This window comes from Alicyclobacillus acidocaldarius subsp. acidocaldarius Tc-4-1 (assembly GCF_000219875.1).
Classification (GTDB): Bacteria; Bacillota; Bacilli; order Alicyclobacillales; family Alicyclobacillaceae; genus Alicyclobacillus; species Alicyclobacillus acidocaldarius_A.
The window spans coordinates 1,889,548-1,947,218 of the sequence record NC_017167.1; the positions used below are offsets into that span (position 1 = coordinate 1,889,548).

Genomic DNA, 57,671 nt, shown 5'->3' on the forward strand with positions numbered 1-57,671 from the left:
TCCTCGGACACGCCCACGCTGATGTTGGCTCCCGTGATGACGCCGTCCACCTGCTTCGCGCGAATGAACTTGGGCAGATCAGCGTGGCGGTCGTTCAAGATGAGCATCAAGGCGCCGCGGCGGGAACCGCCCTGAAGCGTGAGCTGACAGCCCACGCTCATAATCTCTCCGACGCCCACGGGGCCAAAGCCTTCGCCGAACACCTGGTTCCCCTTGTCGTACAGAAGCCCCCACGAGTACGCGCCGGACGACCGCCCGTTCACACCGCGGACATAGCTATAGCGCGGGCGAAGCGACGACAGGACGAGCGACACGCGCTTGCCGTCCCGCATCGCCTCCCACATGTCCCCGAGGGTTCTCGCGATGGTGCTGCGGCTGTCCCCAGGGCTTAGGCAGAATCCGACGGCCTGCGGCACCAGGTGCGCGTCGGAAGCCAGGATCTTCTCCATGAGCTCGCGCGCACGGATGCGCCCGTGCTCTTCGACGGGAAGACCTTGGCGCAACCACGCGTCGAGATCGCCCGTCCATTTGTCGTCATACCCCTCCACCGACGTGTCCGGAAACCGAAACACCCACTCGTCGTCCTCTTCCACGGCGCGCCAAAACGCGGCGTCGGCGCGGACGAGCTTCGTGGAATGAGGGTACTCAGTCTCCAGAAAGTCGGCGAGATCGGGATGCCAGGCGTCTAGGACCAGCATGAGTTCTGTCTTCCGGGACGCCCTGCTGACGGGAATCAGGGTGCCCTGAGGTGGGATGCGAGACAGGTTCATGCCCACGCCGCCGCTCCGCGCCTGGATTTCGAGCGTCTGGCCAAACGATTCCGCGTAGTCGCGAAGGTCGGGGCCCACGTTTGGAATCACAAAGCAGTTGTAGCTCGTCACCTGCATGCCCGTTCCCAGCGACGCGTTGATACGCCCGCCTGGGACGTAGCGCCAACCCTTCTGAAGCTCGTAAAACGCCTCTTCCCACACCTCCGGCTGGCGCGTGACCGCAGCAGCGCCCCGAGCGACACGCCGCCACATCTGCCGAGGTGAGGTTTCGAGCAGCACGTCCACTTGGCTTGCCGGCAAGTCCACGAGCGAACCATCCCGGAGCTCCACCGTGACCTGGTCCGCATCGCGATCCACCGCCTTCACGCGCGCAAGCTCGTGGTAGGCGCGCTTCTTGTCCAACACGGCGACGACGAGCGCTCCTGGCGCCAAAGCTTCCTTGCGGATGTCTTTCAGCAAATACCGGTCGGCGACGATCTTTTCACCAGTCGGTCCCAGGTAATCGTCGTCGTTCAGGTCCAGCATAGGCCTCTCCCGTTGTTCGATGGCCATTCGAATCCTCCTCTATCCTCGCGCGAACGACGTTCCGTCGCCGGAGGGCTTGTCCGCCTGCGCCGGCCGTTCCGCCGCGCGCGCCCGATCACCGATGAGCGCAAGCACTTCCTTCAGCAGCGTCTCGACATCGCGAAACTCCCGATACACGCTCGCGAATCGGACGTACGCCACGCCGTCGAGCTCCCGCAGCGCATCCATCACGCGCTCCCCGATGACCGAAGACGGCACTTCGCGTTCGTACTCGAGCCGCAGCTTTCGCTCGATCTCGTCGCACACCGCCTCCAGCGTCTCCGCAGGGATAGGGCGCTTTTCACACGCCTTCATGATGCCGCGGTAAAGCTTGTCGCGGGAAAACTCCTCCCGCTTCTGATCCTTTTTCACGACCATGAGCGGCCGCTGCTCCACCCGCTCATAGGTGGTAAAACGCCGCCCGCAGGCCTCATGAATGCACTCGCGCCGCCTGCGGATGGTCGTCCCGTCCTCGCCAGGCCTCGACTCGATGACGCGCGTGTTGTCCGCTCCGCAATACGGACATTTCATGCTGCTCACCCCCGTGCGCACCGGGCACTTCGCGGAATCCGCCGCAGATGACAAGCCTTCCGTCCTATATGTAGTGTCAGAAACTCGAGTCACCGCGATTATAAACACTATATCTGCGAGAAACAAGGGTCCAAGCGTTGAACTTCGGCGAGGATCCTTGGCGGTTTCAATGGTGCGGAAGAAGCGACGCCACGGAGTCGACCGTCCACTCAGGGGAATGCGCCGAATCCAGCTCGCCTTCCAAGCCGGACCTGACCCACACCGTCGCAAGGCCTGCCGCCCTCCCCGCCGCCACGTCCGTCTCCACGTTGTCGCCGACGATGACGACTTCCTCTCGACGAAGATGGAACCGGTGGAGCGCATAGTCGACAAACGACGGATCCGGCTTCCCTGTCACGAATACCTCGGCCGATGAAGCGGTCTGCACAAACGCGCCGAGCGCTCCATTGCCAGGCATGAAACCGTCCTCGACGGGTAGCCGTCGGTCCGGATTCGTCAGAACCATCCAGCCAACGCGATGCGCGACGCGGGCGAGAAGTGCAAGGTCGCCGTAGCAGGCGTCCGGTGCGAGCCCCACAGCGACGGCAACGGCACGATTCACCCACGCTGCCCGCAGTTCGTCCGCCCGAGCCCTTCGCGGCTCCAACCCTTCATCCCGGAGAGCCTCTTCCAAACCGGGGCCGCCGACAAATGCGACCATGGGCGGTTCGCCTTGACATTCGGCGGACGTCCGTTGACGAATCAGGAAGGCAGCCGCCTGGGCGGAGGTAGCCACTTCCTCAGGATGGGCGCCGATGCCGAGATCGCGCAAAAACGCGGCGACCTGAACAGGCGTTCTCGACGAGTTGTTGGTAAAAAAGATGGGTTGAATGCCCCGCGAGCGAAGGGTGCGAACAAACTCGGGAGCCCCCTCGATCACGGCTCGCCCGCGAAACAAGGTGCCGTCGAGGTCCAGGAGCGCGCCTTTGAACCCCGAATTCCAGAATGCTTCAGGAGACATCTCCCCTGGCAATGACGCACGAGACATCCCAGTCCCTCCTCGTATGAATTGATTTAGACCAAGCTCTTACGTCAACTACAAACACGCAGGGTTCAAGGGTTGAGTCGCTGGGGTATCCCCAGAGACAATGACCTTAAGCGTAGGGTCCGGGGCAGTTCTGGTTCCTCCTGTCGTCACCGCCTGGGTGAACTTCTCGCAAAGACTGTCTTTGCCAGCCGAACAGCAGATCGAGTGTACCACACGATGGGGTGACAAATTGACCCGCCTCGAACAAACTTTTAACATGAAACTGATTGTCGCAGAGACGGAGGGGTCGACTTGGCGAATGCAGGGCCATGGGAGCGCGTACTCCCCGGCGTGTGGTGTATGCGCGTTGCGTATCCGAACGTACTGCCGTACGGAACCGTCAATTTGTATGTGATCGAGGACGGCGGCGAGGCCGTGATCGTCGACGGAGGCGTCACCGATGGAAATCTCGACCTCGTGATGGCGCACCTTCTGCAACTCGGCATCCAGCGCGTTGCCGCGATCATCGCGACACACTACCACGTCGACCACACGGCTGGCATTCCGGCGCTCAAGGCGCGTCTGGCTGCCCCCGCATTCATGCACCCTTTGGACATTTCTGCGTTCGACGTCAAGTTTCCGCATGGAGCTGGCACTTTTGAACCGTGCCCAGAGCGCCTGCGCGCAGGACATCGCGAGCTCTACATCATCCACCAGCCGGGGCACACCCACGGTCACCTTCACCTGTGGCTCCCCGACGCCAAGGCGCTCTTTGTCGGCGATCACTTGGTGGAAGAGGGATCCGTTTGGGTGGGGCCGCCGGACGGGCACATGGCGGATTACTACCGCGCACTGCAAGCCGTGATGGCGTCAGACGCGGAAGTGGCGCTCCCGGGACACGGGCCCGCCATCTGGCACCCGCAGCTCGCGGCGGAGCGGTTGTACAAGCGGCGCCAGATGCGAGAGGAGCAACTGTTGGCGATTCTGGCCGGCGGCCCAAAGACGCTGGCCGAACTCACGGCCGCCCTGTACCAAGGCGCCGATTCGCGCGCCTGGCCGTTCGCGCGTCACACGGTGATGGCGCACCTGGAGCACCTCGAAGAGCGCGGCGCTGTGCGCAAGGCGATGTCCTCCACGGACTGGATCATGCGATATGCACGCACTGAGGAGTGAACCCACCCGTGAAGCGCTTGTCGTTTGCGAAGGATCGGACGTGGCTCGGGCTGTTGACGGCCATCGCGCTCGTCTATCACGTGTATTTCATCGTCAAGGCATGGCGCCAACCCGTCCTGTTGTACGGGGACGCCTATTATTATGATCATTCCGCGCACGTGCTGAACGCGCTGCATCTGTACGCGTACTGGAGTTGGGGCCCTGCCGCCCAGGTGACCCCGGGCTACCCGCTGTTCCTCGCACTCGTGTATCGGGTGTCCGCCCTCTTCACGACCAGCCATGAGACGGCGATGCACGTAGCGCAGGCGTTTCAGCACCTGCTTGCCGTGGCAGCGAGCGTACTCTTGTATGTGATTGCCCGCTTTCGGCTGCCGCGTTATGCGAGTTTCCTCGCCGCGCTCCTGTGGACCGTGTACCCGCCTGTAATTTACGCAAATGATCAACTGCTCACAGAAAACCTCTACATCCCGTTTCTTCTCGCATTCGTTTGGTCGTTCCTCGTCCTGGTCAGAGACCGCACATGGCCGAGTTTCATCGTCGCGGGCCTGTTACTCGCGGTGACCACGCTCATTCGCCCGAGCGTCGCACCGCTCTTGGCGGCGCCGGCCTGCCTCTTCTTGCAGCGCGAGACGAGGCGCGCCTGGAGGCCCATGCTGAGAAATTATGCGCTGTACGTCGCCACCTTCTGCATCGCCATGGTACCATGGTGGGTGCGCAATCTCGTGGCGATGCACCAATGGATCACGACGGATCTCGACGCGGCAAATCCGCTCCTGTTCGGCTCGGATCCGACATTCTATAAGGACACGAGCTTGTCGAACGGGTTGACGTACGCGCAGCAAAAGGCCCTCGCCATTCACCGCATTGTGGAGGGCTTTCACACCCACCCGCTGGCCTATCTCAAATGGTACACCTTAGACAAACTCGGCTGGCTGTTCGGCACACCCTGGTACAACAGCGTACTGCCGCAACACGCGGGCCTGTTGACCCGGATCACCTTTGCCTATGCCCACCTGCACCTGATGTGGGTCATCATCGGGGCCATCGGGCTCGCAGCGGGATTCGGGATGCGGTATATTCGATGGCTGAGCTGGTTGACCGTCTTTCTCATCGTCGTTCAGCTTCCCTTTATCCCAATTAATCGGTACGCGTACCCGACCATGCCCTTTTTGTTTGTCGGTGTCGGAGCGGTGATTTACCTCGTCACAGCCTGGGCGCGCATGCGCAAGGCGTCGCCGCGCCGAGTCACCGCGCCGTAAGCGCGGACGATTTTCACGATGGAGGCATGCCCAGACCATGCGAATCGCAGTCCTCATTCCGTGTTACAACGAAGAACTGACCATCGGAAAAGTGGTTCGGGACTTCAAACGCGAACTGCCCGATGCGGAGATTTACGTCTATGACAACAACTCGCGCGATCGCACGGCGGAAGTGGCGAGGGAAGCGGGCGCCATCGTGCGAAGGGAGACGCGCCAAGGCAAGGGAAACGTCGTGCGCTCCATGTTTCGCGACATCGACGCGGACGTGTACGTCATGACGGATGGCGACGATACGTACCCCGCAGAATTCGTGCACGATCTCATTCGGCCGATTATCGAAGGAGAGGCTGACATGTGTATCGGCGACCGCCACTCCGACGGCTCCTACTCGAAGGAAAACAAGCGCCCTTTCCACAACTTCGGCAACCAGTTGGTGCGGAAGCTGATTAACACCCTGTTTCACGCCGATCTCCGGGACATCATGACCGGGTACCGGGCGTTCAGCCGCCGCTTCGCGAAGACCATGCCCATTCAGAGCGAAGGCTTTGAAATCGAGACGGAGATGACGCTTCACGCGCTGGACAAGCGGTTTCGCATTCTGGAGATCCCGATTCAGTATCGGGATCGGCCGCCAGGCAGCCACTCCAAGTTGAACACGCTCAGCGACGGCATCCGAGTGCTGAAGACCGTCTTCTGGATTTTTAAAGACTACAAGCCGCTCGCTTTCTTCACGGCAGTCGCGCTGATTCTCTTTTTGGCCGGGCTCGGCGTCGGCATCCCCGTGTTGTACGAGTACTTCTCGTTTGGCCGCATCGCGAAGATCCCGTCCGCCATCCTCGCCGTCGGGTTCATGGTGCTGGCCACCAACAGCCTAACGTGTGGCTTCATCTTAGATACCATCGTGCGCCATCACCGCGACTACTACGAGCTCTTGCAGAACGAGTTCAAGGACTAAAGACAAAGGAGCGCCAAACCCTCCCATGCGACTTGGCTACGCCATCCTCATTCTCCTCAACGTCTGCCTGCTCGTCGGCGGGCAGACGCTTTGGAAGTACGGACTGCAACATCGAGATCTCAACAGCCTGCGATCCGTCATCGCGGCCATGTTTTCTCCATGGGTGATCTCGGGCATCGTGCTGTATGTCATCGCGACGGTGATCTGGATTTTCCTCTTGAACAAGCTGTCCCTGAGTCTGCTCTATCCCCTGCAGAGCCTCGCGTACGTGCTCGCGATTCTCGTGTCCATCTTTGTGTTTCACGAGCACGTGCCCTGGATCCGCTGGGCCGGCGTGCTCGTGATCCTCGCAGGCGTGGCTTTGGTCGCCGTATAGGCGCCGCCCGCCCGCTGGATTCCTATGGATTCCTACGCGTAGTACGTCCCTTCGCACACCCAGTGCGCTTCCCCCGTCATCCACACGTGACCGTCCGCGCGAATCTCGATGTCGAGATCGCCCCCCAAGAGGTGCACGGTCACCCGGTTCCGTACAAATCCCTTTTTGGCGAGCGCCGCCACGCTCGCACATGCCCCTGTGCCGCACGCGAATGTCACGCCCGATCCGCGCTCGTACACGCGGAAGTCGATCTCGTCCGGGGCGAGCACCGAGACAAACTCCACATTCACGCGTTCGGGAAAGTCGGGATGGGACTCGATGGCGCGCCCGACGCGCTCGACGTCCACCTCATCGACGCAATCGACCAGCGTGACAAAGTGGGGGTTTCCCATGCTGACGAGCGTGCCCATATAGCTTGCGCCGCCTGCCTGCACGCGCACGTCGTCGCCGCGATCCGTCCCTCGGTACGGTACGGCTTCCGTGCCGAAACGAGCCTCGCCCATATCGATGGTCACAAGCCGCACGCGTCCCTTGACGTCCAGATGCACCTGCGCCGCCACAACGCCTGCCTTCGTTTCGATGGAGAAGTGCGTGGCGTCGACCAACCCGCGCTCGTAGGCGTACCTGGCCACACAGCGCAGGCCATTGCCGCAGGACTCCGCCTCCGATCCATCCGCATTCCAGATCCGCATGCCGACATCCGCGCTGTCGGAGGGCGTGACGAGGATGAGGCCGTCAGAGCCAATCCCTCTGCGCACGTCGCTCACCCGGCGCGCGAGCGACGGGAGATCGTCCGTGGGCAGAGTTGTCCGGGCCGTATCGACAAACACATAGTTGTTGCCGAGCGCGTGCATCTTAAAGAACTGCATACGAACGCCTCCTTGAGCACGGTTGAAAAAATCGGGCCACCGATGAAATGATTCGTTGCAAACCTCCGTGATTCCTTGTATAATGTAATCGTTCGCTGCGGTGCTGATGCGGAAACGGGCAGCGGACGAAGCAAGCTCAGACATGCGGTCGTGGCGGAATTGGCAGACGCGCTAGATTCAGGTTCTAGTGGGGGCAACTCCGTGGAGGTTCAAGTCCTCTCGACCGCACCAGTGTAGCAAAAACCCCAGCCCTTTGCTTCCGGGCTGGGGTTTTTGCTTGTCCTCATGGTCATCATGAGTCCTACTCGCGCCCCACCGGACATGGGCCGCATCTCGCGGATTGGAGGATGGCAGGTCGCCAGCACAAGCTCGCTCCGAGCCCCGATTCAACAATCTTCGACGGTATGGACGGCGCCCTCCATTCTCATACTCTGAAATAAGCCTGCCGCACGGCCTCGCCCCGAAGACGCCTACACCAAGGAGCTGAGGCGAATCATGTGGTAGTCATATGTTTCTCGGCCGCGTTTGTCGCCGTGGTCCTCGCGACGCGCACGCATCTGTACCTTACCCAGTACTGTAGGACCGTGCTCTGGATCGCCGTGATCGCCCTCATGTACAACCTGGTCTGCCGGGGATACATGATGTGGTATCACCCAAGGTGGTGGTTCATCACCGACAAGCTGTCGCAGCTCATTCAGATCTTCGTGTTGTTCCCTTGTACCACGCTCTTGTTCCTCCGCTACATGCCCAGTTCGCTCGGCCGGCGTCTCCTGCATTTCGCGCTGTTTCTGGGCATCTACAGCGCATTCGAGCTCGTACTCGTGCTGTCGCATGAGATTGAGTACTACCACGGCTGGGCGTTTGGCTGGTCCATCCTGCTCGATTCGTGCATGCTGTTCGTAATGTGGTTGCACGACCAAAATTGGCGCCTCTCGCTTGGATTCTGCGGACTCGTCACATCCCTGTTTCTCGCCTGGTTTCACGTCCCATTCGACACCTGAACGAAACAGGCCAGCGCACGCTGGCCTGCATCACATGGAAGAAACGTCAACGCGTCTCCGCGGGTTCCATCGGCACCAGTCCGCCCTCGCGGATCACGCTTTGATACCAAAAATAACTATCCTTCGGGATGCGAGCGAGCGTATCGTAGTCCACATAGACGAGACCAAATCGCTTCGTGTATCCGAACGCCCATTCAAAGTTGTCCATCAGCGACCAGACGTAATAGCCGCGCAGGTTGCCGCCCTCCTCAAGGAAGCGGTGTGCTGCGGCGAAGTGCGACGCGAGATATGCCACTCGATCCGCGTCGTGGACGCCCCCATCCTGGACGTGATCGTCGTAGGCGGCTCCGTTCTCGGTGATGTAGATAGGGATATCGCCGTAGTCCCGACGCAGGCGGCAGAGCAGGTCGTACAAACCGTCGGGATAGACCTCCCAGTCCATCTCAGTGCGGGGGCCTTCGCCCGGCAGGTGCCGAACGCCGAGCAGCGAATCGGACGGATCGTCCGCCACCACGGCGCGCGTGTAGTAGTTCACGCCCAAAAAGTCGACGGGTGTAGCCATCACTTCCAGGTCCCCAGGCTTGACGGCGTCAAACCCACCGACCACTCGATCCACACGTTGCAAGAGCTCCTCTGGATACTCCCCTCTGAGGACGGGATCGAGGAACCACCGATTTTGGAACATGTCCTGCCTGTCGGCTGCCGCCAAGTCTTCTGGACTTGGCGTGGCCGCATAGACCGGGGTGAGGTTCAAAGTGATGCCGATCTCGCCGCGCAAGCCGAGCTCGCGGTACAGGCGGACCGCATGGCCGTGCGACAAGAGCAGATGGTGCGCGGCGCGGTATGCGCGGCGCCAGTCCTTCAGGCCCGGCGCGTGTACGCCGATCCCGTATCCCAGGATGGAAGCGCACCACGGCTCGTTGTGCGTGATCCACATGGGGACGAGATCGCCAAGTTCGCGAAACAGGATTTCGCTGTACTCCAAGAAGCGGGACACGGTATCTCGGCTGTTCCAGCCACCCTCGTCTTCTATCCACTGTGGGAGATCCCAGTGATACATGGTGACGGCCGGGCGAATGCCGTTCTCAAGCAGCTTGGTAGAGAGCCGCTTGTAGAAGTCGAGTCCTTTCACCCAGACGCGCCCCTTCTCTGGCATCACGCGCGGCCAGGCGATAGAGAATCGGTATGACGAGATCCCGAGTTCTTTCATGAGCTGCACATCGTCTTCGTAGCGGTGGTAGTGATCGCAAGCGACATCCCCGGTATGTCCCTCGGCGACCTTGCCGGGCGTGTGGGAAAACGTGTCCCAAATCGACCGACCACGGCCGCCCTCGCGCGCGGCCCCTTCCACTTGATACGATGCCGTCGCGGTCCCCCAGACGAATGCATCTGGAAACTTGCGCATCTTGTCATCTCCCTTGCTGCATCGTTGCCTCACGTACTCGTGGCGCCACATCACCCCGGATGGTGACAGGCGGCATAGTGGCCGGGCGCCACCTCGACGAGCGGCGGTTCCTGTGACCGGCAAAGCTCGGAGACGAACGGACACCGGTCGGCGAACGGGCATCCGACGCGATCTTCGAGCAGGTTCGGCGGGCGGTTCGACGTCTCCGGCAGTGGCCCTTGGTGGCGCGTGCCCGGGGTCGCCGCAAACAACAGCCGCGTGTAGGGATGCACCGGATGCCGAATCAGTTCGGCAGATGGTGCCGTTTCCATGACTTTGCCGCCGTAAAGCACCATGATGCGGTTGCCAATGTAGCGCGCTGAGGCGAGATCGTGTGTGATGTACAGGAATGCGATGTTCATTTCCTCGCGCAGTTCGTTCATCAGCTTGAGAATCCCGGCGCGTATCGATACGTCGAGCATGGAGATGGGCTCGTCGGCGACGATAAATTTGGGAGTCACGGCCAGCGCGCGGGCGATGGCGACGCGCTGCCGCTGGCCCCCCGACAGCTCGTGCGGATACTTGCGCCGCGTCTCGCGGACCGGCGTCAACCCGACCTTGGCGAGCAGCTCATCGATGAGATCGGTCACGCGGCCCTGGCCCTCGCGGCGGTACTTTCGCACCGGAAACGCCAGGTGTTGCTCGATGGTACGCGTTGGATTGAGGGAGCCGAACGGATCCTGAAACACCATCTGCGCGTCCTTTCGATACGCCTTCAGTTCTCGCCCCCGGATGTGCGCCACATCGCGGCCAGCCACCCAGATCTGGCCTTCCGACGGCTCGATCATCCGCACCAACGCCTTGCCAATGGTGGACTTGCCCGATCCCGACTCGCCCACGAGCGACAACACCTCGCCAGGCTGGAGCGAGAAACTGACGTGATCGACCGGGCGAATGAACCGGCCACGCCCGATGGGAAAGCGGACCACGAGATCGCGCACGTCGACGAGGGCTGTTGCCTGGGCGGTCGCGAGTGCTTCAGACATGAGCCTTCACCTCCGCCTCGTTGAACAGGTGGCACTCCAACACCTTCTCACCCGCTCGCACCTGCGCCGGGCGCACGCGCTTGCAGATGTCCATGGCGTACGGGCAGCGCGGATGAAACGCGCACCCGGGCGGCAGATCCTGCAAGTCCGGTGGGTAGCCGCCGATACCCTGAATCGTCACGTCGTCCGCGGTCAACTGCGGGATAGCCTTCAGCAGCCCTTCCGTATACGGGTGATGCCGCTCGGAGAGGTTCAATAAGTGGCTCGGCGTCAATTCGACAATGCGGCCCGCATACATAATGGCGACGCGGGACGCGAGTTCCGCCACCAGGCTGAAGTCGTGGCTGACAAACAGAATGGCGAAGCCCACCTGCTCCTGAATGCGCCGGATCTCGTCCAGGATAGACCGCTGCACCACCACGTCGAGCGCGGTCGTCGGCTCATCCATGATGACGAGCGCCGGGTTGAGCGCAATCGCGATGGCAATGACGACTCGCTGCCGCATGCCGCCCGAAAGCTCGTGTGGGTAGCTCTGCAGGTGTTTCCGGTCGATGCGGACGAGATCGAGCAACTCCTGCGCCCGCTCGCGCGCTGCCTGGCGCGACAGGTCCGGACGATGCGCCAGGATGGTGTCGATAATCTGCGTCTCCACGGTCATCACCGGGTTCAAAGCGCTCATCGCGCTCTGGAACACCATGGACATCTTGCTCCAGCGAAACGCCCTGAGTTCCTTTTCAGACAGCGCGTACACATCCTGTCCCAACACGCGCACGCGGCCCTTCGTGACGACCGCGTCGCCCCGCAACAGCCGCATGATGGTGTACGCCATTGTCGACTTGCCCGATCCCGACTCCCCAACCAATCCCACAATCTCTCCCCGATGGACAGTCAAGTTCACATCGCTCACCGCATGCACGAGCCCCGTGTTCGTCACGTAGGCGACAGACAGGTCCTCAATCTGAAGCACCGGTTCTCGCGTCTCTGCCATCCACATGCACCTCGCTTTGCTGCGCCCAAAGCTCGCGCAAGAGTTTCTCGACCTGCCGGCGCCTGCGCGACGTTCGCAGACGCGGATTCGTCACCTGATCGATGCCGAAGTTCATGAGGGCAAAGCTCGTGCCTAGTAGCGCGATGCCGAGCCCCGGCGGCACGAACCACCACCACGCCCCGCTCATCAGCGCGCTGTTCTGCGTCGCCCAGTACAGCATCGTGCCCCAACTCGTGGAAGCCACGTTTTCGAAGCCGAGGTACGCGAGTCCCGACTCCGCCAGCACCGCCGCCAGGCAGGCGTACATCACGTTGGACGCGACCACGCTTGTCATGTTCGGCACGATCTCGAACACGATGATGCGAAGTGTGGACATGCCCGACAGACGGGCCGCCGCGATGTAATCCCGGCTTGCGATGGTCATGGCCATCGACCGCATCACGCGCGCGCCCCACGCCCAGCCCGTCAGCGCGATAATGAGACCGTTCATGTACGGCGTCGTGTTGTGCACGTACGATTCGATGATAATGAGCAGCGCCAAGCCTGGCATGACAAGGAAGATATTGCAGAGTGCATTCAGGATGGAGTCCACTACGCCTCCCACGTAGCCAGCCGTGACCCCAATCAGGATGGCGATAACGGTGCTCAACAGTCCGGCGCCAACGCCTACGATGAGCGTGGTCCGCGTGCCCCAAATAAATTGGGAAAACACGTCTTGGCCCAGGCTCGTCGTACCAAACCAGTGCGCGTGCGACGGAGGTTGAAGCATACCAAACGCCGTCGACGTCGGATTGTACGGCGCGATGGCAGGTGCGAACACGGCGACCACCAGAAACACGCCAAAGAGCACCACGCCCGCAAGAGCCTTCGGATTTCGAAAGAACTGGCGCAACGCCGAGTTCCTGCGCCGACTCGCGCGTTTCGCGCGCGACTCCGCCACATCGATGGCTGCGATGGTCATTCACGCCGCCCCCCTTCTGCGCACGCGCGGATCGAGCCGTCCATACAGCATATCGACGATGAAATTGATGACAAGGGCCGTCACGGCGATGATGAGAAACATCCCTTGAATGAGCGGATAGTCTTCACTCGCCACCGCGTTCGTCAGTCCGTAGCCGATACCTGGATAAGAAAATACTTGTTCGATGAGAATCTGCCCGCCGATGATGGACGAGAGGGCGATGGCCACGGAGGTCAACTGCGGCAAAAGCGCATTTCGAGCGGCATACGAAAAAATCAGTCTACGTTTCGATACCCCTTTGGCTTCGGCGAACACCACGTAGTCCTCGCCGAGCGTCGTGATCATGTTGTTACGCATGCCGACAATCCAACCGCTGATGCTCCCGACAAACACCACCACCGCCGGCAGGAGGCTGTGATAGACCGCGCTTGCCAGAAATGGGCCATTGAGCCCTGGAGTCACATCATCGCCGTACCCGTGCGCGAGCGGAAACCAGTGATGGACGAATCCGAAAAAGTAGATGAGAATGAGCCCGAGCCAGAAAGTTGGAATGGCCTGGCCGAACATCGTAGCCACTGGGATTACGTTGTCCGCGGTTCCGCCGCGGCGCCAGGCAATCAGAATGCCAATGAGGGTTCCGACGACCACCGCAATGATGGTCACCACACCAAGCAGCACGATGGTCCACGGCAGGCTCGTCTCAATGATGTTGACCACCGGCGTCGGAAAGTACTGAAACGAAGCGCCCCAGTGTCCCGTCAACAGGTTGCCGAGATATTGAAAATACTGCTGCCAAAGCGGTCCGTTCGACAGCCCGAGCTGCTCCTCAATCGCCTTGAGCGCGGCAGGATTGATGTTCCCCGCTTGCTTTGCAATCATCGCCTGCGCCGGATTCCCGGGCATGAGGCGCGGCAAGATAAAGTTGAGCGTGATGGCTGCCCAAAGCGACAAGATGAGAAAACCAAATCGATCTAGAAAATACCGCATGCAAACTACCCTCCTTCTGGGACGGGCACACCGGCGGCGGCTGCGCCCATGTATCCGCTTACTCCTATCCTAGCTGCCGCCGCCTCGTTCATAAAGCGACTGCCCGCTCACTTCACCGGCTTCAGGTGATCCATGATGATGGCCGCCGCCTGATAGGTGTACGGCGCGGGATTGATCCAGAGGTTGTTGGCCGTCGGGAAGCCCGTGAAGTGACGGTCGTTGTACTCGTACCAGAGCGCGCCATCCAACAGCGGGATGACCGGCAGTTGGCTCGCCACCAGTCGCTCAATCCTGTACATCACCTGGTGCTGAACCCGGCTATCGGTGGTCGACGAAAACTCGTTGAACCACTGATCCACCTGCGCATTGCGATAGCCTTCTAAATTAAAGGACCCGTGCGAATCCAACATGTCGTAATACGTCGTGTACGGCGTAGGCCCCACGTTGGTCCACGAAATGGCGAGGTCGTAGTGCGGCGTCTGACCCGGGCCCGGATCGATGGCGCTGTAGTAGGCCGAGAACTGCTCCTCCTGCACGTTCACGGCGATCCCGACCTTCGCCAACTGCTGCTTGATGAGCAGCGCGTCTTCGTCCCAGTCGCTCCAACCGCTGACCGTGAGTAAGTTGAAAGACAACTCCTTGCCGTGCAACGCGAAGATTCCGTTTTGGTCCTTGCGGAAGCCTGCCTTCTGCAAAATCTGCACCGCTTTCGCATCGTTGAGCGTAAATGCACGATAGCTCGCAGGGAGGCTGGGGTCCAACCACGACGACTGGGGCGGCAATACAAGGCTGGTAGGGACAGCCGGCTTCTCGTAGCCTGTCTCCCCGATTTTCGACAGCGCATTTCGGTCAATGGCCAGGCTGATAGCCTCGCGCACAGGTAGCATGGCGAGGAGCGGGTTGTGCAGGTTCGGATAAAGTTCCACCGGTTCGTTAGGCGGGAACAGATAGTGATTGTGCGCCGGATCGGCCGCTACAAAGGTCTTTTCGACATTGGGGATATTGATGCCGGCGTATTGAATCTGACCGCTCGCGAGTGCCAGATCGGCACTGGAGTTGCTGGCAAACGCCGGATAATTGAGAGTCTTGACCTCGGGTGCCCCTCCGTAATAACGCGGATTGGCCGTGAATTGATAGTCCTGGGTTGTGAAGGACGACAGCTTAAATGGGCCCGTGCCAATGGCATTCAAGTGCGTGATCTTGGCTTTGGCCGGATCACCAAGCGACTTCCACTGATGAGCCGGCACAATGTACGTGCCTCCGAGGACGTACTGCTCGGCAAACGGGATGTTGGGCTGCTCGAACTGGAACACAACCGTGTACTTTCCTTCAGCTTGGACACTTTTCAGCTGCTGCCACACGCCGTTGGTATCCGCATCAGGATACTTCTTGAGATCCTCGAATGTAAAGACGACATCCTGCGCCGTAAACGGAACTCCGTCCGTCCAGACTGCGTTTTTGCGCAGAGAAACCGTGAGGGTCTTCCCGCCGTTCGAAAAACGGAACGAGGTCCCCAGCAGGTTGAACTGTTTCCCGGTCGTATTGTCGAAGTAGAACAGCGTCTCGTAGATATTACCTAAGGTACCGGGCATGCTGTTCGTACTGAACGGATTGAAATTGTCCGAAAAGGTGCCCGTGACATTTGGCGCGACGGTCAGGACCGAACTCGACGACGCACTGGCCGCTCCTGGCGACGGCGTGGAAGAATGGCTGGTGCTGTTGACCGAGGTGTTTGCTGCGCCACACCCGGCGACACCCACCACAGCGAGACCTACCGCAGCAGCGACCCATCCTCGACTTCTCTTCGACCGCTTCATGCTTCGTTCCCCCTTCTCGACGTCATAGCCGAAATCGATTTCGACCGAGTGCGCAGAGCAACCAGCACAAAGATGCAGACGATATCAGGCATCCCAGCCGAAATCGATTGCGCCATCAAGGCGCTGCAAGCGCTCTCGTCGCTATTTTGCCACGGCGATGAAAGCGAATGCAAGAGGAAATTCGCAATCGTTTTGGTGCAAGTGGCGAAGTGGACGACTCCGGTGGTCTCGAAATCGATTACGGCAAGAGCACGCGATCCCAGAGAAAAGCGCTCACGAACGCGGCAACTTGGACCGGTATCGGTCCAGGGCCTGCTTCAGCGTCCGAAGCGAGTCCTGCAGTTCGTTGTACACCTTGGCCGGGGCCCCTTCTCCGGTGTACGCGTCGCAGAGCGCCACTACTTGCTGTGCGTCCGCAAACAATTCTCCGTTCGGCGAAAGGGGCGGAGCGCTGCTGCCTATCGCCTGAACAGATTGAAGTTCGGTGTCGAAGCTCTCATTCCGGTTCTCTTTCAGGGCCTGTTCCACGCCGCGATAAATGGCGCTGCATACCGCGTATAGCTTCGGATCGACCTGTGTCTCGCTCGCCACCTGCACACCCGCCTGGCGCCCGCTTGGGCCAGAAGACGAGTTCGTTCCACGAAGAGGCGTGCCACACCCCGCAATTAACGTACAAACCATCGCGATGCTCGCGATAGCCCATTGCCGATTCACACCGCTCCCTCCTCTCGGCACAACCCTCTCAAGTCAAAACCGCCGGTCCGCGCAAGCGGAACCGACGGCTCCAGGGCGTCACACCCCATCTCAGCGGTTGCGGAAGAAATTCCGGTTCTTCTCGATGAACTCCTTCTCGTCCTCTGGAACAAACTCCTCTTGATAGATGGCGTTGACCGGGCAAACCGGCTCGCACGCAGCGCAATCAATGCACAGATCGGGGTCAATATAGTACTGATCCGGACCCTCGTGGATGGCGTCCACTGGGCACGTCTCCACGCAGTCCGCGGCCTTTTCCCCAATGCAAGGCGACGTGATGACAAACGGCATTCGCGTGAGCCTCCCTCGAATCCTTATCGTAGATGATGTCCTCGTTACAGATATACACCAAATCTATAGGAAAACTCAAACGAAAGTTTTGCATGTCACGGTTCTGTCGAATTCGATCTTTTGTCCTACCTGGAGAGGTTGTCCCGCCAGTTCCGTATTCCGCACACGGCCCGCCAGATTCCCAAAAAAAGCCGCCCCATTTTGGGGCGGCAAGCGCGGATTGGGGTTCATGCACGAACCGCTTAAGCACAGGTCCAGCGCACTCTCACTGTAGCATCGAAACGTAAAGGCCGATTGACAGCTTTGTGAAGAGGATATTGAAAGATTTTGAAGTTCTCTGACACGAGTGCGGCACGCAGTCAAACGGTTGTCACAAGATGGACACATGTTCACCCACAAGAACCGACGCGACCTGAGAGTATTTGAAGTACACTAGAGTGCGTCATCATCGACTTCTCCACACAGGAGCCACGCCGCGGTCACGACGCCGTGGCTTTTGTGTTGTTCCTCACAAAATCTACACAAACCTCACACGTCCTTAACATTCACCCGGTATTGTGTTCTGCGGAATCATGCGTGTCTTGAGGATAGAGAGACTGGAAACGGCATAGGATTGGGAGGAGACAAGTCATGGGCAAGTCCATGACGGTTCGCCGCTTAAACGCATGGTACGGCGCACACCAGGTGTTGCACAATATCGACATGGACATCGAGGAGAATCGCGTGACCGCCATCATCGGCCCGTCGGGCTGTGGAAAATCGACGTTCATTCGGTGCCTGAATCGCATGCACGAAACACATCCCCAGGCCCGCGTGGAAGGGGACATCCGACTGGCCGGTGAATCGCTTTTTGACCTGGACCCGGTCGATGTCCGCCGCATGGTGGGCATGGTCTTTCAAAAACCAAATCCATTCCCCACCATGTCGATCTTCGACAACATCGCCATTGGGTTGAAATTGGCGGGCATCCGCCGCCCTAGCGAACTGCGGGATCGCGTCGAACGGGCGCTGCGAATGGCGGCCCTTTGGGACGAGGTGAAGGATCGTTTGGCCAAGCCTGCAACGGCGTTGTCAGGCGGCCAACAGCAGCGCCTCTGCATCGCACGAGCCATCGCCGTGGAACCCGAAGTGTTGCTCATGGACGAGCCTGCTTCCGCCTTGGATCCTATTTCGACTATGCGCATCGAAGAGCTGATCGAAGAGATCAAGCAGACGTACACCATCGTGATTGTGACGCACAACATGCAGCAGGCGGCCCGCATCGCGGACAAGACGGCATTCTTCTACCAGGGCCATCTCATCGAGATGGACGACACGTCGCAAATGTTCACGAAACCGAAAGACAAGCGCACGGAAGATTATATCACCGGCCGATTTGGATGAGATCCAATCTCGCGCGAACGAAGGGACGAGCCGTATGCACCAACGCCAAGCCTTTGACATCGCCCTCAAGGAACTCAAGTTGAAGCTTTTGCACATGGGTGGAGACGTGCAGGAGTCCATCCGCCACGCTGTCGCCGCTGTGCTCAAACACGACCAAGCGCTCGCAGAACGCGTCATTGAACGGGATCGGGAGATCAATCGCCAGGACCACGAAGTCGAGGATCTGTGCATCCGCCTCATCGCCACCCAGCAGCCCGTAGCCGGCGATCTTCGCAGAATCGTCGCAGGCATGCGGCTCGCCGTCGACCTCGAAAGGATGGGAGATCTCGCCGTCGATCTCGCCAAAACGGCCCTGCGCCTGTCCACGCCCCCCATGCAGGAACCAGCACGTCGGCTGCACGAAATGGCGGAAGCGGTCGACCGCATGGTGTCTGAGGGCTTGAACGCCTATGTGAACAGTGACGCGGACGCGGCGCGCCGATTGGCGGAAATGGACGACGCGGTCGATCGCGACTATCGGCTTCTCGTGGAAGAACTCTTCACCGACCACCCCGATGCCTCCGGGACGCCGCAACAGCGGATGCTCGTTGCGTTCTGCGGCCGCTATCTCGAACGCATCGGCGATCACGTCACCAACATCGGCGAGAGCGTCCTGTACATCTTGACCGGCGAACGGTCGGATCTGAACTGACGTCGACAAAACTCGACGATCCGCGAGAAACTTGTGACACAACCGTCAAAGACGGTCGCCTACGCTCCGTCTGTGTCGCTGCCCCTCGTGGTAGACTGGAAGCAGATGATCGTGGCTAGGAGGGGTTGTGGTGGAAAAGAAGAAAGCTGCGCAAGATCCCGTCCAGCGCCTGTTCGCGTTCCTCCAATACCTTGAAAAAGCCGCGTTTGCCGCGTCCGTCGCCATTCTCGCTGGCACCGCGGGTTACGTGACGATACACGCCGTCTCCTGACGCTGATTGGCGCGTGAAGTCGCCGAGATCGAGAAAAGGGAGGGAGTGCGGTGAAGCCGCGCTCCCTCCCTTTGATCTCCTTACCCGTTCTGTCCGATGACCCGACGCGCGCCGATGTAGTGGTCGGCCCAATAGGGATCCGACAAGCTGTCGATCTCGACGGACGTGCTTGCCGCGTTGATGAACTGGCCATTGCCGAGGTAAATCCCGTCGTGAGATGGGCCGCTTCCGTATGTATCAAAGAACACGATATCCCCCGGCTGCAGATTGCCCTCCGAAATCGGAACCCCCACCCCGTACTGCGCGTAACTCGTCCTAGGCAGCTGAATGTAAAAGTGGGCATACACATACTGAATGAAGCCCGAACAATCAAAAGCCGATGGGCCGTTCGCCCCCCACTCGTACGGATCCCCGAGGAACGTGCGCGCATAGTCAGCCACTGCAAACCCAAGCGCGCTCTGAGTGAGCGACGCGTTCGACGACCCGGGTGAACTTCCGCGGCTGGACAGGGACGCTTGTTGGACGGCCGAGTTCGCTGAGGAAGAAAGAGACTGGGGTTTCGAGACCCGGAGCGATTGGCCAGGGTGGATGGCGCTGGACGAGGTCAGGCCGTTCCACGCTTCCAGCTGCGACATGCTGATGTGAAACTTCTCGCTGATAGACCACAGCGAGTCACCAGGCTGAACCACGTACGTGGATGCTCCTGAACGGGCCGAGGAAGGTGCAGAGGATGACGCCGACGTGGAACCGCCAGGGGAGATCACGAGGACCTGCCCCGGGTGAATGACGTCGGACGAAAGATGGTTCCATAACTCCAATTGGTGCACCGTCACGTGGAACTTCGCTGCGATTTTGTAGAGGCTGTCGCCAGCGCGCACGGTGTACGTCGCGGACGAAGCCAACGCCGTGGCCGGTACGAGAGAAGCCCCCAGGCACGCGGCCAACCAACCTACGCTTGCTGCGATTCGAGAGCGCACTCGCCAAAGCCCCTTTGCTCCACAGAGATGCTTGCTTCGGGGCTTATTATACCGGGCGCTTTCGAGTTCGACAATCGTATTTTCATAGATTTGCGAACAACTTCGAACATCAGGACGATTTTTGTCCCATGATGTCCAATCTCCCTGAACGCGCGTCGGCCTGACAAGTTTCCGGAGGGCCTCGAGTCCGATACAATGAAAGAGGGTTGAAACTTGAAAGGAGTCACATCATGGCGATTGACGAATACGCTTTTCGCAAGGCCCTGGCCCGATTCGCTAGCGGCGTGACCGTGATCACAGCAGCGACGGAGGGCGAGATGGGCGGGATCACGGTCTCAGCCTTCTGTTCGCTGTCACTGCTCCCACCGCTCGTCCTCGCGTGCATCGACGAGCGAGCCAGCATTCTTCCACTTCTTCGCCGATCCGGCGCGTTCGCAGTCAACATTCTGTCCGATGATCAATCCGGGCTGTCGAACCAGTTTGCGAGTAAGATGTCCGATAAGTTTCAGGGCGTCTCGTACGATGTGGGTCCGCTGGGCCAGCCGCTCCTCGCGGGCGCACAGGCTTACCTCGTTTGCACGCTCGTTCACGAATGGAAAGGTGGAGATCACCGCGTCGTCGTCGGACAAGTCGAGGCGGCGTCCGCCGACGAATCGCGAACGCCGCTGCTCTACTACGCGAGCCAGTACGGCTCGTTTCAGCCCCTCTCCTGAACCACAACCGGGGCCGCAGCCGGCGCTATGCGCCCAAAAGCTTGATGACGTTCGCAAGCACGAGCGAGGCACAGCGACACGTACGACGCGGCTCCCGGCTTCCCCAACTCGATAGCCCGCATCCGCATTGCGCGTTGCGTCTCCTCGGACCAATGCGCAAACAGGTCGTCGAGCTCAGCGAGGGTGCTTGCAATCCGTCCGGCGCCGAGGCGCTCGATGCACCTCGCGTTTTCCCGTTCCTGCCCCGGCAACGGCTTGTAAAACACCATGGGCGTACCCGACGCGAGGCACTCGGCGATGGTCACACCGCCGGCCTTGGCGATGACGAAGTCCGCTTGCTGAAGATGGCTCGCCACATCGTCGGTAAAGCCAATGGGGTGAATCCTGGCGTGGCCCATTCGCTCCGCAAAGGCCTGCACTCGCTCCAGCATTCGCGCGTTTCGGCCGCACATGACCTCGATGACGTGATCGGGAAAGTGGCGAATGAGTCGCTGAAGCACCCCTTCATACTGAGGAAACACGCCCCGTCCGCCGGTCAACAGCACGATGCGACGCGCACCGTCGAGGCGAGAAAGCGCGCAGCGGCGAAACTGATCCCGCACCGGGATTCCGCCCACCTCCACCCGGACATCTGAGCGAAAGCGCCGCACGTGCGCCGCCGCTTCCTGTGTCGGCACCACCATGAGATCCGCGTTCGCATGCACCCAGCGGCTGTGCACGGCGAAATCCGTGAGCACAACGGCCACCACCGGCCGCGGCCCCGGCGGCAGCTCCGCCAGCGCATGGTCGGGGAACAGCTGCACGATCACGTCGGGTTGAAACTCGCGGATGGCTCGCCATGCCGCTCCGCGCGAAAAACGCGCCAAAAACGCCCACAGGGGATGACGAATGGACAAATTCTTCGTCCAATCGTAACTCCAGCCGTAGAGCGCAGGCGCGTAACGTGTGCTCCATTCGAATATGCGCTCGTTCATCCTCGCAAGCGATGCGCTGGTCTGCCGAAACGTATCCACCGCCTGGACTTCGGCACCGAGATCCCGCGTGAGCGCTTCCGAAAGCGCTCGCGCCACCTGCACATGCCCGTCGCCAAACGAAGCATAGAGCAACAGACACCTCATGAGTCCAGAGACACGACCTCACCGCGACCTTGGTCGTCCGTCATGACGCCCTCGCGCGCGGAGAGCGCGCCCTCGCCAAACATCTCGATGATCTTCTGCTTGGAAGCGACGACGAGCTTCGGCTGTAACACATCTCGATGCGTCTGCAGGATGTGATCTGCATCCGGATTGACCATTTTCAGGATATTCGTCAGGTGCCAACTGGTCACGGCGCGCACGAACGGATTGCGAAGCGGGTACGTGTGAAAACCGAAGTGCTCGATTCCACGGTGAATCATGGTGATCCCGTACAACACCTGAGCGTCCTCAAATTTCTCGTGCTGAACGGCCTTCGCTAGCGCCGGCAACGAGACACGCGCTTGCCTCAAGAGCCGCACAATCGCCCGCACGATGTTGGCATCCTCGCGAAGCGCCCGTTCGATGAGCGCGTTGTTCATGTGCATCTCCACGACGGGATCGCCCGGGCGAACCACAATCCCATCGACCTCGAAGGTCCGACCGAGATACCGGCGGCGGGCAACGAAAAACAGGTGCTCTGTGCCGGGCTCCAGTTCCTCCAGGTGCAGAGCGCGATGAAATAAGGCTTCCCATGCATCAAAGACCGCCCGCGCTGCCCGATTTGGCATGGTCTCCCCTCCCTATTCGCAGTCCGACGCGAGCACGAATGTGTAGCCGCGTCTTCGCACTTCCTCGACCACAGCCGGGATGGCCGCAATCACACTCTCCGGCGCACCGCGCTCTGCGCCCGCGGACTCATCGCTGTCGTGGAGCACGATCACCGAGCGCGCATCGAGCTTGGCGAGAATGCGGCGAACCAGTTCCTCTGGAGGTGTCCTTCGCCAGTCGCCCACCATGACGCTCCACAACAGCATCGACATGCGCGATCGCCTGAGCAAAACGAGCGTCGCCAGGTTGCACGCGCCCCAGGTTGGCCGGTAGACCCGAGGTTGAATGCCAAACCGCTGCGCCAAGATGTCCCGGGCTCCCACGCATTGACGCGCCGTAAGTCCGGGGGGCAACAGCGGCACGAACCAATGGCGATACCCATGCACCTGCACTTCGTGCCCCTCCGCCAGCATCCGTTCGACAATCTCGGGATGACGGAGGGCGTGCTCGGCGATCACGAAGAACGTGGCTCTTGCTCCCGCTTCCCTGAGCGCGTCCAGAAGCCGGGGCGTGTATACGGGATGGGGGCCATCGTCAAAGGTGAGTGCCACGCATCCTGGCTTCGGCGTTCGGCGAATGCAGGAACGCCCCAAGCCCCGCGTCCAGACGAAAGGCAACCCTGCGTACACCACCAGGATGGCGAAGACAACCGCCACCAACCACCCGATCACGGCGCTCCCTCTCACGTCGGAAGAAGCTCGGGCGGCCACTCCGGCGACACGGAGCGGCACGGAAGCTTCTTCGTGGCATACAGCATGATCTTCTGCGCGATGCGCTCCGCCGCGCCACAGCTCGGCATCGCGCTGCAAGCCTCGCGCATGCGGCTCAGGATGGACGGGTCTTCACGCACCGAGAGCAAGAACGCCTGGGCTTCCGCTGGGGATTTCACGCACACCGCCACACCTGCCTGCTCGGCAAACCGCGCATTCGCCTCCTCTTGCCCCGGAATCGGCCGGTAGATGAGGAGCGGCAGCCGCATCGCGATGGACTCCGTCAGCGTCAGCCCACCCGGCTTCGTGACGATGAGGTCCGCCATCGCCATGAACTTCTCAATCTCGTTCGTGTACCCGAAGACGCGGACCCGCTCGCTCTGGATCGCGGAAAAGCGGCGCTCCAAGCGACGATTGTGGCCACAGATGATGAGGTACTGCATGCCCGACTCGGGAATGAACGACTCCCATACGCCGGGATCAGCCAGAATCCCGCTGCCGCCCCCCATGAGCAAGATAATCGGGATTTCTTCTTGAAAACCGATTGAACGAATCAGTTCAGACCGATGTGCCAAAAGGCGCTCGACGTTTTCCTCTCGGAACTTCCGGCGCAGCGGGATTCCCACGACGTCCACCGCGTGTTCGGGAATGCCGTACGAGACGAGATCGCGCTTGACCTCATCGGTCGCGACAAAGTAATGATCCGCGAAGTCGTGATACCATTGGCGATGAGCCGTGTAATCCGTCACGATGGCCAAGTTCGGGATGTCGATTTTCCCTGCGCGGCGCAGTTCGCCGACGACCCCCATTGGCGTCGGAAACGTGCTCGCGATGCAGTCAGGCCGGTAATACGCGATGTACTCTTGGATGCGCTCAATGCCGATGTGGTTGACATATCGCTGAAGGGCGGAATCCGGGTCGATCCGCGACATGGACTTATAAAAAAGGCCGTACAACCCCGGCGCCCGCTTCACGCCCTGAATCAGGCTGAACTTCGCAAACGAGCGCAGCGCTGGATTCAGGAGCCCCACGTAGTCGACCACTTCGACTTCAGCATCTCTTTCCTTGAGCGCCTCCATCACGGCGTACGCCGCCTGGTTATGTCCCGAGCCAAACGACGCGGTCATCAGCAAAACGCGGCGCATTCGTCTCGCCCCCTCAAATCTTCCACAGCTCTATTCTAAACTTGAAGGATTCACCGGACAACTGAACAAGACCATCCATGGCCAAAAGAACAAAGCGGAGAAGGCCCCACGCACCTTCTCCGCTTATGGTATTCGTTGTCCTGGCCGAATAGCCGCACGAACAAGGGTTACGCCGTAGATCGCCCGCCCCGCGCCGAGGAGCGCCACACGACAAGGCGCACGACGAGCTGGATGATGAGGATCAGCATGAGTAGGACGAATCCCGCTGCATACGCGAGTTGGCGAGCCTGAGCGTAAGGCTCGTCCAGGTACGTGTACGCGACATACGTCAGATACCCTACCTGCGAATGGGTCAGCGCGAGCGACGGATTGTTCGAGTTCCACCCCGCGGTGTAAAGGAGCGGGGCTGTCTCGCCGAGGCCGATAGCGATGGCGAGCAAAAGACCCGTGGCCATCCCGGAAGCAGCAGGTCTCCAAACCGTCTTCAAGATGGCTTGCGTCCGCGTCATCCCGAGAGCCCAGGCCGCCTCGCGCTGCAACAGCGGTACCTGTTGCAGGCTGGTGTCCGTCGTGCGAAGAATGTAGGGCAACATGATAAGCGTCAGCGCCACACCGCCCGCGAGCGCAGAAAAGCCCCAATGGAAACGCAGCACCAGCAGCAAATAGCCGAAGTAGCCAATCACGATGGAAGGCACGCCGGACAGCACCTCGGCCACAAACCGGATGGCGGCGGCGAGCCGCGGCGGGGCAAACTCGGACGTGAAAATTCCACCCAAGATACCAAGGGGTGCAGCGAACACGACGCCTATCAAGACGAGCTCAAAGGTGCCCAAGATGGCGTTTTCCAACCCGCCCGCGATTCCTTGCGTGGGCTCAAACAGCATGAAGAGACGAAACGAGCGAATGCCCTGCCACAGAACGGAGCCGACGAGATCCACGAGGCCAAAGAGAACAAGCGCAAACGCCAGCCAGGCGAATCCCCAACCCAGCGCGCTTTTCCATTTCCGCCGACGTCTCCTCATGACGCAACCACCCCTTCTCGACGCCGCGGGCGCACCAACCAACGGGCCACCAGGTTCGTGGCGAGCGTGATGGCGAGGAGGAGCAACGCGAGTTCGGAAAGTGCGTGGACCGCCATGCCCGAGGCGTCCGTCTCCGCGCTGTCCAACTGGTTCGCAATGAACGCGGCCATCGTGGAAATCGGACTATAGAGGTTCTGCGGCAAAATGTTCGTCGCGTTGCCGGACACCATCAAGACCGCCATCGTCTCGCCCATCGCGCGGCCCCAACCGAGCGCAACAGCGCCGATGAATCCTTCGCGGATGTAGGGCAGAGCGATGTAGCGCACCACTTCCCATGACGTCATCCCAATGCCAAGCCCGCCCTCGCGCGCGAGGACCGGCACCTGCTCGAGCAGATCGCGCGTCGTCGCCGTGATGATGGGCACAATCATCATGGCCAGCACGATGCCGCTCGCCAGCAGGCTGTAGCCCGTCCCCGTTTGCCCGCCGAAGAATGGAATAAAGCCTAGAATAGACTTCAGAAACGGCGCAAAGGTATTGGCGATCCATGGCACCAGCACAAGGATGCCCCACAGGCCGATCACGACGCTCGGAATCCCTGCCAACAACTCCACCAGGATGTTGAGAAGAAAGCCGAGCAGCCCGCGAACGCGGTAGGCGAGAATCAGCGCGGTCCCGACCGAGACCGGCACGGCGATGATGAGCGCGATGACGGAGGACAACAGCGTGCCCACGACGAACACAAGCGCGCCGTAGGACGCACCGGCGGGCGCCGTGATGCCGTTTCTGTGCGTCAGGGCCCCGTATAGGTTCCCCATGTCCCAGCGCGTTTCGGTGAGAAAGTGAATCCCCATAAAGCGAATGGTCGGGATCGATTCAACCAAGACGATGGCGGCAATGGAGACCAAGAACACGGCAGGGCTGGCGGCCCCAATGGCCGCCAGCACCCGAAACCCGCGATCCCAGGCCTTGGCCGCTTTTGAAACCTTGCGCACGGCATGCCCTCCTGGTATCTATCGGTGTCAGCCTTTGATCTTCTGGATCTGCGCCTCGCTCTTGGAGTGCACACTCGTCGGCAGCGGCAGGAAGTGTACCGGCGTCAAGAACTTCGCGCTGTTGCCTTCAGACGGGTTGATGGCCCACTCCAAGAACGCCTTCAGTGCGTCGGCTTTCGCCGCATTCGGCTGATCGTCCTTCACGATGAGGTATTCGAAGTTGATGATGGGATACGAGTTAGCACCCGGCTCGTCGATGAGCGAGATCCGCTCGTCGGCCGGCACGCTCTTCACGCCCTCCTGGGCAGCGGCCTGAATGGTCGCGCTGGTGGGTAGGACGTACTTGCCAGCCTTATTTTCGAGCGCCGCGTAGCCGAGGCCCTGTTGGACGGCCTTGTCCAGCCAGCTGATGCCCACATAGCCGACGGAGTACGGTGTCTTCGAGAGGGCGGCCACGACGCCCTGATTGCCTTTCGCGCCAATCTCCGTCTGCAAACCAGGCCACGAGATGGTGGTGCCATAGCCGTAGTTCTGATTCCACTCAGCACTCGACTTGCTCAGGTACTGCGTGAAGAGGAACGTGTCGCCGGAGCCGTCCGAACGAACGACAGGCTTGATCACCTGGTGAGGAAGCTTGACGCCTGGATTCAGGGCCTTGATCTTCGCGTCGTCCCAGTACTGGATCTTGCCCTCATAAATCTCGGCGAGCACCTGGCCATTCAGTTGGAGATGCCCTTTCACGCCAGGCAGGTTGTACATGATCTGCTGCGCCGAGATCGCCACGGGTATATTGAGCATGTCCGGGTGCTGCTGAATCTGAGCATCCGCCATGTACGCGTCCGACGCGCCGATATCCACCGTGCCTGCGATGGCATCGGAAATGCCCGTTCCGCTGCCCGTCGACGCGGCTGTCATTTGCACGCCAGGATGAAGCTTATGGTAGGCAGGAATCCACTGCGCGTTAAAGAGCGGATACAAAAGCGACGATCCCGTCTCGGTGAGCGTGACGTTCGCCACACTGGCCGCCTGCTGGGACGAATTGCTCGGCGCCGTGTTTTGGGTCGAGGAAGACGAATTCGACGTCCCGCAACCCGCCACCACACCGACAGCGGCGACAGCCGCCAGACCCGCAAACCACTTCGAACGCAACTTCACGCAAAGGTCCCCCTTATCGTCTTCTGTGCTAGAGAGCTCTGAAAAAGTGGGGAATTTCGCGGGATCAGGGGAGCCAATCAGAAATCCGTGTGGTCGGATACCTGTGGTTGAAGGCTGAATGAGTGGGGCTGGTTCGTATTTCCGTCGATTTGTTCCGTTGACCATCCTTAGCACATTACGAAGCAGGGACGGGTTTCGATGCTCGACCCTGGATCAGGTTGACGATCCGTTTCACGTTCACAACCAAAAACGTGAGATACACTTGGATGGCTACACGCCACTTGCCGCGGTAGCGTGCGCGTCCCAGGCCATGCCATTGTTTCAACTCGCCAAATGTGCGTTCGATGGCCTTCCGGTCGTGCAATGCTCGCCGTAAACTTCGCTGGCTCTGAAGTGACTCCCGAACCCGGTCGCTGAGATACACTCGCTTCCGGGTTTCCTTCTTTCCCAGACACGCGGTTTTCAATGGGCAGTTTTGGCAATCGGTTTGCGAAAAGTAGTACAGAAACCCGCCTTTGAAAGGCGTTTTTCCGCTCGTCTCCTTCCGTCCTGGGCACACAAAGGTGTCTTTCCGAGGCCGATAACGGAATCGTGTCTTCGCCAGGACACCGGCGTTTCGTGAAGGAATCTCCGGCTTTGCGCCATGGCTGCGAATGGCGTTTCGATTCCCGATCGAGTCATAGCCTTTGTCGGCCACCACCGAAGTAAACCGATGCCCTTTGCGGACGTCCTGTTCAAGCAGTTCTGGCAGGTGCTCTCCTTCGTGTTCGTTCCCGCTCAATATTTGAACAGAAGTGACAATCCCAGAGGCATCCATGGACGCGTGGGCTTTGTAACCAAAAAACGGAGTCCGTTTGTTTTTGAATCCCCACCTGCCGTCCGGGTCGATCAAGTTGGTCACACCCCCTTCCCCCGACAGAATCTGTGCCACCGTGTCCCGCAAAGACTGCAATTCCGTATGGCCCGCAGCATCAACCGCGTCGAGCAAGTGTTGGGTCAACTTCTCCTCTTTGGCCAGGTCCGGCTCGGATGCATTCGTGTACTCTTCTTGTAGCTGGTTCGCCGTCTCCGCAGCGGTCTTGGCATCTATGCGCTCCCAAGCACGGAACAGACGCCGCCGTGCAGCACGGAGTAACTCCTTCCGGTTTTGTACGGCTGCATTCGCCGAAATCACCGTGGCATCCACACACTGCCGTTTCCCTTCAAGAAGCCCCTTTTGGCGGGCCTGTTCCACGATGCGGTCCAATAGCCGGGCGCATCGTTCAGGTCCCAGTCGGCGGCGGAACACGACCAGGGTGGAGTCGTCAGGGGTATCGTCATCCAGAGAAAAGTGGGCAAAGGCACGATACAACAGGTTGTACCGCAGCTCCTCTGCAACCCGTACGTCTGACAGGTTGTAGAAGTACGCGAGAAACAGCACACGCAGGAGCTGTTCAGGCGCATAGGCAGGACGGCCATGATGGAGACTATACAGATCGCGGGTTTCTTCTTCCACGAAAGAAAAGTCGATATGTTGGTCAATGGCAAGAAGAATGTGATTCTCCGGCAACAGCTTTCGAATCAACCAGTCATCCCATAGCGAACGTGAATCCGGGAAGCGCGTGAGCATGAGGATCAGTCCTCCAGCATCAGACGGCGATTGTACTCGCCCAGTTTCTGTAGCGCCTCTCGCGCGGCGCGAAAACGCTCAACCCCAGTGCGTACGGCATCCACTTTGTCGGCGGGACGTGGCAGGTACGCGTCCGGCCATTCTCCGACCACGTCAGCAGGTAGTACGGCCCGTGTTTTGCCCGGAATGGCAGATGCAATTGGGTTTGCCACAAGTGCGGTAGGTTTCGACAAGTGAGCCAGCGATCGCTCCATCGAGATGAGCGAGCAAGTGTTGCTGTTGACGATTTCGATGTAGGACGAGGATGCTTCTTTTAGACAAAGGGATCACCACCAATCCGATGTGTTATACACATATAAGAATACCGTGAAATCGCCCAATGAACAATGACTTTTTCAGAGCTCTCTGCTACGTAGTTTGTCACGTTAGCGGCGTAACGAACCGCCGCCTTCAGGAACGAGCGTACCAAGGGGATGTGAAGGCGCATTGGAGAGATGCTGAATTTGATGTGAAGATTTGTCCGATGGGGATTTACAAACTTTACGGTGCATTTACAAACGGGGCGGGCGCCTCGCGCTCAATGCAGGCGCCCCTGCGAAGAGAAGAACTGCGCGAGCCAAGTTGCGAACCGGTCCGGTTGTTCCAAATGCGGCGTATGACCCGCGCTCTCGATGGCAACGTGCACGGCGTTTTGAAGGCGCGATTGCATGCGCTTGGCCATCCCTGTGAACTTCGCGTCCAGCGCTCCTGTAACTAAGGCCACTGGCATCCTCAGCCGCCCTAACGCGCCCCAATACGACGGCTGGCGCCCCGTCCCTAACCCGCGCAGACTCTGGGCATAGCCGCGCGCGCTTCCCGAAAGCCTGATGGCGCGCTGGCGCGCCTTCTCCTCTTCCGGCAGCGCTTCGTGCGTCGCAAAGATGGGGCGGCGCTCCCATTCGGAGACGAACCATTCGAGACCGCGCGCTTCGATCTCGTCCGCCAACGCATCGTCCTCGCGCCGGCGCGCCTCACGCTCGCTCGCATCTTCAATCCCGGGCGACGCAGACTCCAACACGAGCGCGCGCACGCGCTCAGGATGAGCAATGGCAAATGCGAGTGCGACGCGCCCGCCCATCGAATACCCCACCACTTGGCAGGACGGAATCCTGAGCTCTTCGAGGAGCGCGTCGAGATCGCGCACGGTTTCGTCCATGGAATAGCGCCCGGCGTCATCGGGCACGTCGCTTGCGCCGTGCCCCAGAAGGTCCGGCAAGATGGCACACGGCCGGCACCCTAGGCCTGCAAGCCGTTCCAGGACGGGCAAGAACACGTCGCCCGCGCCGGTGAAGCCGTGCAGAAACAGACACGGCTCGCCGCCCGGGACGAGCCGGTACGCGTATCGAACGCCGCGGACCAAGGCCACGCGCTTCATCGGGCACCCACGCCCATCGCGCTCGCGAGCCTCGCGACGAGATCGCGGTAGATCCGCGGGCTCTCCTCGTTTGGAAAGCGAACCTCCACCACCGTGAGCCCCGGACGCTCCATCCCTTCGCGCAGTCCGGCCATCAGGTCACCGGCATCGTCAGCGCGCACGTACGTCCCCCCGTACGCGCGAACCATGGGCGCAAAGTCCAGCTCGTGCGGCGTGGTGAACCAATCGATCTCGCGCGGCCTCTCCGCCTGCGCCAGATGGCGGAAAATCCCGCCGCCGCCGTTGTGCACAAGGACCACGACGAACGGAGACGACAGTTCGCGAGCTGCGGCAAGCCCGTTCAAATCGTGGTAAAACGACACGTCTCCAATCGCGAGGAGCGTCGGTCGCCCGGAAGCGACGGCGTGGCCGAGGGCAGTGGACGTGACCCCGTCGATGCCGCTGGCGCCGCGATTCCCATAAACTTGAACGCCCGCTCTCGTGAGCGCCAAGGCGTCGGCGTCCCGAATCGGTCGGCTATTGCCCAGCACGAGCACCTGCCCCGGGTTCAGAGACTCGACCGCCATGCGCACCGCCGCGCCCTCGAACCAGGGCAGAGACTCCTGGAGCGCGCGCCGCGCAGCGTCGGACGCCTGCCGCCAGACCTCCCGGTACTCGCTCCAATTCCCGAGCGCGCCGTGCACCTCATGGAGCCACGGCGTCGGGTCCCCGATGACCACGTGCGTGGCGTGATGTCCGCTGTCGCGATACAGGGGCGTCTCGTCAAACACCACGAACGCTGCCCGCGCTTCCCGAAGCCACGAGGCGAGCGCCTTGGACGTCGGCTCGCCGCCGAAGCGCAGGACGAGATCCGGAGGTTCTGGAGCAGCCCCCGCGCGGAGGACGAGATCGTAGTGCGGCACGCTCGACTCGCTGTCGCGGCACTGGCTTAAGATGTCCGCCAAAAGGGGAATGCCGGACGCGCCGGCGAATCGAGCCACGCCTTGCGCGAGGGACCCAGGGCGCATGGGGCCGGCAACGATCACAGGCCGCCTAGCGCGGGAAAGCGCCTCCTCCACCTGAGCGAGCGCAGAGGGCGCGCACAGGGCTCCGGCGGCAGGGTGCCCCTGAATGGCGGAAAGTCCCTCGAGCTCACGGGATTCGCTTCTGCGGGGAGGAAGGAGCGGTTCCCGAAACGGCACATTGACGTGCACCGGACCCTCGGGGACGGTCTTGGCCACGAGCCCGGCGCGCAGGGCCAGGCCCCGCAGGTTGAGCGCCAAGTCGATCCTGTCCTCGGGCACGGGTGTTTCACAAGTCCATTTCACGTGCGCGCCAAACAGATTCGGTTGGCGGATGGTCTGATTGGCCCCGACCTCGCGCAGTTCAGCGGGCCGATCCGCGGTCAACACCACGAGGGGCACCCGCGAGAAATAGGCTTCGACGACCGCGGGATACAGATTGGCCACCGCCGTGCCGGACGTGCAGACCACGGCCACGGGCTCTCCTGACTGGCGGGCTAGGCCAAGCGCGAAAAAGCCGGCGGATCGCTCGTCCATATGGGAGACGGGCGCGATGCCGCCGTGCTCGAGGAGCGCAAAGACGAGCGGCGTGTTGCGCGATCCCGGCGAGATGACCGCGCGTCTCACCCCGCTCGCGTACAATCCGTCCACCAGCGCGTGCACTGGCCACAGATCCGGATTCAAGGCCCGACCTCCCCTAGCACGCCCAAGGCCTCCCGCATCGGCCTGAGCTTGAGTTCGCTCTCCTGCCACTCGGCGACCGGATCCGACCCTTCGACAATCCCACAGCCCGCGAAGAGCGCGGCTTCCCCGGCGTCGACAAAGGCTGAACGCAGGCACACGTCGAGTTCGCCCTCTCCCTGGGCATACGTTCCGAACGCACCCGCGTAATACCCACGCGGCCAGCCCTCATGGGCGGTCACATAACTCGTGGCCTCCCGCTGGGGTGTTCCTGCAACCGCGGGGGTCGGGTGAAGCGCCTTCGCCAGGTCGAACAGCCCTACGCCAGGTTTCAACCGCCCCCACACCCGCGTCCGCAGATGCTGCACGTTTGCCAGTTTGAGCACCGCGGGCTCAGACTCGGCCTCCACGCGCTCACAGAGCGGCGCGATGGATTGCAGGACGTGATCGACCACGGCTCGGTGCTCCCGCTGAATCTTCGCGCTCGCGAGGAGCTCGTCCTGGAGTTTGCGGTCTTCCTCGTCGCTCTGGCCTCTGCGCGCCGTACCGGCGAGACAGTCGATCTCGGCCATCTGCGCCCGGACCTTACAGAGTCGCTCGGGGCTCGCGGACAAAAGCCATCTCCCTTGCCAGGAGAGCGCGAAGACATGGCTCTCGGGATACCGTGAAGCAAGCATCTCGAGGGCCTCGTCGAGCGGGCGCGTGACGCGGCCGGTGACGAAGCGGGCGACCACCACCTTGCTGAGCCGCCCTTGACCAATCTCTCGGAGCGCGCGATGGACCTTGTCCGCAAACCGGCGAAAATCCTCAGGCTCTTCGAAGAGCGGGCGCTCCCTTGAGGGGTCTTCACCGTGGACGTCGAGGAGATCCATGACGTCCGCGCGCACGTCCATCTCGTCAGCGCCGCGCGGCGGCATGTAGACCACATTCGCGACGTCCGAAGAAGGCGCCTTCGTGAGGTACAGCCTGGGCGCAAACCAGATGGACTTCGGCCAAGCCGCCCAGATGCCGAGGGGAAGGGCGTGGAAATCGAACGGAACGGCCCCAAACCACGGCAGGTCCGCCGGAAGTTGTTCCTGCGCAAAGCGAGCCTTCAGATCGTCCCAGTCGTCGTCCGCGCTCGCCACCAGCTGGCGGTATACGCCCACCCCGAAACGCTCTTCTCCGCTTGGCGGACGGCTGTAGACAGCGGGTTCCCAGCGATGCCAGTGGGCGAGCGACGCAAGCGAGCGGTCCCACGGAACGCGCAACCGAACGGGCAGGTCTGTCTGCCCGCGCGCCGACGCCTCGGTAAATGCCTCGACGATTCGCGCGAAAAGGCTTTGTCGCAGTGCTTCCTGCGCCGTCACGCTCATTCCTGCATCACCCACTTTCTCATCTCGTAGCGCATCAGCTTGCCGGACGCCGTGCGCGGCAACGCCTCGACTTGCCGGATTTCGGCGGGCACCTTGTAATGTGCGAGCCGACCTCGAAGCTCCTCGCGAAGCGCGCGCGCCATTTCGTCCGTGAGCACCTTGCCCGGCTCCAGGACTACGAACGCCACGGGCACCTGCCCCCACTCGTCGTCCGGTTTTCCCACGACGCCGGCGTCCACCACACCGGGAAGCGCGAGCAGCTGCGACTCGATCTCAGCGGGATACACGTTTTCCCCGCCCGACACGATGAGATCCGCGCGCCGATCCAACACGTACAAAAAGCCCTCTTCGTCGAAGCGCCCGATGTCCCCCGTGTGGAGCCATCCCCCGGCTAGCGCGCGTTCCGTCTCCTCTTTTCTGTTATAATAACCAGCGAATACAGTCGGGCCCTGCACGAGGATCTCACCCTCGACACCAGGCGCTGTCGTGGGCCCAGACGGGCCCTGTACAGCGATGCGCGTGTTGGCAAGCGGGCGCCCGGACGACCCCATCTTGCGCAGCGCGTCAGCTAGGTCGATGGTCGCCACCTGCGTGTTCGTCTCCGTAAGCCCATAGCTCTGCGCGACCGGCAGGCCGAGCTCGAGCGCGCGCTCCAGCACAGGGCGAGGACAGCCCGCGCCGCCCAACAGGATGGCGCGCAGCCGCGCTGGGTACGGCCCACGCCGCAGCTTGAGAAGCCGCGCGAGCATCGTCGGCACAAGCGACACCAGCGTGATCTCGCCGGAATCTAAGGCGTGATCCACCCGTTCCGCGTCAAACCGGTCGTGCACGACGGCCGTCGTGCCGTAGATCAGGCTCCGCATGAGCACACCCATGCCGCCGACGTGAAAAAGCGGCATCGGGACGAGCCAGTGCTCGTCCGGATCGAGGCCGAATTGAAGTACCGACGCCATCGCGCTGTACCAATGGTTTTGATAGGTGATCATGGCGCCTTTGGGCCTGCCCGTCGTGCCGCTCGTGTACACGATGGCGTGCACCGAGGGAAGGGACACGTCGATGGGCGCGACAGATACGGACCCCTCGCGCGACTCGGCCTCCCAAGCGCGTTCCGACAGGATCACGGTCTGCACGGGGCGCGACGCGATGTCCGCCACCCGAGACGCGAGTGGCGCCGCCGATTCGTCGCACAGCACATAGGACGCTCCGCAGTCCTCGACTTGATACGCCAGTTCGTGCGGCTGAAGCCGCCAGTTGAGTGGCACGAGAACGGCGCGAAGCAACATCAGCGCGTGCAGGCAAAGCGCGTGCATGAGTCCCTGATGACACATCACGGCGACGCGATCGCCCGGGCGGACACCGAGCGCGAATGCCCTGGCCGCCACCGACCTCGCCGCGGCGTACAGCTCGGCGTAGGTCACGGCGCGATGTTCCGACCGAAGTGCCACGCGCCCGGGTCTGCGCTCCGCGTGAAGCGACAGCCAATCCGGCAAGAAGGCGACGGGCGCCTGCGCTCGCTCTACATTCATGATGGCCGTTCACCCCCCGCCTTCAAACGCGGTTGTCGACAGGCGTGGACTCGCCGCTTCAGGGCAGCCGCGGGAACTTGCTGAAATCGGGCGGACGCTTTTCGAGGAACGCTCGGGCGCCCTCCTTCGCCTCGTCCGTCATGTAGTACAGCATCGTGGCGTCGCCCGCAAACTGCTGCAGCCCGGCCGCGCCGTCGGTGTCCGCGTTGAACGCCGCTTTCAGGAAGCGGATGGCAATCGGGCTCTTCTCCAGGATTTCCTTCGCCCAGCGGATCGATTCTTCCTCAAGCCGCTCGAGGGGAACCACCGCGTTCACGAGCCCCATTTGCAGGGCTTCCTGAGCGTTGTACTGCCGGCAGAGGAACCAGATTTCCTTCGCCTTCTTCTGGCCCACGAGCCGCGAGAGAAGCGAGACGCCGTAGCCACCGTCAAAGCTGCCGACCTTGGGCCCAACCTGGCCGAACACGGCGTTCTCCGCTGCAATCGTCAGGTCACAGCAGACGTGGAGCACGTGACCCCCACCGATGGCGTAACCCGCTACCACGGCGATAACCGGTTTGGGCAACGTGCGGATGAGCCGCTGCAGATCCAGCACGTTCAGTCTCGGCACGCCATCGCTGCCGACGTAGCCACCGTGGCCGCGCACGCGCTGATCGCCGCCGGAGCAGAACGCCTCGTCCCCTTGGCCGCGCAACAGCACCACACCAGTGGAACTGTCGTCGCGGATGTGTTGAAAGGCGTCGATCATCTCCATCACGGTCTCCGGTCGAAACGCATTTCGGACCTCCGGGCGGTTGATGGTGACCCGCGCAATGCCTTCGGCCCGCTCGTAGATAATGTCGGTGTACTCTTTCACTCGCTCCCAATTGAGCGTCATGAGAAAGCCTCCTCGCGCAAAGTGGTTTAGGCCCTGTTGATGTCCGATCTCGCCGATTGACGCGAACTCATTATAGACCTTGTCCCATGGGCCTGCAAAAGCGATGGACGGTTGCCGGAGAGAAGGGCGAGTGGTAGGATCGCGAGGGACTCATCTCTCGTGAAACCGCGATTCGGTCGGGGCGTTTGAGCGATTCTCTTGAGGCGATTAACGTCCTCTCTTGTGTGAGGTGACTTGTATTGACAGGTGCGAGCCGCCTGCGCGTATGGTGGCGCGTGCTTCGCCCGTTCACCCTGACGGCGAGCATTGTTCCTGTGATTGTCGGCACCGCTGTCGCCGTGCCGTCGTATCCGTTTCACCTGTGGCGCTTTGTCGCGATGCTGTTGGCTTCGATTCTGATTCAGTCGGCGACCAACATGTTCAACGAATACTACGATTATCAGCGCGGCTTGGACGACGAGCGCATGGTGGGCATCGCGGGCACCATCGTGCGAGATGGCGTTCCGCCCAAGGTGGTGCTCCGTCTGGGGTTCGCGTTTCTGGCCGCCGCCCTGCTTTTGGGCGTGTACCTCTGCGCGACGACGAGCTGGTGGCTGGCCCTAGTGGGCGTCTTGTGCATGGCTGTGGGGTACTTCTACTCGGGCGGCCCGGTGCCTCTCGCCTACACCCCGTTCGGCGAGATCGCCGCTGCCACCGCGATGGGACCGACCATCGTGCTGATTGCGTTCTACCTGCAGAGCGGGACGGTCACCCTGCGGGCGCTGTGGGTGTCCATCCCGATTGGTCTATTGATTGGCGCCATCTTGTTTGCCAACAACATGCGCGACATGGCACAGGACGCCGAAGGCGGACGGCGCACGATGGTCATCCTCATCGGCCGGGAGCGGGGGCGTGTGTTGTTCGCAAGCGTGTTTGTGGCCGCGTATCTCGTCGTCGTGGCGATGGTGGCCCTCGGCGTGCTGACGCCGTTCGCGCTCCTCGTGCTATTGACGGTGCCGACGGCGGTCTACGTGGTTCGCCTCTTCTACCAGTACACGGAGCCGGCCAAACTCCACAAGGCCGTGAAGGGCACCTCGAACCTCCTGTTCCGGTTTGGCGTCCTGATGGTGTGCGCGTTCCTCGTCTCCACGCTCCGCTTTTAGAAGGTCAAAGACGAGCGGGCTGCCGAGTGATTCGGCAGCCCGCTTTTTTCACGCCCCTTCGATGGCGCCCCGTACCTTCTTCGCGTCCGCCAAGCGCCACGGATGGCTGTACACGTTGAAGGACCGGCCGCGGACAAAGCCGATGGCGGTGATGTTCAACTCCTCGGCGAGATCGACGGCGAGGAGCGTCGGCGCGCCTCGGGCGATCACGACCCCTACGCCGATCTTGGCGACTTTGAGCAGCACCTCAGACGAGATCCGGCCGCTGAACGCCACGGCTGTGCCCGACAGGCGCTCGCCCGCCCGCAGGCAGTGTCCGTAGATCTTGTCCAGCGCATTGTGGCGACCGATGTCCGCCCTGGCCAAGACGAGCTGCCCATCTCGAACCAGCGCCGCCACGTGCACGCCCCCTGTTTCCTCGAACAACCCGGACGACGCGTCGAGGAGATCCATCGCCCGAAAGACGTCGTCCGCCGAGATCGTCACCGGATCCTCGACCGGCCGCGCGGTCAGAGCGTCGCTCTGAAAATAAAAGCTCTGACGCCCCTTCCCGCAGCAAGACCCGATGTACCGTTTGTTGTAAAGGGCCGGGGAAAGCACAGCGCCGGACTTCGTCTGCACGCGAGCCGTTCCCGTCCACAGGCTCACCTGAATCGACTCGACATCGTCCACGCCGCGAATGACCCCTTCCGACGCGAGAAAGCCATACACTAGATCCTCCACGTAGGTCGGCGTGCACACGAGCGTCGCAAACTCCTCGCCGTTGACGAACAGCGTGAGCGCGAATTCCGTCGCGATCACGTCCTCCTCCTCGCGGTACTGACCGGAACGATACCGGAGCACGAAGCGCCTCTGCGTCTCCGCTCCCCCAAAGCGCGACACGCCATTCACACCTCAGGCCCCCTGTCCTTGTGCGCCGACTCGCCCGGCTCGGCGAGCCCGCTGCCCATGCCCTTCAGAAAGGCGAACAACATGGCGAGCGAGCGGCCGACGTCCGGATCGCGCAGCGCCCTAAGGACATCATACACCCCCATTCTCGCGTTTGCCTCGCCCTCGGCGGCGCGCTCGAGGCCTCTGGCCACCGCGTGAAACACGCGCTCCATGTCTTCGGGCCGGACGACGCTCAAGAACTGCACGATGCCAATCAAGTTCTTGAGCCCGTCCGTCACCCCTTTGCGCGAAATCGCATGAACGACCACGCGCAGCACGTCGTCTCCCTGCTCGACCAAAGCCCGCACGATAGGGATGAGCCCCTTCTCTTCGCACGCTTGGAGCAGCCTGAGCCCGTCCACAATGCCGTCCGCACTTTGAATCATTGCCTCTTCCACGCGCGCCTGCGCCTCGCGCCGCTCGTCCCGCGGCTCGCGCACAATCTCCCGAATCGGTTGCGCCATGGTCTCACCCCCTCGCCTTTTCCTTCGCCGCCTCGGTCACCGGCACGTAACCGCGCCGCAACCACTTCCGCTCGACGCCGACGCCAGGCTGAGGATTCGGCCTGTGCATCCGGAAGTTGAACCTCGTCATGGGACTCTCGCCGCGCGGCCGAATGACTTCCATCCGCACCTGAAGTTCCTTGTACGCTGGCGTGTGCGTGGTCTCATCCGACTCGCTCGACGTGAGGATGTTGATGGCCTCGTCGTCGTTCGAAGTGTTCATCGGCAAGTACATCTGTTTGCCCTTGACGCGATCCGTCACCACGACCGGCACCTTCAACTCCCCATACGGTGAAATGAGGCGCACGAGAGCCCCCGTCTCAATGCCACGCTCCTTGGCGAGCTCGGGCGACACCTCGAGATACGTCGTCGGCACCTTTTCCTTGAGGCCGTGCACGCGATACGTCAGATTCCCCTCGTGGAAGTGCTCAAGCATGCGGCCGTTGTTCAGGTGGAGATCGTACTCCGGTTCAAACGCGGTCGGCTCAATCCACTTGGCGGGCACAAGTCGCGCCTTCCCATTCGGAAACGGAAAACCGTTCGTGTAGAGCAGCGGCGTATCGGTCCCGTCAGGATGGACCGGCCACTGCAAGCTTCGATAGCCCTCCAGCCGGTCCCATCGGACTCCTTGCATCAGCACCGCCAAGCTCGCCATCTCCTCGAGGATTTCGGATGGATGAGTGTACATCCAGTTGGCGCCGAGGCGATTGGCGAGATCGCGCAGGATGATCCAGTCTGGCCGGGAATCCCCGAGCGGTTCGAACACCTGGTACAGGCGCTGGATGCGCCGCTCCGTGTTCGTGAAGGTGCCCTCCTTCTCGAGGCTCGGGCTTGCGGCGAGCACCACGTCCGCATACTCGGCCGTCTTGCTGAAGAACACGTCGATCACGACGAGCAAATCCAGCTTCGCGAACGCCTCGCGGACGTAATGCGAGTTCGAGTCCACGAGTGCCATCTCTTCGCCCTGAATGATGAGCGCCCGCAGTTTGCCCTCGTGGATGGCGTCCACCATCTCGTGGTTGTCAAGCCCCTTGCTCGTCGGGAGCTCCACGCCCCAGGCGGTCTCGTACTTTGCGCGCACGGCCGGATCGTCGACGCGCTCGTAGCCCGGCATGTACACGGGGCTGCAACCCATGTCGCCCGCGCCCTGGACGTTGTTGTGACCTCGGAGCGGATAGGCCCCGGTGCCTGGCCGCCCGACGTTGCCCGTCACGAGCAGGAGATTGCAAATGGCGGTACTGGTCTCGCTGCCCCCCTTGTGCTGTGTCACCCCCATCGCCCAGCAGATGCAGGTCGACTTCGCCTCGTGGATCATCCGGGCGATCTGAATCACAGTGTCGTGCGGAACGCCCGTCATGCGCTCGGCGTACTCGAGCGTATACGGTTCGAGCGAGCGGACGAAATCTTCAAAACCGTCGACGTGATGGCGCACGAAGTCGGCGTCGTGCCATCCCTGATCGATGATGTACTTCGTCACAGCCGAGATGAGCACCAAATCGGTTCCGGGATTCGGCCGTACGAACAGGTCAGCGCGATGCGCGAGATCGTGTTCACGCAGGTCGATCACGATGTGCTTTTGGCCGTACTTCTTCTTGGCTCGCCGCATGCGGGTCGAAAAGACGGGATGGGATTCGGCCGGGTTGGCGCCGACGATGATCAGCAGATCGGCCATGGCGAGATCGTGCAGCGAGCCGGTGTCGCCGCCGTAGCCCATGGTCCGGCGCAGCCCCTCGGTGGCGGGAGACTGGCAGTAGCGCGAGCAGTTGTCGATGTTGTTCGTGTGGAGCACAGCGCGCGCGAGTTTTTGCATCAGATAGTTTTCCTCGTTGGTACACTTCGACGACGAGATTAAGGCCACGGCGTCGTCGCCATACTGCTGGCGAATTTCAGTCACGCGCTTCGCGATGAAGTCCAAGGCCTCGTCCCAGGACACCTCGTGAAACGCGTCGCCCTTGCGGATGAGGGGCTTCGTGAGGCGGTCTGGGCTGTTCACGAAATCCCAACCGAACTTTCCCTTGACGCAGGTGGAGATCTGGTTGGTCGGCGCCTCCATCTGCGGCTCGACCTTCAGAATGTCTCGGTCCTTCGTCCAGATGTCGAACGAGCAGCCCACACCGCAGTACGTGCACACCGTCTTCGTCCGCTTGATCCGGGAGTTGCGCATGTGGCTCTCGACTTCCGAGATGGCGAAAATGGCGCGGTAACCTGGTTCGACCGCCTTCGTCACGTCAATCATCCGCTGCAAAGGCTCCGGTTCAATGCCCGTGAGAAAGCCGGCCTTGCCGAGCATCGACTTTTCCATGAGCGCGTTGCACGGGCAGACGGTCACGCAGTGGCCGCACGAGACGCACGACGACTCGTTGATGGGCACGTCGTTGTCCCAGATGACGCGCGGAATCTCGCGGTCCCAGTCGATGGAGAGCACTTCACTGACCTGCAGGTTCTGACACGCCTCGACGCATCGACCACAAAGGATGCACTGACTTGGATCGTACCTGTAGAACGGGTGGGACATGTCGACTTCGTACGGTTTCTCGCGGAACGGGTACGACTGGTGGTCGATGTCCATTGCCATGGTGGTGTTGTGCACCACGCAGTTGCCATTGTTGTTGTCGCACACCGTGCAGTAGAGGTCGTGATTTTTCAGGATGCGATCCATCGCCTCCTTGCGCGCGTACCGCGCGGCCACGGATTTGGTGCGGACCGACATGCCATCGGCGACCGGGGTCGCGCACGCCCGGACGAGATCGCCATTCACCTCCACCATGCACGTGTCGCAGGTCTCGATGGGGCCAAGCGCAGGATGATAACAGATGTGGGGAAAGTCTAGGCCGGCCGCCAACATCGCCTGCAGGATGGTCTCCCCCTCGGTCGCCGTCAGGGGCGATCCGTCCAGCGTGAAGGTTCGCTTTACATCAACGCTCATCTCGATCCCTCCTGCACTCGGGTGGTCACACGTCGTCCATTAGAATGCCCAATGGGTTGGCAACCGTTCAGTTCCACGCGGGCGGCTGCCGCAGACTTTCCACCACCACCTTCCAGTTCGTTTCCGGGCGATCGCAGCGAAAGCCCCGACAGACGAAGTACTGCGGGGTTCCATCTCCGGCCATGGGGTACATGGACGCGTCGCCGCGCGCGTCACTCGTCAGCCAGACCGCCTCCGGCAGCTCCATAGCCCCGAGTTCCCTGGCCCGCCGCGCCGCTTCCTCCCGTGGCGCCGCGATGACGATTTCCGTGGATCCCACTTCGCTCATCATGGCCGCGGTCACGAGCCACAGGCAGTCCATGGGCGCCGACCTGATGTCCCCGCCAAACGCTCGCAAGAGTGCATCCAGCCGATCCGCGTATTCGGCGTCGCCGGTCAGCGCGTGCAACATCCAGAGGTTGTGTGCCGACTGACTGTTGGCGGACGGCATCGCGCCGTCATACACGGGCTTCGGCACCGCGATGAGCGACTCCGCGTCTCGGCCGTAAAACGTGTACCCGCCCTGAGCCTTGTCCCAAAAGAGGGCATCCTGCACCGCCTGCCAATGCCTTGCGCGATCCAGATACGCGCGGTCGAGCGTCGCGCGATAGAGCTCCAGATACGCGGCGACGAGATAGGCGTGATCGTCCGCATAGGCGAAGATCCCGGCTTCGCCGTCCCGATACCGCGCGAGGAGCCTGCCGTCATCAGGGCGCACCAGGATGCGCTCGATGGCAGCCACCACCTCCGTGGCCCGGTTCACCCACGCCATTTCTCCAAACGCAAGGCCAGCGCGCGCAAGTCCATACGCCATGAGCGCATTCCAGGCGGTCAAGCACTTGTCGTCAATGGCCGGGCGTTCGCGCCCGTCCCGAACCGCGCGCAGCTTCGCGTTGAGGTCGTCGAGCTTCTGCCAGAGTTCTTCTTCGGTCATGCCGCGAGAAGCCGCAAACGCCGCCGGGTCCTGATCGATGTAGTTCGGCACGTTCGCGCCCTCGAAGTTGCCGGCTTCCGTGATGTCGTAGAAGGCGTTGAACAGTTCTCCATCTTCAGGACCGAGTGCCGCGATCACGTCCTCCGGCCGCCAGAGGTAAAAGCGGCCCTCTCCGCCCGCCGAATCCGCGTCTACCGCGCTGTAGTAAAGGCCCTCGGGTGATTGCATCTCGCGATCGAAAAACGCGACGGTCTGCCGGACGAAGCGCAGGAACGCCGGATCTTTGGCGTGGACGTAGGCGTCCGCATACGCGGCGAGTGCGAGCGCGTTATCGTAGAGCATCTTTTCAAAGTGCGGCACGCGCCAGAACGGGTCCGTGCTGTAGCGCGCCATGCCGCCACCGACGTGATCGACAATGCCGCCCCGCTGAATGGCGCGAAGCGTGGACAACGCCATGGCTGCCGCGCGCTCGTTCGGGCGCAGCCGCGCGTAGCGCAGCAAAAATTGCACGCGGTGGAACGTGGGAAATTTCGGTGCCGGGCCGAATCCACCGTACTCGTGGTCAAACGCCGCTTCGAGCGCCTGGTACGCCTGGTCCGCGGCATCCCGGCCGCGCGCCTCACCCGCTTGTCCCTCGAACAGGGGCTGCATGCGCTCCGCCATGGATCGGCTCGCCCGTTCCAGACGCGCGCGATCCGTCTGCCACAGCCTGGCGATCTCCTGCAGGATCTGAATCAGCCCTGGCGGCCCGTATCGCGGCGTCTTGGGAAAGTAAGTTCCTGCAAAAAACGGGTACCCGTCGGGCGTCATGATGATGGTCAGCGGCCATCCGCCCTCGCCCTGTAGCGCTTGGCAATAGGTCATGTAGATGTGATCGATGTCCGGGCGCTCCTCGCGGTCGACTTTGATGGCGACGTAGTGCTCATTGAGGATGGCTGCCACCTTTTCATCCTCGAAGGATTCGTGGGCCATCACGTGACACCAATGGCAGGTCGAAGGGAACTCCTTGGGCCCCCGAAGGGGCTACGAATAGCCGATGGACAAAAACACGGGCTTCGACTCGCGCTTGGCTCGTTGAAAGGCTTCTGGACACCAGGGGTACCAGTCGACGGGCTGATGGGCGTGTTGGAGCAGATAAGGCGACTTTTCGTGGATCAATCGGTTTGTGTGCCTCGCGGGTCCTTCGTGAGCCACGCCGCGCACATCCTTTCTGGATTCGTTTTCCTTCATTCTACCGCAATTCGACCGAGGAAGATACGGAAAACGACGACGATTGGATCCGTGTGAGCAGCGTACGCACGTGGCGGCTTCGTTTGAGCTCTAACTCGCAGACATCATCTCTCGGTTGAACCTTTAGATACATCTCGTTTGACATCGGTACCTTCGTTACCATAAATACTCTAATGTTCTTCCTCATGTAATTCTTTATTATTTCGCATCGTGAGCCCAAAAATTATGTTGAGGAGGTGATCAGGGTGGGTTCTGAGTCAAACAACATCCAGTCTAACCAAGGGGATTCGAAGTCCAAACAAAGTTCTACATCCCCTCGGCCCGCATGGAAGAAAAAGAGATTTCTTTTTCCGGCTGCCGTCATCGCAATCGTGATCATCGCATCCGCAGCATCACATGGTAGCCATCAGACAACAGCCACATCTTCGGCCGGTGGTTCCGCTTCGACCACGACATCGGCTTCTCATACGAGCTCTTCTGATGCGAGCAGCACCTCTGCGACCAACTCCTCATCCTCTTCCACGAAATACAAGCTCGTCCAATAGCGGATCAGACTCCAACGCCTACAAAGTAGGCCAGACGTTCGAGGATGGTTCGCTGCAAATTACTGTGAACAGCGTGAAGATGACAAAAACAGTAGGGGATGTCGCGGACGGACTTGGGGATACGGCCAATGATGTCTTTTACGTGGTGAATGTCACGGTAAAGAACAATGGAACTTCCCCAACGACGATTGACGATTCGATGTTTACCCTTCAAGCGAATGGATCCACCTATGACGCCGACACCAATGCGGACGTGGATGATAACACAGACGCCAACAACGACATGTTCTTAAACCAACTGAACCCAGGCGTCTCCATGTCGGGCAACGTCGTATTCGACGTGCCTCCAAACCTGACCAAGAACGTGGACATGGTGATCCAAGGCGGAATGCTGGGTCTCGCGCAAGCCACGGTTCAGTTGACCTAATTCCTACGGAATGCTCGTATCTTCCTGAAAAACGCCGCTCCTACGCAGAGCGGCGTTCTCTTGTACACGGTCCTCGTACTCGCCACAAACGCTCACTCGGAGACGAGCCCGGGCCGCGCGGGGGCACTCGTCGTCTAGGACTTCGCCCGCGCCAAAAGCGTGACGGTCAAAAGGACACAACCCATGCCAAGTAGCGCTGCCCAGGTCAGGGGCTGATGCAGCACGGTCACAGCGAGCGCAGTCGCCGCCAACGGCTCGCCGCTCGCAACGAGGCTCGCGTCCGCCGGGGTGATGTCGCGAAGGCTCGCCAAATACAAATAGAACGGGACGAGCGTGCCGAACAACACGACAAAGCCGACGAGAAACCACCCGCCAAACGGCAGCGCAGGTATTCCGTTGTGAGGCAGGCCGATGGCCACCATGGCGGAACCGCCAATAAGCATCCCCCAGGCCGTGACTACGAGCGGGCCGAAAGTGGCAAGGAGCGGCACTGGATACAACGTGTAGACGGCTACAGCGACGGCCGACAAAAGCCCCCAGCTCACGCAGGCATCGGAGACCGCGAGCCGCCCAAGATGGCCGTCCGTGACCAAGAGAAAGCAACCTGACATGGCAAGCGCCGCGCAGATGACTTCCAGATACGAAGGAAGTCGACGAGATCGCGCGGCCCCATACGCGACAATGACGAGAGGGGCCATGTATTGGAGAACGGTGGCGGTTGCCGCATTTCCCGTGCGAATGGCGGCAAAGTAGGTGTACTGGACGCCGAGGAGTCCGGCGAGGCCAAAGATCGTCAACCGGAACGCGGACGCCCGGGATCGCCATGGCGCGCAAACCGCGGCCGGACTCGCGGTCCAACAGGCGGCAGCGAGGAGCAGCACTCCGGATACGACCATTCGAACGGCGACGAGCCACGCCGGATCGACGTGATAGGCGTGGAACAAAACCTGTGCCGCTGTTCCGGAGACGCCCCACAATACGGAGCCGAGCAGCGCGAGCGAAATGCCTCGCCAACGGCGGAATCGATCCGTCTGTGCGACGGATCGCACGAGTTGTGCGATAGACAGGGTGTCGAACACGAATCTTCATCCTCTCTCCACTGTTCGGGATGGCCGATGGAGACTCGCGCGCCTCATCCGTGGTGAAACATGCGGGTCGATGACCGAGCATACATCAGCCATCCCCGCCCTCAAACCACGTGTACGCCTGGGGCTGATCCAACCACAAGACTGGGACGGTACAGTGGAGGCTCAAAGCCTCGGCAATGCGCCGCATGCCCGGCGACTCGCTCGCCTGGTGGCCGAGCCACAGCACGGCACGGGAGAGCCCCATCGCCGCCGCGTCCCGCGCGTACTCCATGGCCTCCCACTCCGGCCCCTCGCCGGCCAAGACCACATCGGCACCCGTCTCTTGGAACACGTGGGCGACGAGATCCCCCGTGCCTCGGTAGCCAGGCAAAAGCGCGGCGCGGCGCACCACATCAGCGCGTCCGGAGATGCGCACGCGCGGCAGGCCGAGGCGAGCGCACACCTCTCGCACCACGTCGTCCAGCCGGTGGCCTTCTGGCCATACGATGACGGGCACGTCGCACGGCGCCGCAAGCCGAAGTCGCACGTCCGCCGCCCATCCGAGCGCCTCCGCGAGCCCTTCGGCGATCCAGTCGGGCGCCGTGCGATGCGGCCGATCGTGCAGGCGATACACCGCGACGCCGAGATCGAGCAAGCGCCGCTTCTTCTGCGAAGCGACGGCGTCATTGGCGGGCGCATCGCCTTGGTGGCGAAAGAAGGCGCCCTCGTGGCTGAGCAGAAGATCAATCCCATTCGCCCGCGCCGCCTCCACGGCGGACACGGATGCGACAAACGTCACGCCGACGGCGCGCACAGGCGTCTCCGCATCCCCGCACACAAGGCCGTCGACGGAGATGGCCCGGTCGTCGCAAGGCATCATCGATTCAAGCACCGCGATCACGTCTCGCACGCGCATGGAAACGCCCCCAGCGCAGGCCGCCATGGCCAGCGGTTCTCTCAGATGCTATGATAGATTGCAAACGAGCTTGGATGCCACTAGGGGAGCGAAAGCTGAGACGGGGGACACCCCGAACCCTTTGAACCTGACCTGGGTAATGCCAGCGTAGGAAAGTGGCGCATGGGACCCCTCCCGTGTTCCCCTTATGGCCTCCGGCAGAGGAGGCGTTTTCCATGTCCTTTTCCGCATCGCTCATTGCCATGTCCAATCCCATTCTCGACGCCATTGTGCGCCATCCGTTCGTGCGAGGAATCGCCGAAGGGAACCTCCCAAAAGAAGCGGCCATTCGCTACGTCAGCCAGGACGAGCCGTATCTGGAGACCTATCTGCGCGTCTTCGCGCATGCCGCGGCGCTCGCGCCAAGGCACGAAGACGTGGCCGACTTCCACGGGCGCATGACGCTTCTCCTCGGCGGTGAGACCGAGGCCCATGACAACCTGCTCAGTTACGCGGGGGCGACGGCGCAGGACGTGGAGAGCTGGCCGAAGCTGCCCACCCTGCACCACTACGAGAGCCACCTCCTGGCCTCGGCGGCGCGCGGCGACTTCGCGGAACTCGTGGCGGCCATCCTGCCGTGCCATCACGTGTACGTCGAGATCGGCCAGCGGCTCGAACCCATCCTCGAGGAGCGGCCAGATCACCCCTTCGCGGCCTGGATCCGCTTCTACGCCGATCCCGGCATGCAGGGCGCGACGCACCGCCTGTTCGCGATGATCGATCGCGAGGCCGCCCACTTCTCGCCCGAGCGGGCTCGCCGGGTCGAGGCGGCGTTCGTCGCGAGCTGCCACCTCGAGTACCGGTTCTTCGACATGGCGTACCGCGGCGAGTCGTGGCTTCCCAAGGAGGCGGTGCAGGATGTTTCGACGCCCTGACGGCCACGTGGCGCGCATGCTGACCATCGCCGGATCCGACTCGGGCGGCGGCGCAGGCATCCAGGCGGACCTGAAGACGGCCCACCAGTTCGACGTGTACGGCATGAGCGTGCTCACCGCCGTCACCGCGCAGAACACTGTCGGTGTGCAGGCCGTGCATCCGCTGCCCGTGGACATCGTGCGCGCGCAGCTCGAGTCCGTGCGCGACGATTTGGGCTTTGACGCCATCAAGACTGGCATGCTAGGTACTCGAGCCGCTATTGTCGCCGTCGCGGAAATCCTCGCCGGCGTCGACTGCCCCATCGTCGTGGACCCGGTGATGATCGCGAAAGGCGGCGAGGCGCTGCTCCATCCGGACGATGTCGCTGCCGTGATCGAGCGCATGTTGCCGCTCGCGTTTGTCGCGACGCCCAACGCGCCGGAGGCAGAGCGACTGACCGGCATCCCCATCCGCTCACTCGCGGACGCGGCACGGGCGGCGGAGGCGCTCGGCCGCCTCGGCGCGCAGTATGCCGTGGTCAAAGGCGGACATCTCGAAGGCGCGGGCCATCTCGCCATCGACGTGGTGTTCCACGACGGCACCTGGACGTTTTTCGCCGCCCCCCGCGTCCCAAGCCACAAGACCCACGGCACCGGCTGTACATTTTCGTCCGCCATCGCCGCCAGCTTGGCGCGCGGCGCTCGGCCGCTCGAGGCCATCGCCGCGGCGAAATCGTACATCTCGCGCGCCATCGCGGCGGCCGCGGACTGGGACGTCGGCCGCGGGCATGGGCCGACGGATCACAGCCAATCCCCCGTCTGGCCGGAGCGGATGGAGGCCGGGCGGATGTACGTGTTCGATGGCCACCAGTTTGCCGAGACCGCTCCTCCACTCTGAGATTTGGCTCAGCCGAAGGGAGATTTGCACATGCAGATGGGACAATGGCTCCAGCGCGTGCGCGAGGAGCGCCCGCTCGTCCACAACATCACGAATTTGGTCGTGACGAACGTCGCGGCGAACACGCTACTCGCGCTCGGCGCCTCACCCGTCATGGCGCACGCGCACGAGGAGGTCGCGGACATGGTCGCCGTCGCCCGCGCGCTCGCGCTCAACCTGGGCACGCTCGACCCGTACGTCGTGACGAGCATGGATCTCGCGAGCGAAGCTGCGAACCGCCGCGGCGTGCCGATTGTGCTCGATCCCGTCGGGGCCGGCGCCACGCCGTACCGGACCCACGCGGCGATGCGGCTCCTCGAGGCGCGGAACATCCAGGTTCTGCGCGGAAATCAGGGCGAGATCGGCGTCATCACGGGCGCGGGCGGCGAGGTGGCGGGCGTCGACGCCAAATCTGCCGGGACCGGACTGGTCGACGCCATGATGCGGTTCGCGCGCGATCGCGGCCTCGTCGTCGCGGCGACGGGGGAGCGCGATCTCGTCACCGACGGCGAGGTGGTGTACGAGCTCGAGAACGGCCATCCGTGGGAAGCAGCCATCACCGGATCCGGGTGCTCGCTGACGGCCGTGATCGGCGCGTTTGTGGCCGTCTCGGATGGGACGAAGGGCGGGCTCCTCGAGGCGACCGTCGCCGCCATCACGTGTTTCAACGTGGCGGCCGAGATGGCAGCCGAGGGCGCGAGCGGACCGGGGAGCTTCCAGGTTCGGCTGCTCGATGCGCTGCACGCCATCACCCCAGGCGACGTCGACGCCCGGGCGCGCATTCGGAAAGGATGAGTGGGATGACAAGGCGGGACTGGACGGACAAGCTCCGCGTGTATCTCGTGACGGACGACCGCCCGGACCACGGCGAGGTCGCGACCATCGTAGAGCAGGCGCTCGCGGGCGGCGTGACTTGCGTGCAGTTGCGGCGCAAACAGGAGGACGGCGGGCCCATGCTCAAGCTCGCCCTTCGCCTGCGGGAGCTCGCGTCCGCCCACGGCGCGCTCTTCATCGTGAACGATCGGCTCGACATCGCCCTTTTGTCGGGCGCGGACGGGGTGCACGTGGGACAGACGGACCTCCCTGCCTCCCTCGTGAAATCTCGCTTTCCCGAACTCGTCGTCGGCGTTTCTGCGCGATCCGTCGGGGAAGCGGTGCAGGCCGAACAGGACGGCGCCGATTACCTCGGCGTCGGATCCGTGTATCCCACGGCGACCAAAGGCGACGCCGTCCTCACGGGCCTGGATGTGCTCGCCGCCTGCAAGGGCGCCGTCCGCATTCCCATCGTCGGCATCGGCGGCATCACCGTCGAGCGGGCGCCGGAGGTCATGGCTGCAGGCGCAGACGGCGTCGCGGTCGTATCGGCCATCATGTCGGCGCCCGACCCGAAAGCTGCGGCTGCGGCGTTCGTGGGACGAACATTCATGAATAGCTGACAAATCTCGTGAACAAGGAACGGCTGAGCCTGGCTGTGTAAACCGCCATGCCCGATTGGGCACAAGACGCAGATGAAAATTGCGAGCCTCCGTTTTCTCATCGAATCATTGCGTCGTCAGCCCCCCTTCCTGGCTCTTCGTTCCAGATGGAAGCGGACGCGCTGCAAAGTCAATCCAAGCAGCGGCACACCTACCACCGTGAACAAGAGGTAGGATGGTCCCACGTGTTCGATGAAATATGTCATCTGAGCGACATTGCGATAAAAATACAATCCGCCCACAAACATCGCCGTTCCGGTAGGTAACACCGCCCAGCGGTAGTCACGCGTCTTACAAAGGTCCTGAATTCCCGTGCACATCGCCAAATGGATGATGGTTATCTTTGAGATGATAGTCATCAAGACGGCAATTCCGTAGATCGTATCTAATCGTTCGATGAAGCGCCCGATGCGTACGACGCGAATCAACTCCAACACGGGATACTGCAGATAACGCACCGTGAATCCGAACACGCCAACGGTCAGGAGGAGCACGATGAGAATCAACACGGTGGATATGGAAGCCGCGATCACGATGTCGATGGGAAGCTTCTCGGGCGATCTCAAATTAGGAACAAATTGGATTGCAAGTGAAAATTCCAACCCATAGACGAACATCGGGACGATCGACGCCTTCCATACAGGCAGCCAGCCACTCGAAAAAACAGGATAAAACTGATGAACATCGCACAAAGTTAAGGGTAAGAGAATAAGGAGCGGGAGCACCACAACGGCGAGAGGAACAACAAATTCGTTTGCGCGTGCGAAGGACTCAATGCCTACATAGGCAATGTAAACGACGCTGGCGCAGCCGATAACTGCCACAGCAGTTTCCGATGTATAGGGCAACGAAGCGACGGTCACAAAAAGTGTAAACTCCCTCGCCACCACTGTCCCGACCAGAAAAACAACCGAAACATACCATATAACGAATGCATTACCTATCACAGGCCCCGCCATGGCGAGGAACGCCCCGGTTGCTCGCAAGCTTGGGAACTTCCGAACGTGAACGTGAGCAATACCCGCCGAGATCAGGCCTCCAACAAACAATGAAGGAACGGCCATCCACGCATCCGTCACGGTGAACTCCGTGATCACGGAAGGAATGACAAGAACTCCGGTCCCCCATGGTCAACCATATGAGAAGCAAGATGAGTTGATATCGAGATATCTGTTCTTTTCTCATGGCTCACAACCCAAATAACCATTTGGTGGCCGTCCCAAACACGAGTTCTAACGGATAGAGGGGTTGAAAGTCTGGCCACCACTGAAACAACAGCGCCAAATATGCGATCACGACAAAGCATACGCTCAAAAACCAAACGAGGATTGGTCCCCAAGCGGGTCTCTTTACCACATAATCTTCCCCTTCACCCCGGCGATCGAGTCGAAAGTCCAGAGTGGACAATGTGAGGATGAATGACATAGGACACGTCGCATGTCTTCCACCAGGACGGATCTTTGCGCTCCAATATGCGAAATAACTGGGGTGCCGTTCGATACAGCGGCATTCGCCACAGATTGACGTCAGCGGAGCGCATACGCATGATGCACTGATGGATGTCACGCTGAATGTCGCGTGCCGCTTGATCTTCAAGGATCTCAAACGTCGTTCGGTCAGGAACATGTCCTGGACTCATCGCCTCAATGTATCCATTCCCCCACCACTTGATAATGACGCACAGCTTGTTTTTATGATACCTAAAACCCAATGATGTATGCGTATGCACCCATCTAATACAAACTTGTCCTGATTCACCGCGCAATGAATCTTGAAATACGACTCTTTGAACCAAATTGCGCGTATCTCCTAGCAACCAAAGTGCTCCATTGTCTCGAGGAGGGCATATGGACCACCACGCGATGCCTCCCTGAGGATCCACAAATGCGAGACCTGCAACCCAATTGGCCGCCTGTGGATCAAGCCACGGTAAATGGGCAACTCCGTATGGAGCATTCCAGGCGCGCAACAGGCGGAATTGTTCCGCCCGAAAAGCGTCCGTGCATGCTCCCCACTTTTGAATCGCCTGCCGGATCGTGATGGCGAGCGGCGTCTCGCTTCGGTTGGAAATGGCCCAAATTTGGTCGGCATCTCCCCGAACTGCGACCATCATTTCATTCAGGCGTAATTCGCGATTTCGTTCTAGTTCGTCCAAAACAGATGCAAATCTATTGGAGATCACCTTGTCGCTCAACACGACCAACGTGTTGTGCGACAGATAAACGCGCTTGTCCATCTTCTTTTGAATATTTTCCAGAGCGGACGCCATGCTCAATCCTTCTCCGGTGACCAACATGTCCTGATTTTGATGCGCAGACGTGTCATCTGATGCGGACTCTCTGGACCCCATAATGTCGCATGTCACACGCAGGTGGTGATTAGGGGTTTCGTCCATCGACATTCCAACGACCACAGCGAGGTCTTCCACTTCGCTGTAATCGCCGCAGCTCGTCACCATGCATGTAACTGCCATCACCAATGTCACCAGCCGGTAACGCTTCACGGCCGAATCTGCCTCCGTCCGCGTGCTCGCTTTGGGTCCACAGGTTCAAATTCCTCAGGTCGACGGCCCATATCCCACCAAGGAGCACGCACCAGGGCATCTTTCCAATCCGTCAAAATGGTTGGCCCAACGGGTGCAAGATAGGGAACGCCAAAGGAACGAATGGACGCGAGGTGAACAATCAACAAAATCCCCAGAATTGCGACACCATAAAGTCCAAATAGGCCTGCACATAAGACAAACAAAAATTGTAACAACCGTGTCGCCTGCACCATCCCCAAGGCTGGCGCGGTAAAGGAGGCGATACCGGTGGCGGCAACAATAATGATCATGCCCGCGGACACGATCCCGGCGCGCACTGCAGCCTCACCGATGACCAGGGTGCCCACAATACTCACAGACTGCCCCACGGCTCTAGGCAATCTCGTTCCCGCCTCCCTCAGTGCCTCGAACGCAAACATCATGAAAAGCGCTTCAAAGACCGTCGGAAAAGGGATCCCGGTGCGCTGAGAACTGATCGTTTGAACGAGCGGCGTGGGGACCAAATCCTGATTATAAGTCAACAACGAGACATACACGGCCGGAAGTAGCACCGATGACCAAAACATGATGTGGCGCAAGAGACGTAGAGGCAAGGCGAGCGTGTAATGCATGTAGTAGTCTTCTGGAGACGTGATGAATTGCGCGAATGTCGCGGGGAGCACCATACACGTGGGGTTGCCGTCCACTACAATCGCGACTCTTCCCTGCAGCAGCCCCGACACCACGCGTTCGGGTCGCTCCGTTTCCTCGATGGTTGGAAATATCGTCCTTGGTGCATCCGTAATCCACTCCCTGACCACATTCATGTCGACCACACCATCAATGCACACCTTAGATAATCGCGAGGACACCTCTTGAACGAGTTGAGGCTTCGTAATACCTTCCACATATAAGAGGGAAACCGTCGTTTTCGTTCGCTCACCGATTGTGAAATCGAGGATCCTGAGGTCCGGTGAGCGTAATCTCTTCCGCAATAAGGCGATATTCAGAACGCGGTTCTCCACGAACGCCTCTTGCGGCCCCTGTAACGTCGGTTCTTTTTCCGCTCGATCAACCTGGCGACCTGGCAAGGACTCGACGTCCCAGATGAAAGCTGTTCCGAGTCCGTCTTGAAAGAGAACCGCTTTCCCTCCCAGCACAGCTGTGACCACGTCATCTCGCTTCTCAGTTGCGTTCATCGACATCCATAGTGCCTGCAGCCCCAAGTGCTTCAAGGATGATATGGACTTCTTTGACACTTCTTCCAAGCGCAAAATCGAGAGTCCCATTTGAATACGCTCTGCAGCCACAAGACCGTCGATCCACACAACGAAGGCGAGGGATCCGTTCCATTCAAACGGCATTCTCTTGAGATCAGGAGCGGAGGCTAAACAAGCCTGGAGCATCAACCAGTTGTCTTCGACCCGCTTCGATAGAAGCCCATCTGCTCTGCCTGTCATCCTGCATCACCAGCGTACCTGGAATGCGATTCTCCCGTAGCGTTCACCAAACTCGATTTCCCTATGCGTCTAGACGAGTGGGCACCCTGTAATCCTCGCAACCTCGGCATCCCACGCAACAAGGTCGCTATGATCCAAGGCGTGAACCGAAGGCTTACCGAGCGCTCGCAAGCCGACGCCTATCTCGTCGGCACACGCCTGAAGAAACTTTGCCAACGACTCTGCCCCGGTGCGGACATCAAACTTCGTCGAAATCTCAGCATTGGCCCACGCGATCTGAGTCGGAGGTTCGAACGGCAGTGTGCGCGCGAGTTGAGTATGCACGACTGCAAATAGTGCAGCTGTCCCCATGTAAACCGCCGAAGCGCCCAAACAGAGCGCTTTCATAATGTCCCCCGGTGTTCGAATCCCGCCCGAGACAATGAGGTCCACCCTATCCTGGTACCCTTGCGCGCGCAGAAATCGAGCAGCACGACAAAGGGCGGAGAGTGTGGGAATCCCAAAATCGTCAACAAGCACCGCAGGAGACGCATGGGTCCCTCCCTGTGCCCCATCGACCACAATCACATCTGCGCCAGCTTTCACCGCCCACTCAATGTCTTGCTCAATGTAGTGACTCGCTGAAATCTTAACCGCAATGGGGACTCCCCCGCTTATCCTCCTTAATTTTCTGATTAGAGACTGAAATGCGCGTATTCGCTCGACTTCGGGATGGCCGGCCGGTATATAGGCCACGTCCGACGCATCGGTCAGCCCCAAGTCTCTGAGGGTAGTTCGATCCAGACCTTTCGCGGAGACAAACGTCCCAGAACCGACATTCGCTCCTTGTCCGAAGCGAATTTCAATCATATGTGCTCGTTGGAAAACCGATTCGCCCCCGCGCCATGGCGCGCGATGGTACTGAACCACCAATTTGTCTGCCCAGTGTGTCCATTCCGCTATGACGGGGCCTTGCCCCGCATTGCATGCCGTTCCGGCTTTGGCCGTACCAAGCGCAATCGCTTGGACAATGGGCTTTCGTAAAGCAACACCATACCCCATGGCACTTACAAGGATGGGCATCGACAATTGCAGCGGCCGCTTACAGTGTCGACCGATAGTGACCTGAAGATCCACTGGATCCGTCAACTCAAGAGGACGACGGCGAAGAGGGCCCGGCGTGAGAAGCAGCCCGTCAAAATGCGGGAAAGGGCGCCCTGTCCCAATCGGCTTTTCCAACGCTCTGCCGCTCTGCGCGCGCAACTCATTTTCCAACGTCCATTGTAGACCGAATTTTTAAGCGCCGTGTAACCCTCTAACAGGTTGCTCGTATAAGGATCTCGAAATACAATTTCTGTGAATCTGCGCACGGCCAGCCTGAAGAAAATCCGTAATAGCCACGGAGATAACAATAGCAGCAGAAGGAAAACGACGCTCAGCTCGACCCCAATGACGATGCATACATTTTGGAGAAACTCTACCTTGCTCCCCATACCTTCCTCCTGAACCAGATGAAACGCACCATCACGTGTGGTCTCTCGCGATATGTCGCCTCCCCCCATAGTCTCGACATCGAAACCTAGTCCTACACGTCATACCTACTCGCCGAACACTCCGTTCGTGAGGACACTGGACCCTACTTCTCGCTGAATGCTCCACAACTCGCTGTAGACGCCGCCTCGATGAACGAGCTCGCGATGCGTACCGCGCTCGACGACGCGTCCTTCGTGTAATACGAAGATCTGATCCATGTATTCCATGCCCGTCAGCCGGTGGGTGACCCAGACTACGGTCTTGTCCCGCAGCGCGGTAAAAAACGCTTCCATGAACGAGCGTTCCGTTTCGACGTCGAGCGAAGACGTCGGTTCGTCACAGAGTACGACCTCGGCCCCAGAGAGCACGGCCCGTGCGAGGGAAAGTCGCTGACGCTCACCGCCCGAGAGCGAGTACCCGCGATCATGCAGCACCGTGTCGAGCCCCTTCGGCAGCCGCGAAACGAGATCCTCGAGCTGCGCGATGGAGAGGGAGGCCATGAGTTCCTCGTCCGTAGCATCAGGCCTCGCGAGCAAGAGATTCTGGCGAAGTGTCGTGTGAAAGATGTATGTATCCTGTGGCACGGCTGTGACGAGACGTCGAAGCTCAGCCTCCGCCCAGCCAACGAGTGGATGGCCGAACCATCGCACCTCGCCCTCATCGGGGGCGACGAGACCTAGCACCACGTGGAGCAACGTCGATTTACCGGCCCCGCTGTCCCCAACGATGGCAACCCGATGACCACGGGGGACCTCGATGTCGACGTCCCTCAGCGCCCACACGCCTCCCCGGCGGCAGGAAAGGCCGCGCGTCGAGAACGCCGTATGGGTGGAAGCGAGAGCGACTGGCAAGGTGGCCGACGCCCCTTCGCTCTCCGCTTGTGGACCGACCTCCCCGCTCGACACCGGCGCGAGATCGGCCATCTTCCCAACCGACCGGCTCACCTCAAAAACATCCGCGAATGCTGGTCCCACAGCGGTCCAAGGTTCCATGGCCGCCATGACCATCAGTGTCACGGCTGCTATCATCGTGCCAGGCAAGTGCGCCATGAGATGCAATTCGATGGCCTCGGCGAGAACGACCGCCACAGTCGCCGTGGCGCCCACATACAACGTTCCATCGAGGATCGCGCGCACGGCGTCGAGGTGAGCAGTCAGCCGCTCCTCCTCCTCTTCCCAACTGTCCAGGCGCGCGAGCATCTCGTCAATCTCGCCATGCGCGAGTAGCTCCTCGATCCCACGGACGAGATCGTCCATCCCGGCTTCGCGCCTCTGGCGAATGGCGAACCTCGAGCTATGCCAGCGATTCGAGATCAACAAGGCCAGTAACGGTGCCCCGATTCCTGCCACGAGAACGCCGAGCGCGAATGTCACCGCGAGGCTCACATCCACCCGTGCGAGCCATGCACCCACCAGCGCGCTCGAAGCAAGGCCGCTCCCGAGTGGCAAAAGAAGCCTCAGAAGCCCGTTCTGCACTTGTTCCATGTCCGTCAGGATGAGATCCAGGGTCGACACGGTGCGACGGCCAATCAAGAAATCCGGATGGCGCTCTAGATGCGAAAATACGAGTGCGCGCAGGCGTGCCGTCAGACGAAGGACGGTGTCGTGCGAAATCAGGCGCTCGAGATAACGAAACGCCGCCCGACTGGTGCCGAAAAACCGCACGCCCACAATGGGCACCCACAGCATCAGAATCGTCGGCGGTTTGAGCGCCGCGGCGGAAATCAGGTAGCCCGCCGTCGCCATCATCGCCGCGGCGGCCACGAACGTGGCGGAGGAAAGCCCAGCGCTACCCGCTACACGGCCGACGACTGGACGCACAAATCCCCACAGCCAGCTCATGCGTCTCATCAGGCAAGCACCTCCTCGCCACGGTAACGGCTCACCATAGCGTGAAAATAGCCATGCGCACGCAGAAGTTCCTCCGGTCTGCCCTCTTCGACGAGCCGACCGCCTTCGAGGACGAGGACGCGATTGGCCGCGAGTGCCACGCTCAGTCGATGCGCGACAACGATGGAAGTCCGCTGCCGTAACCAAGGAATCAGATGCCTCTCAAGCGCGCGCTCGGTGGCGAGATCGAGCGATCTCGTCGGCTCATCGAGCAGCGCCACGGCCGGCCTTCGAAGGACCAAGCGCGCCAGCGCCAGCCGCTGCCTCTCGCCGCCCGAAAGC

At 61.0% G+C, this 57,671-nt stretch carries 53 protein-coding genes, 1 tRNA gene, 1 pseudogene and 1 riboswitch (2 of these 56 only partly in view); of the genes and pseudogenes, 16 read left to right on the forward strand and 39 right to left on the reverse strand.

What is annotated here, in order from left to right:
* From TC41_RS09130 to TC41_RS09140, 3 genes are all read right to left on the reverse strand, one after another.
* On the reverse strand, window positions 1-1,322 hold the 5' portion of the coding sequence (locus TC41_RS09130) for an adenosylcobalamin-dependent ribonucleoside-diphosphate reductase (RefSeq protein ID WP_014464748.1). 1,882 nt of this gene lie to the left of the window's left edge; the window shows 1,322 of its 3,204 coding nt (coding positions 1-1,322); it begins with the start codon at window positions 1,320-1,322; the stop codon falls past the left edge of the window.
* Between the two features lie 12 nt (window positions 1,323-1,334).
* The gene (gene nrdR / locus TC41_RS09135) at window positions 1,335-1,865 is read right to left on the reverse strand and encodes a transcriptional regulator NrdR (protein ID WP_014464749.1); all 531 of its coding nucleotides are present in this window, start codon (window positions 1,863-1,865) and stop codon (window positions 1,335-1,337) included.
* Window positions 1,866-2,031: 166 nt separating this feature from the next.
* Window positions 2,032-2,892, reverse strand: coding sequence for an HAD-IIA family hydrolase (locus TC41_RS09140; protein ID WP_049784355.1), 861 nt, complete (start codon window positions 2,890-2,892; stop codon window positions 2,032-2,034).
* 291 nt (window positions 2,893-3,183) lie between these two features.
* Between TC41_RS09140 and TC41_RS09145 the strand changes: the two genes are divergently transcribed.
* Genes TC41_RS09145 through TC41_RS09160 form a run of 4 tightly spaced genes read left to right on the forward strand, consistent with a single transcriptional unit; the run spans window position 3,184 to window position 6,634 of the window.
* Window positions 3,184-4,044 carry an MBL fold metallo-hydrolase gene (locus TC41_RS09145; RefSeq protein ID WP_041695271.1) on the forward strand — a complete coding sequence of 287 codons (861 nt, stop codon included), beginning with the start codon at window positions 3,184-3,186 and terminating at the stop codon, window positions 4,042-4,044.
* 8 nt (window positions 4,045-4,052) lie between these two features.
* Window positions 4,053-5,303, forward strand: a complete 1,251-nt coding sequence (locus TC41_RS09150; RefSeq protein WP_014464752.1) for a glycosyltransferase family 39 protein — start codon at window positions 4,053-4,055, stop codon at window positions 5,301-5,303.
* A gap of 37 nt (window positions 5,304-5,340) precedes the next feature.
* Window positions 5,341-6,258: a glycosyltransferase family 2 protein gene (locus TC41_RS09155; protein ID WP_014464753.1), complete on the forward strand. Its 918-nt coding sequence runs from the start codon at window positions 5,341-5,343 to the stop codon at window positions 6,256-6,258.
* Window positions 6,259-6,283: 25 nt separating this feature from the next.
* Entirely contained in the window at window positions 6,284-6,634 is a 351-nt protein-coding gene (locus TC41_RS09160; protein WP_014464754.1) for an EamA family transporter, read from the forward strand.
* 32 nt (window positions 6,635-6,666) lie between these two features.
* Here the strand turns inward: TC41_RS09160 and dapF are convergent, their stop codons facing one another.
* Entirely contained in the window at window positions 6,667-7,503 is an 837-nt protein-coding gene (dapF, locus tag TC41_RS09165; protein ID WP_041695272.1) for a diaminopimelate epimerase, read from the reverse strand.
* Between the two features lie 144 nt (window positions 7,504-7,647).
* On the opposite strand from dapF, the gene TC41_RS09170 reads away from it, so the two are divergent.
* Window positions 7,648-7,734 (forward strand) — tRNA-Leu (locus TC41_RS09170).
* Between the two features lie 266 nt (window positions 7,735-8,000).
* Window positions 8,001-8,504: a CBO0543 family protein gene (locus TC41_RS09175; protein ID WP_041695273.1), complete on the forward strand. Its 504-nt coding sequence runs from the start codon at window positions 8,001-8,003 to the stop codon at window positions 8,502-8,504.
* Between the two features lie 46 nt (window positions 8,505-8,550).
* On the opposite strand, the gene TC41_RS09180 is transcribed toward TC41_RS09175, so the two are convergent.
* The 8 genes from TC41_RS09180 to TC41_RS09215 all read right to left on the reverse strand — a co-directional run bounded on the left by TC41_RS09180 (window position 8,551) and on the right by TC41_RS09215 (window position 16,731).
* Window positions 8,551-9,909 carry a GH1 family beta-glucosidase gene (locus TC41_RS09180; protein WP_014464757.1) on the reverse strand — a complete coding sequence of 453 codons (1,359 nt, stop codon included), beginning with the start codon at window positions 9,907-9,909 and terminating at the stop codon, window positions 8,551-8,553.
* A 50-nt stretch (window positions 9,910-9,959) separates the two neighbouring features.
* A complete protein-coding gene (locus TC41_RS09185) occupies window positions 9,960-10,934 on the reverse strand; it encodes an oligopeptide/dipeptide ABC transporter ATP-binding protein (RefSeq protein ID WP_014464758.1) in 975 nt (324 codons plus the stop codon).
* Window positions 10,927-11,922 (reverse strand): ABC transporter ATP-binding protein, encoded by a 996-nt coding sequence (locus TC41_RS09190; RefSeq protein WP_041695274.1) that lies wholly within the window; start codon window positions 11,920-11,922, stop codon window positions 10,927-10,929. Before TC41_RS09190 ends, TC41_RS09185 begins: the two co-directional genes overlap by 8 nt.
* On the reverse strand, window positions 11,888-12,883 hold the full coding sequence (locus TC41_RS09195; protein WP_014464760.1) for an ABC transporter permease: 996 nt from the start codon (window positions 12,881-12,883) through the stop codon (window positions 11,888-11,890). Before TC41_RS09195 ends, TC41_RS09190 begins: the two co-directional genes overlap by 35 nt.
* Window positions 12,884-13,870, reverse strand: a complete 987-nt coding sequence (locus TC41_RS09200; RefSeq protein ID WP_014464761.1) for an ABC transporter permease — start codon at window positions 13,868-13,870, stop codon at window positions 12,884-12,886.
* A 107-nt stretch (window positions 13,871-13,977) separates the two neighbouring features.
* Entirely contained in the window at window positions 13,978-15,687 is a 1,710-nt protein-coding gene (locus TC41_RS09205; protein ID WP_014464762.1) for an ABC transporter substrate-binding protein, read from the reverse strand.
* A 273-nt stretch (window positions 15,688-15,960) separates the two neighbouring features.
* Window positions 15,961-16,401 carry a hypothetical protein gene (locus tag TC41_RS09210; protein WP_014464763.1) on the reverse strand — a complete coding sequence of 147 codons (441 nt, stop codon included), beginning with the start codon at window positions 16,399-16,401 and terminating at the stop codon, window positions 15,961-15,963.
* A gap of 90 nt (window positions 16,402-16,491) precedes the next feature.
* Window positions 16,492-16,731: an indolepyruvate ferredoxin oxidoreductase subunit alpha gene (locus tag TC41_RS09215; protein ID WP_008336977.1), complete on the reverse strand. Its 240-nt coding sequence runs from the start codon at window positions 16,729-16,731 to the stop codon at window positions 16,492-16,494.
* Between the two features lie 630 nt (window positions 16,732-17,361).
* On the opposite strand from TC41_RS09215, the gene pstB reads away from it, so the two are divergent.
* The 3 genes from pstB to TC41_RS16495 all read left to right on the forward strand — a co-directional run bounded on the left by pstB (window position 17,362) and on the right by TC41_RS16495 (window position 19,076).
* A complete protein-coding gene (gene pstB / locus TC41_RS09220; protein ID WP_014464764.1) occupies window positions 17,362-18,114 on the forward strand; it encodes a phosphate ABC transporter ATP-binding protein PstB in 753 nt (250 codons plus the stop codon).
* A gap of 34 nt (window positions 18,115-18,148) precedes the next feature.
* A complete protein-coding gene (gene phoU / locus TC41_RS09225) occupies window positions 18,149-18,805 on the forward strand; it encodes a phosphate signaling complex protein PhoU (protein ID WP_014464765.1) in 657 nt (218 codons plus the stop codon).
* Between the two features lie 130 nt (window positions 18,806-18,935).
* On the forward strand, window positions 18,936-19,076 hold the full coding sequence (locus TC41_RS16495; RefSeq protein WP_162470213.1) for a hypothetical protein: 141 nt from the start codon (window positions 18,936-18,938) through the stop codon (window positions 19,074-19,076).
* An 80-nt stretch (window positions 19,077-19,156) separates the two neighbouring features.
* Here TC41_RS16495 and TC41_RS09230 read toward each other — a convergent pair whose 3' ends face one another.
* The gene (locus TC41_RS09230; RefSeq protein WP_041695275.1) at window positions 19,157-20,053 is read right to left on the reverse strand and encodes a C40 family peptidase; all 897 of its coding nucleotides are present in this window, start codon (window positions 20,051-20,053) and stop codon (window positions 19,157-19,159) included.
* Between the two features lie 230 nt (window positions 20,054-20,283).
* On the opposite strand from TC41_RS09230, the gene TC41_RS09235 reads away from it, so the two are divergent.
* Entirely contained in the window at window positions 20,284-20,766 is a 483-nt protein-coding gene (locus TC41_RS09235; protein ID WP_014464768.1) for a flavin reductase family protein, read from the forward strand.
* Here TC41_RS09235 and TC41_RS09240 read toward each other — a convergent pair.
* The 14 genes from TC41_RS09240 to menB all read right to left on the reverse strand — a co-directional run bounded on the left by TC41_RS09240 (window position 20,751) and on the right by menB (window position 36,040).
* Entirely contained in the window at window positions 20,751-21,872 is a 1,122-nt protein-coding gene (locus TC41_RS09240; RefSeq protein WP_237699890.1) for an MGDG synthase family glycosyltransferase, read from the reverse strand. The two genes, TC41_RS09235 and TC41_RS09240, sit on opposite strands and share 16 nt — an antisense overlap.
* An 8-nt stretch (window positions 21,873-21,880) precedes the next feature.
* Complete coding sequence (locus tag TC41_RS09245) at window positions 21,881-22,510, reverse strand: YkoP family protein (RefSeq protein ID WP_014464770.1); 630 nt, start codon at window positions 22,508-22,510, stop codon at window positions 21,881-21,883.
* A 12-nt stretch (window positions 22,511-22,522) separates the two neighbouring features.
* The gene (locus TC41_RS09250; protein ID WP_014464771.1) at window positions 22,523-23,221 is read right to left on the reverse strand and encodes a polysaccharide deacetylase family protein; all 699 of its coding nucleotides are present in this window, start codon (window positions 23,219-23,221) and stop codon (window positions 22,523-22,525) included.
* Window positions 23,222-23,232: 11 nt separating this feature from the next.
* Window positions 23,233-24,405 (reverse strand): MGDG synthase family glycosyltransferase, encoded by a 1,173-nt coding sequence (locus TC41_RS09255; protein WP_014464772.1) that lies wholly within the window; start codon window positions 24,403-24,405, stop codon window positions 23,233-23,235.
* A gap of 167 nt (window positions 24,406-24,572) precedes the next feature.
* Window positions 24,573-25,427 carry a phosphate ABC transporter permease PstA gene (pstA, locus tag TC41_RS09260; RefSeq protein WP_014464773.1) on the reverse strand — a complete coding sequence of 285 codons (855 nt, stop codon included), beginning with the start codon at window positions 25,425-25,427 and terminating at the stop codon, window positions 24,573-24,575.
* A complete protein-coding gene (gene pstC, locus TC41_RS09265; RefSeq protein WP_014464774.1) occupies window positions 25,424-26,422 on the reverse strand; it encodes a phosphate ABC transporter permease subunit PstC in 999 nt (332 codons plus the stop codon). The genes pstA and pstC overlap by 4 nt, the downstream gene beginning before the upstream one ends.
* Before the next feature lie 27 nt (window positions 26,423-26,449).
* Window positions 26,450-27,577 carry a phosphate ABC transporter substrate-binding protein PstS gene (pstS, locus tag TC41_RS09270; RefSeq protein ID WP_014464775.1) on the reverse strand — a complete coding sequence of 376 codons (1,128 nt, stop codon included), beginning with the start codon at window positions 27,575-27,577 and terminating at the stop codon, window positions 26,450-26,452.
* 175 nt (window positions 27,578-27,752) lie between these two features.
* Entirely contained in the window at window positions 27,753-29,186 is a 1,434-nt protein-coding gene (locus TC41_RS09275; RefSeq protein WP_014464593.1) for an IS1182 family transposase, read from the reverse strand.
* Between the two features lie 153 nt (window positions 29,187-29,339).
* Entirely contained in the window at window positions 29,340-29,519 is a 180-nt protein-coding gene (locus TC41_RS17300) for a DUF6788 family protein (protein WP_374952872.1), read from the reverse strand.
* 244 nt (window positions 29,520-29,763) lie between these two features.
* Window positions 29,764-30,600 (reverse strand): 2-succinyl-6-hydroxy-2,4-cyclohexadiene-1-carboxylate synthase, encoded by an 837-nt coding sequence (gene menH / locus TC41_RS09280; RefSeq protein WP_014464776.1) that lies wholly within the window; start codon window positions 30,598-30,600, stop codon window positions 29,764-29,766.
* Window positions 30,597-32,285: a 2-succinyl-5-enolpyruvyl-6-hydroxy-3-cyclohexene-1-carboxylic-acid synthase gene (menD, locus tag TC41_RS09285; RefSeq protein WP_041695276.1), complete on the reverse strand. Its 1,689-nt coding sequence runs from the start codon at window positions 32,283-32,285 to the stop codon at window positions 30,597-30,599. Before menD ends, menH begins: the two co-directional genes overlap by 4 nt.
* Window positions 32,282-33,637, reverse strand: coding sequence for an isochorismate synthase (locus TC41_RS09290; RefSeq protein WP_014464778.1), 1,356 nt, complete (start codon window positions 33,635-33,637; stop codon window positions 32,282-32,284). Before TC41_RS09290 ends, menD begins: the two co-directional genes overlap by 4 nt.
* Complete coding sequence (gene menE, locus TC41_RS09295; protein ID WP_014464779.1) at window positions 33,634-35,163, reverse strand: o-succinylbenzoate--CoA ligase; 1,530 nt, start codon at window positions 35,161-35,163, stop codon at window positions 33,634-33,636. Before menE ends, TC41_RS09290 begins: the two co-directional genes overlap by 4 nt.
* A gap of 58 nt (window positions 35,164-35,221) precedes the next feature.
* Window positions 35,222-36,040, reverse strand: coding sequence for a 1,4-dihydroxy-2-naphthoyl-CoA synthase (gene menB, locus TC41_RS09300; RefSeq protein WP_014464780.1), 819 nt, complete (start codon window positions 36,038-36,040; stop codon window positions 35,222-35,224).
* 239 nt (window positions 36,041-36,279) lie between these two features.
* Here menB and TC41_RS09305 point away from each other — a divergent pair, with 239 nt between their 5' ends.
* A complete protein-coding gene (locus TC41_RS09305) occupies window positions 36,280-37,182 on the forward strand; it encodes a 1,4-dihydroxy-2-naphthoate polyprenyltransferase (RefSeq protein ID WP_041695277.1) in 903 nt (300 codons plus the stop codon).
* Window positions 37,183-37,230: 48 nt separating this feature from the next.
* Here TC41_RS09305 and fdhD read toward each other — a convergent pair whose 3' ends face one another.
* From fdhD to TC41_RS09325, 4 genes and pseudogenes are all read right to left on the reverse strand, one after another.
* Complete coding sequence (fdhD, locus tag TC41_RS09310) at window positions 37,231-38,073, reverse strand: formate dehydrogenase accessory sulfurtransferase FdhD (protein ID WP_014464782.1); 843 nt, start codon at window positions 38,071-38,073, stop codon at window positions 37,231-37,233.
* Window positions 38,070-38,576 carry a DUF1641 domain-containing protein gene (locus TC41_RS09315; protein ID WP_014464783.1) on the reverse strand — a complete coding sequence of 169 codons (507 nt, stop codon included), beginning with the start codon at window positions 38,574-38,576 and terminating at the stop codon, window positions 38,070-38,072. The genes fdhD and TC41_RS09315 overlap by 4 nt, the downstream gene beginning before the upstream one ends.
* Window positions 38,577-38,580: 4 nt before the next feature.
* A complete protein-coding gene (fdhF, locus tag TC41_RS09320) occupies window positions 38,581-41,541 on the reverse strand; it encodes a formate dehydrogenase subunit alpha (protein ID WP_014464784.1) in 2,961 nt (986 codons plus the stop codon).
* Window positions 41,542-41,608: 67 nt separating this feature from the next.
* A pseudogene (locus TC41_RS09325) lies at window positions 41,609-43,744 on the reverse strand (thioredoxin domain-containing protein).
* Between the two features lie 480 nt (window positions 43,745-44,224).
* Between TC41_RS09325 and TC41_RS15895 the strand changes: the two are divergent.
* A complete protein-coding gene (locus TC41_RS15895; RefSeq protein WP_148260169.1) occupies window positions 44,225-44,716 on the forward strand; it encodes a DUF4352 domain-containing protein in 492 nt (163 codons plus the stop codon).
* Between the two features lie 134 nt (window positions 44,717-44,850).
* Here the strand turns inward: TC41_RS15895 and TC41_RS09340 are convergent, their stop codons facing one another.
* Window positions 44,851-45,795, reverse strand: a complete 945-nt coding sequence (locus TC41_RS09340) for an EamA family transporter (RefSeq protein ID WP_014464789.1) — start codon at window positions 45,793-45,795, stop codon at window positions 44,851-44,853.
* A gap of 94 nt (window positions 45,796-45,889) precedes the next feature.
* Complete coding sequence (locus TC41_RS09345; RefSeq protein WP_148260170.1) at window positions 45,890-46,699, reverse strand: Nif3-like dinuclear metal center hexameric protein; 810 nt, start codon at window positions 46,697-46,699, stop codon at window positions 45,890-45,892.
* A gap of 72 nt (window positions 46,700-46,771) precedes the next feature.
* A riboswitch (TPP riboswitch) is annotated at window positions 46,772-46,870 on the forward strand.
* Between the two features lie 44 nt (window positions 46,871-46,914).
* Between TC41_RS09345 and tenA the strand changes: the two genes are divergently transcribed.
* The 4 genes from tenA to thiE are packed head-to-tail and all read left to right on the forward strand — an operon-like array spanning window position 46,915 to window position 49,965.
* A complete protein-coding gene (gene tenA / locus TC41_RS09350) occupies window positions 46,915-47,613 on the forward strand; it encodes a thiaminase II (protein ID WP_014464791.1) in 699 nt (232 codons plus the stop codon).
* A complete protein-coding gene (thiD, locus tag TC41_RS09355; RefSeq protein ID WP_014464792.1) occupies window positions 47,597-48,490 on the forward strand; it encodes a bifunctional hydroxymethylpyrimidine kinase/phosphomethylpyrimidine kinase in 894 nt (297 codons plus the stop codon). Before tenA ends, thiD begins: the two co-directional genes overlap by 17 nt.
* Before the next feature lie 30 nt (window positions 48,491-48,520).
* Window positions 48,521-49,324 carry a hydroxyethylthiazole kinase gene (gene thiM, locus TC41_RS09360; protein WP_014464793.1) on the forward strand — a complete coding sequence of 268 codons (804 nt, stop codon included), beginning with the start codon at window positions 48,521-48,523 and terminating at the stop codon, window positions 49,322-49,324.
* A 5-nt stretch (window positions 49,325-49,329) separates the two neighbouring features.
* Window positions 49,330-49,965, forward strand: a complete 636-nt coding sequence (gene thiE, locus TC41_RS09365; protein ID WP_014464794.1) for a thiamine phosphate synthase — start codon at window positions 49,330-49,332, stop codon at window positions 49,963-49,965.
* Window positions 49,966-50,081: 116 nt separating this feature from the next.
* Here thiE and TC41_RS09370 read toward each other — a convergent pair whose 3' ends face one another.
* The 6 genes from TC41_RS09370 to cydD all read right to left on the reverse strand — a co-directional run.
* On the reverse strand, window positions 50,082-51,101 hold the full coding sequence (locus TC41_RS09370) for a GerAB/ArcD/ProY family transporter (protein WP_014464795.1): 1,020 nt from the start codon (window positions 51,099-51,101) through the stop codon (window positions 50,082-50,084).
* Between the two features lie 272 nt (window positions 51,102-51,373).
* Entirely contained in the window at window positions 51,374-52,507 is a 1,134-nt protein-coding gene (locus tag TC41_RS09375; RefSeq protein ID WP_041695278.1) for a Ger(x)C family spore germination protein, read from the reverse strand.
* Window positions 52,504-53,934, reverse strand: a complete 1,431-nt coding sequence (locus TC41_RS09380) for a spore germination protein (RefSeq protein ID WP_445595383.1) — start codon at window positions 53,932-53,934, stop codon at window positions 52,504-52,506. The genes TC41_RS09375 and TC41_RS09380 overlap by 4 nt, the downstream gene beginning before the upstream one ends.
* Before the next feature lie 123 nt (window positions 53,935-54,057).
* Window positions 54,058-55,206 (reverse strand): FMN-binding glutamate synthase family protein, encoded by a 1,149-nt coding sequence (locus TC41_RS09385; protein WP_158306737.1) that lies wholly within the window; start codon window positions 55,204-55,206, stop codon window positions 54,058-54,060.
* A 359-nt stretch (window positions 55,207-55,565) separates the two neighbouring features.
* Window positions 55,566-57,350, reverse strand: coding sequence for a thiol reductant ABC exporter subunit CydC (gene cydC, locus TC41_RS09390; protein WP_041695280.1), 1,785 nt, complete (start codon window positions 57,348-57,350; stop codon window positions 55,566-55,568).
* On the reverse strand, window positions 57,350-57,671 hold the 3' portion of the coding sequence (gene cydD / locus TC41_RS09395; protein WP_014464801.1) for a thiol reductant ABC exporter subunit CydD. It continues 1,436 nt past the right edge of the window; only the last 322 of its 1,758 coding nucleotides appear in the window; the start codon falls outside the window, past its right edge; it ends in the stop codon at window positions 57,350-57,352. Before cydD ends, cydC begins: the two co-directional genes overlap by 1 nt.

Bases quoted from the DNA above. Each gene is read 5' to 3' on its own strand.
- TC41_RS09255 (WP_014464772.1), bottom strand. From the start codon at position 24,405: ATGCGCCGCGTTTTGCTGATGACCGCGTCGTTTGGCTCGGGACATAAC.
- TC41_RS09140 (WP_049784355.1), bottom strand. From the start codon at position 2,892: ATGTCTCGTGCGTCATTGCCAGGGGAGATGTCTCCTGAAGCATTCTGG.
- pstB (WP_014464764.1), top strand. From the start codon at position 17,362: ATGGGCAAGTCCATGACGGTTCGCCGCTTAAACGCATGGTACGGCGCA.
- thiM (WP_014464793.1), top strand. From the start codon at position 48,521: ATGCAGATGGGACAATGGCTCCAGCGCGTGCGCGAGGAGCGCCCGCTC.
- menB (WP_014464780.1), bottom strand. From the start codon at position 36,040: ATGACGCTCAATTGGGAGCGAGTGAAAGAGTACACCGACATTATCTAC.
- TC41_RS15895 (WP_148260169.1), top strand. From the start codon at position 44,225: ATGCGAGCAGCACCTCTGCGACCAACTCCTCATCCTCTTCCACGAAAT.
- menH (WP_014464776.1), bottom strand. From the start codon at position 30,600: ATGAAGCGCGTGGCCTTGGTCCGCGGCGTTCGATACGCGTACCGGCTC.
- TC41_RS09185 (WP_014464758.1), bottom strand. From the start codon at position 10,934: ATGTCTGAAGCACTCGCGACCGCCCAGGCAACAGCCCTCGTCGACGTG.
- TC41_RS09205 (WP_014464762.1), bottom strand. From the start codon at position 15,687: ATGAAGCGGTCGAAGAGAAGTCGAGGATGGGTCGCTGCTGCGGTAGGT.
- thiE (WP_014464794.1), top strand. From the start codon at position 49,330: ATGACAAGGCGGGACTGGACGGACAAGCTCCGCGTGTATCTCGTGACG.
- TC41_RS09215 (WP_008336977.1), bottom strand. From the start codon at position 16,731: ATGCCGTTTGTCATCACGTCGCCTTGCATTGGGGAAAAGGCCGCGGAC.
- TC41_RS09235 (WP_014464768.1), top strand. From the start codon at position 20,284: ATGGCGATTGACGAATACGCTTTTCGCAAGGCCCTGGCCCGATTCGCT.
- TC41_RS09180 (WP_014464757.1), bottom strand. From the start codon at position 9,909: ATGCGCAAGTTTCCAGATGCATTCGTCTGGGGGACCGCGACGGCATCG.
- TC41_RS09245 (WP_014464770.1), bottom strand. From the start codon at position 22,510: ATGCCAAATCGGGCAGCGCGGGCGGTCTTTGATGCATGGGAAGCCTTA.
- TC41_RS09155 (WP_014464753.1), top strand. From the start codon at position 5,341: ATGCGAATCGCAGTCCTCATTCCGTGTTACAACGAAGAACTGACCATC.
- TC41_RS09195 (WP_014464760.1), bottom strand. From the start codon at position 12,883: ATGACCATCGCAGCCATCGATGTGGCGGAGTCGCGCGCGAAACGCGCG.
- TC41_RS09275 (WP_014464593.1), bottom strand. From the start codon at position 29,186: ATGCTCACGCGCTTCCCGGATTCACGTTCGCTATGGGATGACTGGTTG.
- TC41_RS09345 (WP_148260170.1), bottom strand. From the start codon at position 46,699: ATGCGCGTGCGAGACGTGATCGCGGTGCTTGAATCGATGATGCCTTGC.
- nrdR (WP_014464749.1), bottom strand. From the start codon at position 1,865: ATGAAATGTCCGTATTGCGGAGCGGACAACACGCGCGTCATCGAGTCG.
- TC41_RS09160 (WP_014464754.1), top strand. From the start codon at position 6,284: ATGCGACTTGGCTACGCCATCCTCATTCTCCTCAACGTCTGCCTGCTC.
- TC41_RS09380 (WP_445595383.1), bottom strand. From the start codon at position 53,934: ATGCTCCAGGCTTGTTTAGCCTCCGCTCCTGATCTCAAGAGAATGCCG.
- TC41_RS09200 (WP_014464761.1), bottom strand. From the start codon at position 13,870: ATGCGGTATTTTCTAGATCGATTTGGTTTTCTCATCTTGTCGCTTTGG.
- menE (WP_014464779.1), bottom strand. From the start codon at position 35,163: ATGAATGTAGAGCGAGCGCAGGCGCCCGTCGCCTTCTTGCCGGATTGG.
- dapF (WP_041695272.1), bottom strand. From the start codon at position 7,503: ATGCAGTTCTTTAAGATGCACGCGCTCGGCAACAACTATGTGTTTGTC.
- TC41_RS09290 (WP_014464778.1), bottom strand. From the start codon at position 33,637: ATGAGCGTGACGGCGCAGGAAGCACTGCGACAAAGCCTTTTCGCGCGA.
- pstA (WP_014464773.1), bottom strand. From the start codon at position 25,427: ATGAGGAGACGTCGGCGGAAATGGAAAAGCGCGCTGGGTTGGGGATTC.
- fdhF (WP_014464784.1), bottom strand. From the start codon at position 41,541: ATGAGCGTTGATGTAAAGCGAACCTTCACGCTGGACGGATCGCCCCTG.
- TC41_RS09190 (WP_041695274.1), bottom strand. From the start codon at position 11,922: ATGGCAGAGACGCGAGAACCGGTGCTTCAGATTGAGGACCTGTCTGTC.
- phoU (WP_014464765.1), top strand. From the start codon at position 18,149: ATGCACCAACGCCAAGCCTTTGACATCGCCCTCAAGGAACTCAAGTTG.
- cydC (WP_041695280.1), bottom strand. From the start codon at position 57,350: ATGAGACGCATGAGCTGGCTGTGGGGATTTGTGCGTCCAGTCGTCGGC.
- tenA (WP_014464791.1), top strand. From the start codon at position 46,915: ATGTCCTTTTCCGCATCGCTCATTGCCATGTCCAATCCCATTCTCGAC.
- TC41_RS09315 (WP_014464783.1), bottom strand. From the start codon at position 38,576: ATGGCGCAACCGATTCGGGAGATTGTGCGCGAGCCGCGGGACGAGCGG.
- thiD (WP_014464792.1), top strand. From the start codon at position 47,597: ATGTTTCGACGCCCTGACGGCCACGTGGCGCGCATGCTGACCATCGCC.